Consider the following 55,604-nt stretch of genomic DNA (forward strand, 5'->3'; position numbering starts at 1 on the left):
GCCCGCCCGGACCAGCGCCTGGTCGTCGGCGACCAACACCCGGATGTTCATCCGCCCGCCCCCAGCGGCAGCCGGGCGACCACCCGGAATCCGCCCCGGATGCCCGGGCCGGCCTGGAACTCGCCGTCGTAGAGCGCGACCCGCTCGCGCATGCCCACCAGGCCGTGGCCCACGGCCGGTCCCGGCAGGTCGGCGATCGGGCCGACACCCTCGTCGGTGATCTCGATCCGCACGTCGCCGGCGCCGTAGTGGATGCGCACGTCGCCGCACTCGGTCCCGGCATGCTTGACCACGTTGGTCAGGGCCTCCTGGATGATCCGGTACGCGGCGCGGTCCATCCCGGCGGGCAACTCGCGCGGGGTGCCCTCGACTCGGACCGCGACCCGCAGGCCGGCCCGGCCGGTCTTCTCCACCAGAGCCGGCACGTCGGCGAGACCGGGCGCCGCGTGGAAGGTCGACGGGTCGTCGGCCGGCGCCTTCTCCTCGCGCAACACACCGAGCAGCGCCCGCAGTTCGCGCAGTGCCGAGCGGCTGGTGGTCTCGATCGCGGCGAGCGCCTTGGCCGCCTCGTCCGGTCGGTTGCCGCTCACGTGGTGGCCGACGCCGGCCTGCACCGCGATCACGCTCATGCTGTGCGCGACCACGTCGTGCATCTCCCGGGCGATCCGCAGCCGCTCCTCGATCAGCGTGCGGCGTGCCTGCTCCGCCTGTGCCCGGGCCCGTCGTTCGGCCTGCTCGCGCAGGCCCGCGTTGTACGCCCGTTGTTTGCCCACGGTCACCCCGATCACCCAGAAGGCCAGCAGCGGCCCGATCTCCGCCGGCAGCCAGCCGGTCAGGTAGGACCAGGTCGACTCGTCGGACCCGGCCAGGCGCGGGGCGATGCCCACCATCAGCGCCGCCGTGCCCACCAGCACGCCCGATCGCCGCGGTGGTTGGGTCAGGCCCACCGTGTAGATCACGAAGATCAGCGGGATCAGCGGCGACTTCGCGTAGCCGTGCGTGGCCATGGTCGCGTATCCCACGCAGCAGAGCCCGAAGGCCGGCAGCGGAGCCGGTCGGCGCACCAACACGGCCGCGGCCAGCGCGATCACGACCGGGACGAACAGCGCCGGCGGCAGGCCGCGTTCGTCCAGACGCCGCGGGTCCGGGCTGACCACGACCGTGACGAAGACGGCGGCGATCGCGTCCAGCGCGACCAGGTGACGCAGGGTCAGGCGCTGGGTGAGGGGCGGTCGGCTGTGTTCCACGGACAGACGGTAGTTCGCCCCCGCTCGACCGCGCGTCCCCCCGGGGAGGGACCTTCCGGCATCGGTCGCACGACCGATGCCGCAGGCGGACCCGGACCGGGCGACCCGGTCCCGCCCGGGGGTCGCGAGCCGGACGCGCGCGAACGGGTGGCGGCGGGAGCGTTGCGGCACCGGGACCGCGTCGACGCGGTCCGCTTCGAGTGAGGACGGTCATGAAACACCGCACACCGGCGCCGGCCCCGGGCGCACCGGGGCACCGGGGCACACCACCCGAGCCGACCGCGTGGGCCCGGGCCCGGTCGAATCGGCCGCGCGGGCCCCTCGGTTCCGGATCGGGCGGGGGTGAGCGCATGTTGCGGACAACCCTGCGCGGGTTCCTGGCACATCGCGGTCGGCTGCTGCTGTCCGGTCTCGCGGTGCTGCTGTCGGTGGCGTTCGTGACGGGCACGCTGGTGCTCGCCGATACGACGACCCGGGCCGCGACGGATCTGGCGGCGGACGGCGCGGCCGATGTGACGGTGCGTGCGCCGGATCCGGACAGCGACGCCGGGCTGCGCTCGGCCGCGCCCGGTGGGCCGCCGACCCTGCCGGCCGGCGTGCTCGAGGCGGTCCGGCGGGTGCCGGGGGTGGCTGCCGCCCATCCGGTGATCGAGGTGCACAACGTGGCCGTGGTGGCGCGCGGCGATCAGCGGGTGGAGGGCACGGCGGGCGGCCGGACCGTGGCCGGGAACCGGCTTCCCGATCCGGGCTCGCCCGTCCGGTTGACCTCGGGCCGGGAGCCGCACGGCCCCAGTGAGGTGGTGCTCGACGCGAGTTCGTCGCGGCGGGCTCACCTGAGGCTCGGTGATCGGGTCCGGATCGTCGCGGTGCCCGGCGGCTTCGAGGCGGTGATCGTGGGCATCGCGACGTTTCGCGCCCTCGATCCCGGATATCCCGCGGTCTTCCTGGACACCGACGCCGCCCGCTCCCGGCTCCTGGGTGTGCCGGACGTGCTGACCTCGGTACGGGTGGACGCGGCGGCCGGTGTCGCCGACACCGAATTGGCCCGGCGCGTGAGCGACGCCCTGGGCGCGAGCGCGAGCGCGCAGGTGCGCACTCGGGCCCAACTCGCCGCCGCGGAGGCGGACGAGGCGGGTGCCGGTGTCGAGTTTGTACGTACGGCGATGCTCGGCTTCGCGGGCGTCTCGCTGCTGGTGGCCGGCTTTCTGATCGTCAACACGTTCTCCATGCTTGTCGCCCGCCGCACCCGGGAGCTGGGGCTGCTGCGAGCGCTGGGCGCCAGCCGTGGCCAGGTCCGTCGCTCGGTCCAGGTCGAGGCGCTGCTGCTCGCCACGATCGGCTCGACCCTGGGCCTGGCCACGGGTATCGGCCTGGCCGCGCTGGTGCGTGAGGCGATCGGCGGCGCGGGCGTGGGCCCGGCCGACGCCCCGTTGGCGATCACCGCCCGCACGCCGATCGCGGCCTACCTGGTCGGCGTACTGGGCACCCTGCTCGCCGCCGCCGTGCCTGCCGCCCGGGCGAGCCGGGTCGCGCCGATGGCGGCGCTGCGCGAGGCGGCGGGTCCCGCGACCACCCGTCCCGCCCGGCGGCGCACCGTGATCGGCGCGGCCGGCGTCCTGGCGGCCGTGGTCGGCGGGGCGCTCGCGATCGTGGGGGTCGTACTGAGCCTGGTGGCCGTGATCGTGCTCGGCCCGCTGCTGGTGCGCACGGTGATCCCGGTGCTCGCGCGGCTCACCGGCCGGCGCGGCGCCGGCATCGATCGACTCGGGCGGGAGAACCTGGTGCGCGACCCCCGACGTACCTCGGCCACCGCCGCCGCACTGGCGATCGGCGTGGCCGTGGTCGCGGCCACCGCGGTGGTCGCCGCGTCCGCGAGTGCGTCAATGGATGCCCGGATCGATCGCACCCTCGGGTCCGACATCACGGTTCAGAGCAGCAAGGGCGACGCCCCGCTGACCGCGGAGGTGGTCGAGGCCGTCCGCCGGGCGCCGGGTGTGGGCCGGGTGATCCGGCTGCGCGAGGCCCGGGTCGAGGTGGTAACCGACGGCGGATCCCGAAACGCGTGGGTACAGGGCGCCGATCCGGACCTGCCCGCGGTCCTGCGGCAGCGGTCGCCGACCGGAGTGCTGCTGCCGGCGCCGCCTCCGGGCACGATCAGCCTGGGCGCCGGATACGCGGCCGGCCTGCGGCTGTCCGTCGGCAGCCCGGTGCGTCTGCGCGGCCCCGTCGGCGCCGAGGCCACCGTGACGGTCGGTGCGCTGCGGGCGCCGGACCCGGCGGGTCGGTCGATCGGCCGTCGGGACGCACCGCTGACCGACCTGGACACACTGGCCCGGATCGCGCCGGGCGCGCAGGAGGCGATGATCTTCGTCGACGCCGCGCCGGGCACCGAGCGAGCCGCGCTGAAGGCGAGCCTGGCCCGGGCCCTGGCACCGTTCCCCCAGGCCGGGGCCCGCGACCGGGAGGAGTACAAGAACGTGATCCGGGCCGGAATCGACGGGGTGCTCGACCTGGTCTACGCGCTGCTCGGGTTGGCGATCCTGATCGCCGCCCTGGGCGTGGTCAACACGCTCACCCTGTCGGTGCTCGAACGCACCCGGGAGATCGGCCTGTTGCGGGCGATCGGCACCTCGCACGGGCAGATCCGGCGCATGGTCCGGGCCGAATCGGTGGCACTGTCGGCGTACGGCACGCTCCTGGGACTGCTGCTGGGCGTCGGCTGGGGAGTGACCGCCCGGCGCGGACTGGCCGATCAGGGCCTGGAGGTGCTCGCCGTCCCGTGGTCGACGCTCGCCGTGATCGCAGCCGGATCCGCAGTGGTGGGTGTGCTCGCGGCGCTGCTCCCCGCATGCCGGGCGGCACGGATCCCGGTCCTCACCGCGATCGGGGCACAGTAGTGCGACGCCGACTCCGGTCCGCCGCCGCACTCGTGCCCACGAGCTCGTGCTCGCCGACTCCGATCAGGACGAGAACTCCCATGTGGCCCAAGCGTTCACCATCTTTCGCCGGCCGCGCACTCGGTCGCCCGGTGCGCCTGTGCGTGCTCACCGGCCTCCTGCTGGGCGGATCCGCGTGTGCCGAACCGGACTCGCCGTCTCAGGCAACCACCCGCCGGGCGCAGTACACCATCGACGCGCCGCTCACCCGGCTCGTGATCGTCGGCGGAGCGGGCCGGGTGCAGGTGGTTCAGGGCGGGCCCGGGTCGGTGCGGGTCACCGAGATCAAGCATTTCGGCACCGCCGAACCCGCAACCGAACACGTGTCGGCCGAGGGCACGCTCACGCTGCGGCACACCGTGAGCGGCAGCGCGCAGGTCTCCTACGAGGTGAGGGTGCCGCCGGGGCTCGCGGTCCGGGTCGGCACCACCTCGGGGCAGGTCACGCTGACCGGCCTGTCCGGCGATCTGGACGCGCGGACGGCACAAGGCGGCATCCGCGGCGAGCGGTTGACCACGCGTACGGTCGTCGCCCGGGCCGACCGGGACGCGGTGGACCTGTCCTTCGCCGCGCCACCCGATCGGGTCGACGCCGAAGGCGACAACGCCCGGGTCCGGCTGCCGGCCGGCACCGTCTACGCGACGGACGCGAGCAGCGAGCACGGCTCGGTCAAGGTCGACGTGGCCCGGGATCCGGCCGCACCGCACCGGGTGCGGGTGCATGCCACGTCCGGCGAGGCGGACATCCTCCACACGCGGTAGCGCCGCCCCGTGCGGCTCCGGGCGATGCGCCGGATGGGGGAGTATCACCTCCTCCGACTCGGCCCGCATCCGGGCCGCTTGGACGTCGCGCGCGACGGCCTGGGCAAGCAGCATCCGCAGCACGAGCCCGACGAGCGCAACTCCCAGGACGGCCATGCCCCGTAGGCGACCTCCGCCGCAGGGACCCACCTTCGGATCCATCCGCGTCTCCACCCGTTGTTCCACCCGTGGGTCCAGGCGCGGAGCGGGTTGCCGGTCCCGAGAGGACCCGGCCGGCGTCGGTGGGCGTGAGCGCCGACGAGGCACGACGAGCGGTTTGGTAGCCTATCGCCGCCGTGGTGTACGGGAAGCCGGTCGAATGCCGGCGCGGCCCTCGCCACTGTAGCCGCGGAGTCCCGCGGCCCTCGCCGACCGCTCCCACAGCGGTCGGGGTCACTGGGTGGATCGGGAACGAGCCAACCGGGAAGGCCGGCTGCGGAACGTCGATGCGGAAGCCAGGAGACCGGCCACGGCGCGACATGTTCCACGAGGGTTGGAGAACACATGCCCCGCGCTGCCCTGCGCCCGTTTCGATTCGAACGTTTCATACCTCCGGCGCGCGCCCCGCGTTCCACGCGCTCCGGCCTCGCTGCCGTGGCGATCCTGCTCGTCGGCGCGCTCGGCGCGTGCACGGGTGCGCCCGAGGCCGACAAGCCCGCCGCGGCGGCCGGGAGCAGCCACTCGACGCCGGTGAGCGTGAGCAGGTGCGGCGTCACCACCACCGTGACGTCACCGCCGGCCCGGTTGGTCACCCTCAACCAGGGCGCCACCGAAGTCGCCCTGGCTCTCGATCTACAGACCCGGATGGCCGGGACGGCGTACCTCGACGACGCGGTCCCGGCGCGATGGAAGGCGGCCTACGACACCGTCCCGGTGCTCTCCGAGAAGTATCCGTCCAAGGAGAAACTCCTCGCGGCGCGCCCGGATTTCCTCTACGCCTCCTACTCCAGCGCCTTCACCGACAAGGTGGCGGGCACGCGGGACGAACTGGGTTCCCAGGGCATCACCACCTACCTGTCGCCGTTGGGGTGCGCCGACAGCAAGCAGCAGGCGTCGGCGTCCTTCCAGACGGTGTGGGACGAACTGGGCGATGTCGCCGAGGTGTTCGGTGTCGCACCGCGCGCCGCCGCCATCCGGGACGCGCAGAAGCGGCAACTTGCCGAAGTCACGGCCAAGTCGGCGGGCAAGGGCCTGAACGTGCTCTGGTACGACTCGGGTACCAAAACCCCGTACGTCGGCGCGGGCCACGGCGGACCCCAGCTCGTGCTCGACGCCGTCGGCGCCCGCAACGTCTTCGACACGCTGGCCGGTGGCTGGAAGACCACGAGTTGGGAGCAGGTGGTCGCGGCGGACCCGGACGCCATCGTGCTCGCGGACGCCGCTTGGGACACCGCACAGTCCAAGATCGACTATCTCGAACACGACCCCGTGCTGAACAAGCTCAAGGCCGTCCAGCGCCGTGCGTACGTGGTCGTGCCGTTCTCCGAGTCGACCCCCGGCGTGCTGCTCGCCGACGGTGCCGTCGTGTTCTGGTGTGTAGTTGTATGTGTTAATGCGACCGGCGTCCGTGACCGTGACGGATCGTCCCGCCGCACGGCTCGCGGGCGCGAGCCGTGCGGCGGTGGCCCTGGCCGTCGCCGCCGTACTGCTGTTGTCCACCGTGCTGCTCGGCCTCGCCGTGGGATCGGTCCACGAGCCGCCGCACGTCGTGGCCGACGTGGTGCTGCGCCGACTCGGTCTCGGTGGCTCCGACGTCACGGCGCTGGACGACCGGATCATCTGGCAACTGCGGCTGCCCCGCGTCCTGGGGGCCGCCGCGACGGGCGCGGGACTCGCGGTGTGCGGCGCGGTGTTGCAGACCCTGACCGGCAACGACCTGGCCGACCCCTACCTGCTCGGGATCTCCAACGGCGCCGCCGTCGGCGCGGTCACCGTGATCGTCCTCGGTGTCGGAGTCTCCGGCACCGCGGTGATCGGCGCGCTCCCGGCCGCCGCCTTCGTCGGTGCCCTGCTCGCCGTCCTGGTCGTGCTGACCCTCGCCGGTGCGCACAGCCGGACCCTGCCGGCCTCGCGGACCGTGCTGGCCGGCATCGCGGTGGGGCAGTTGTGCGGCGCGTACACCTCGTTCGTCGTGCTCGTCCTCGGCGACCGCAACGCCGCCCGCGGCGTCATGGAGTGGACGCTGGGCTCGGTGGCCGGGGTGCGGTGGAACACGGCCGTTTTCCTGGTCGTGGTGGCCGTCCTCGGCACGGTGGCGATGGTCGCGGCCGCCCGGGACCTCGACGCGTTCGCGTTCGGCGAGACCGCGGCTCGTTCCGTCGGTGTGCACGTCGAACGCACCCGCTGGGCCCTGATCGCCGCGGCGGCGCTGGTGACCGCATGTCTGGTCGCCAATACCGGCGTCATCGGGTTCGTGGGTCTGGTCGTGCCGCACGTCGTCCGCCTGGTGTGCGGCCCGCGCCATGCCCTCCTGCTGCCCATGTCCGCACTCGTGGGCGCGTCGCTGCTCGTGGGCAGCGACATCGTGGCGCGCTCGGTGCTCCCGGAGCAGGAGATCCCCGTCGGCGTCGTCACCGCCGGGCTCGGAGCGCCGTTCTTCGCATGGTTGTTGTGGCGCCAGGCGGCCGGCAGGTCGGCCGGGGGGAGTCGGCCGTGATCGTCGTGAACCCGGCGGCGCCGGCCGCCGAACACGTCGGCGTGCGCGTCGACGGCGCCACGTTGTTGACGGACGTGACGGTCGGCTTCGCCCTCGGTCGGGTGACGGGCCTGCTCGGGCCGAACGGCGCCGGCAAGACGACGCTGCTGCGGGCCCTGGCCGGGCTGCGCCGGCCGCAGACGGGCCGAGTCCTCCTCGACGGCGAGGACCTGTACAGCCTCACGGCCCGCCGACGCGCGCGCCGGGTGGCCTTCATGGAACAGCAGGCCGACACCGTGCTGCCGCTGACGGCCCGCCAGGTCATTGACCTGGGGCGCACGCCGCATCGCGGCCGGTGGCCCGTGCTGCCCGGCCTCGCGACCGCACACGAGCAGGCCGTGCTCGCCGAGGCCGCCGCCGCCACCGATGTCGGCGCGCTGCTCGACAGGACCTGGTCGTCCCTGTCCGGCGGCGAGCGCCAGCGCGTGCAACTCGCGCGCGCCCTGGTCCAGGAACCGGAGGTGCTCCTGCTCGACGAGCCCACCAACCACCTCGACCTGCGCTACCAACTCGGCTTCCTCGACACCGTGCGCGGGCTCGGTATCACCACCGTCGCGGCTCTGCACGACCTCGAACTCGCCGCCGCCTACTGCGACGACGTCGCCGTGCTGCTCGAAGGCCGGCTGGTGGCCCATGGGCCCGTCGCCGAGGTGCTCACCTCCGCCACGATCGCGCGCGTCTACGGCGTCGACGCGACCGTGGAGCGGCACCCCTTGCATCACCGACCGCACGTCCGATGGAACGGCTTGCTTACCGAGGGGATCGAGTCATGAGCCAAGACCGTGCGGGATCCTCCGCAGGGCCTGCTTCGGGCCGTACGACGGTCCTGGTCGGCATGTCCGGCACGGAGGTCGATCGCCGGGCCGAGCTGTGCACGGCCGCCGTGTCGTGGCACGCCACGACGGCGTTCCTGCAACTGGGTGAGCCGTCCCTGTCGGCCGAGCTGACCAGACTGGCCGACGCGGGCGCGGAGACCGTCGTCCTGATCGGGGTCCGCCTCGGCGCATCCGGTCCGGGCCACTCCTGGCTGCGGCGGATCGCGGCGTACTGGTGGCGCGAGCGCGCCGGCCATCGCCCCGTGCTGCTCGTCGCCGCCCGGCTCGTCGACTCGGCGGATGCCGTGGCCGATGCCGTGGCATCCGCCGAACCGATCACCGGCGAGGAACCCGGTCTCACCTCTCCGGTCTGGGAGGAGGTCACCGGCCACCGACACCAGGTGATGGTGTGCCGCGGGCCGCGCTGCACGGCCAAGGGCGCGGACGACACCCAGCGTTCGCTGATACGGCAACTCAGGGAGCACGGGCTCGGCGACGACGACGTCCTCGTCACGCAGACGGGGTGCCAGTTCCCCTGCAACCAGGCTCCGCTGGTCAGCGTGCAGCCCGACGACGTCTGGTACGGGCACGTGGACCCGGCGGCGATCACCGCGATCGTGACCGACCATCTCGTCGGCGGCCGGCCGATCACGACGCATCGCCTCCCACGGCGCAGGAAGGAGCCGGCAAACCGGCCGGAAGACTGACCCGTCCGCCCGGTGACACGGATGCCCCGACGGCCGACGGAGTCGCTCGTGCCCGCCCCCTCCGCGCAGCGCTGCCACAGCGGAGGCGCGGGCGGAGGCGGCGCGGGAGGCGACGTCATGCCGTCGGGGACACCCGGCAGCGAGCGGGTGGTTGCGCACGCAGCGATCGGATCGCCGAAGGCGACCGCGGGGGCCGGCTTCTCGCGTTGTTCGTGATTGCGGGACTCGGAGCCGGTGCGATGCGCGTCGACCCACGCGGCGGACCGCCCCCGGTTTCGCCAAGGACGATTTCACCTTCGACCGGCAACACCGCACCGCGACCTGTCCCTGCGGCGTCACCGGTTCCGATTTCCCACGACGTTCGGGCACGGTCGTCGGCCGTGTGCGAGGTCGCGCCTGGTCGAAGTCGTGACGAATCTCCGGCCCGTAGCCCTGGGTTCGCGCCACACGCTGCCACCTTCCGCACGCGTGCGGCGGTGGCCGAGGTCTCGTGTCGGTGAGGCGGCCGGGGGCTCGCGACCTGCGGTGCGATTCGGCGCGACAGGCGTCCGGCCGAGCGGCCTCTTCGCTCCTGCGTGGACGTTATGGCCGACTGGTATGCCTGCGAACCCACGGGCACGCACATACTCCCAAAGACGAACACGAGTCGACAGGTCGCCGACAACCCAAGGACCTGTGCTCTCCCCGCCACGGACAAATCCAGCGGAAGGACGCTTATGCCCCACTCCAAGTGGTTCGCGGCAGTCGGGACCGCCGCGGTCGTCACCATGGTCATGGTGCCTGCGGAGCAAGCCGCCTCCGCGCCGTCCAACGCCGCCCCGAACAGCGTTTCGGCGGCGACGACCCTCTACTATGACGACTCCCGAGCCGGTGGCTGGGAAGCGGCCATCGCGGCCGGAGTCGCCACCTGGAACGCGAACGTCACCAACGTGAAGCTGGCGAAGGCACCGTCCGGTACTCGTGCCCAGATTCGGATCACCGCCACCAACGGTTGGCCGCAGGCAAGCCTGGGCCCTGTCCGCCCCGGTGGACAGGGATGGGTGGAACTCGGCAGCCAGGCGGTCGCCCAAGGCTACGACAAGACCCGCATAGCGGCCCATGAGATCGGCCACAACCTGGGCCTCCCGGACACCAAACCAGGTCCGTGCTCCAAGCTGATGTCAGGCTCCAGCGCGGGAGTCGCCTGTAGGAACCCCGTCCCCGACGCGGCCGAGCGGTCCCGCGTCGAGTCCGCCTACGGCGGCCGTGCCGCCGCCGCGCAGACCCCGGCCGACGGTCGGGTAATGGTCGACGTGCCCTGAGGTCCGACGACGAACGCGTCCGCCGATCGCAACGCCCGACCCGCGCACCGGTCTCGGGTCGGCCGCGAACCACCGGAGGGCGCGGGGCAGCCACATGAGATGTGTGTACCACCGGGGACGACCCCGCCCGGCAACGGTTTCGCCCCGCATCGACGCGGTCGCCCCGCCATTGCCGCCGGTACGCTCGACGCCCGACCCGCCACGGCGAGGCGATGCGCCGCGGCCGGTGGTATCGACACCCCGGCCGCGGCGACACCCACCCCGTGTCCAGCGCATGTCTCGGCGACGGACCGTTCCGGGAAGCAGCCGCAGCCGGAACCAACGCGCGGCATTCCCCGGCGCACCAAGCCATGCCGAGCCACACCGAGCCACACCGAGCCGCACCAAGCCGTGCCGAGCAACACCAAGCCGCACCACCGGTCGCCGCCGCCCCGCCCTCGGCCGGCGATGCCCCGCCGATCTGGCGCGCGATACCAGTCGGCGGACACAATGACCGCGTACCGAGACATCGGAAGGCTTGGCGGGGCATGGAATTCGTGGTCACGACGGACGGCCTGCGCGGCGCCGACCGCTTCGAATACTGGCGATCGGCCGTCTCCGAAACCTTCGTCCCGCTGCGCGCCGAGCCGGCGCACAGCTCCGGGCGGCCGTTCCGGGGCCGGATGCGGTCCATGGAGCTGGGCGCGCTACAGATCACCGAGGTCTCGGCGAATGCTCACGCGGTACACCGGACCCCTCGCTTGATCACGGCGTCCGGTGGCGAGTACTTCAAGCTGGGCCTCCAACTCTCCGGAGCATGCGTGCTGAGCCAGGACGGCCGGGAAGTGGCGCTCGCGGCCGGTGACTTCGCGATCTACGACACCACCCGCCCTTACAGCCTGTCCTTCGGGGCGGAATACCGCCAACTGGTGGTGATGTTGCCGCGGCCCCTGCTGCGCGTCCCGTTGCGGGAGATGGGCCGGGCCACCGCCCGGCGGCTGTCCGGGCAGCGCGGCTTCGGTGCCCTCGCGGTGAGCCTGTTGCGGGAACTTCCGCAGCACCACGCGGAGTTCGAAGGGGCCGAGCTGCACCGACTGGCGGATACGGTGAGCGATCTGGTGGCCGGTCTGGTCACGGCCCGGCTCGACCCGGTCGCGTCCGCCGGCGGGACGGGCCGAGGGGTGTCGATCACCACGATCCGGGCCTATATCGAGGACCGGCTCGGCGATCCCGGCCTGGGCCCGGAACGGGTGGCCGCCGCGCACTACGTCTCCACCCGTCATCTGCACCGGCTCTTCCAGGAGGAGGGGACGACCGTGTCCGGCTGGATACGGCATCGCCGACTGGAGCACTGCCGCCGCGAGTTGGGCGATCCCACCTTCCGGGAACGCCCGGTCGGGGCCGTCGCCGCCCGCTGGGGCCTGACGGACGCGGCCCGATTCAGCCGCACGTTCCGCCGCGCGTACGGATGCAGCCCGCGCGAGTATCGGGCGACGGCGCTCGGATGAGGCGTCGCGTGGGCGGCCGGAAGGCGGACCGGGCCGGCGCCCACGGACAAGTACCGGGCGCCCAAAGACAAGAAGACCCGGACCCCGAAGGGAGATCCTCGCTCCGGGAGGCGCGCGTCGGACGCGCCGTGACACCAGGGCGGCGGCATGGCGAAGGGCCGGCTTCTCATCGGCGGAACGTGGACGGCGGCGGCGGACGGTGCGGAGTTCCCCGCGCACGACCCGGCGAACGGTGCGCTGCTCGGTCGGCTGGCCGCGGCCGGTCGGTCGGACGTGGACGCCGCCGTCGATGCGGCGAGGGCCGCCCTCGGCGATCCGGCCTGGGCGCGGATCACCGCGGCCGAACGGGCCCGCCTACTGTGGCGCATCGCCGACCTGATCGAGCGCGACGCCGCCGAGTTGGCCGAGTTGGAGACCCGTGACCAGGGTCAGCCGCTGGGGGTGGCGCGCGCGGTGAGCGTGGCGGGAGCCGCCGAGCACTTCCGCTATTACGCGGGGTGGGTGACCAAGATCCAGGGGTCGGTCGCCCCGGTGTCCTTCCCCGACACCCTGCACTACACCCGGCGCGAACCGGTCGGCGTCTGCGCGCTGATCACCCCGTGGAACTTCCCGCTGATGATCGCGGCCTGGAAGATCGCGCCCGCGCTGGCCTGCGGCAATACGGTGATCCTGAAGCCCGCCGAGCAGACCTCGCTGACCTCGGTACACCTGATCCGGCTCTGCCAGGAGGCGGGACTGCCCGCCGGGGTGGTCAACCTGCTCACCGGCGGCCCGCAGACCGGACAGGCGCTGGTCGCCCACCGGGGAGTGGACAAGGTCTCGTTCACCGGCTCCACCGCGGTGGGCCGGGAGATCGCCCGGACGAGCGCCGACGACCTCAAGCGGGTCACGCTCGAACTGGGCGGCAAAGCCCCCAGCATCATCGCCCGCGACGCGGACATCGACGCCGCCGTGGCGGGCAACCTCCAGGGCGCGCTGCTGAACAGCGGTCAGGTGTGCGCGGCGTACTCCCGGTTCTACGTGGACCGCGCCCGCGCTGCGGAGTTCACCGACAAGCTCGCCGCGGCCGTCACCGCGCTCCGACTGGGCCCGGGACTGGCCGCCGGGACCGACCTCGGCCCCCTGGTCAGCGAGGAGCACCTGAACCGGGTGGAGTCCATGGTCGCCGCGGGCGTCGCCGAGGGCGCCGAGGTCGTCACCGGTGGCGGCCGGGCCGGCGGCGACCTGGCGCGGGGCAATTTCTACCGGCCCACCGTACTGGCCGGCGTCGGGGACACCATGTCCATCGCCCGCGACGAGGTGTTCGGCCCGGTGCTGCCGGTGCTCACCTACGAGGACGAGGACGAGCTGATCGCCCGCGCCAACGACACCGACTACGGGCTGGCCGCCGCGGTGTGGACCGCGGACCTGCGCACCGCGCACCGGCTGACGGCCGGCATCCGGGCCGGGGCGGTGTTCGTGAACATGCCGCCCATCCCCGACCCGGCGGCGCCCTGGGGCGGGTTTCGCAGCAGCGGCTGGGGACGGGAGATGGGCTCGTACGCCCTCGACGCGTTCACCGAAACCAAGGGCGTCTGGCTGCACCACGGCTGAGCGTCCCGCTTCGACGACGAAAGCCGGGTACCCGATATGACCTCCGTCCACCCTCACCCCGACCACGACGGCGTCCACGCCGCCGTCCTGTCCTATGTGCGCGCGGTGACCGCCGGGGACAGCGACGCCGTCCGGGCCGTCTTCCACCCCGACGCCCACATGTGGGGTTACCTCGGCGATGCGTTCGTCTCCGCGCCCATCGAGGCGTTCTGCGGGGTGGTGGCCGCCGAGTCCGGCGAGCGGCAATGGTCGGCGCAGTACTCCTGGGAAATCCGCTCCATCGAGGTGAACGGCGAGGTCGCGGTGGCGGTGTTGGAGGAATACGGCTACCAGGGCGCCGACTTCGTCAACCATTTCTCCCTGGTGCGTACGGACGGCCGATGGCTGATCGCCGGCAAGACGTTCCACAGCCCGGCCACGTGACGACCCGTCCATGGCCCCGAATCCCAGGGCGAGTTCGTGCCGGACATCGGGCGTTCTCGTCGTCGATTCGCGGCGGCGCGGCGGCGAGGGAGGTGGGCGGGCGAACAGGGGCGGAGCCGGTGGTCGGTGCACAGCACCCGGCGGTGCGGCGGCTCGGGTTCTTCCCGTCCGAGTCGACCTGAGGCCACGAGCGGATCAACGCCCGTACGTGGGCGGGCAGTACCCGGCGTCCGTCGGGAGGATCCACCGCGGTGACCACTTGTCGGGCGGACGAGCGCCCCCACCATCCGCTGCTCGCCGTTCCCTGCACGCCGGCCCATTACTTCGCGAAGGGGAACGCCCACCCCGGTTTCCGCACGAAACTGCAAAACCAGCCGCTCCGGCCCGTGCGGCGAAGCAGGCCGGCGGGGGTCCATTCGGATGGTTGCCGCGGACCGCGCGTACGGCGACCAGGACGGCCTTCGCTGTGAACTCGCCGACATCGTGGCGCCGTTCGCGACGGCGTCGAGGCTGCGGCGGGGGATCCGGGCACGCACCGACCGGGCCCACCTGGTATCTCGCCACCGACCCGCCCCACCCGGAGCGGAGTACGCCAGGACGAACGCCCGCCCCCCGCACCCGACCTGACGGAAATCAGCCGCATTCATGGGATCCGTCATCGGATCGAGCAGAGCACCGGTTCGCCACCCGCCGGGATGATCGCCTGCATGCGGCATCGTGCTCGACGGCCTGTCCCGAGGCCGGATTCGGCACCTCGGGCCCGTTCCCGGTCCTGTCCCTGGAGTGCTCGGTTGTGGACCGGGTCGGCGATCGTCGAACGGACAGCGCGGGCGAACCGGCCGACCGCCCCGTGCCGCGGGCACGATCGGCCGCCGCTCACCGACCCGACGCGGACACCGATGTGCCCGACAGCGAGTCTCGCCCGTAGGCCACTGCCTCGGATCAGCATCCAGGCTCCGGGACCGAATCACCCCACTCGCGTGGGGACTTCCACCCATGGGGGAGGGGCCCGCGGCGCTACTTCTTGGCTCGCTCCGTCTGCGCCGCCAGGTACCGCCCGTACAACTCGCGCCCCCCGATCACAACCAGCGGCGCCAGCCCGATCAAAACACCCACCCACGACGTGGACATGGCCAATACCACCACCAGCAACACGCACGCGACCACAGCCGTCGTCGTACTCACTTCGCCCCCTCACCACAGCCCTGATCACCCGTCAATCGCCGAACACTACGGCCTACCACCGGCCCACGTCACTCCCCAAGGTCCACGACCCCGCCGACGCTCGACGCAGTGTCGACTCCGCATCGTGAGGCCGCCGCCTGTCGGCTACTCGAGGGACCATCGAGGACTCGATGTACACCCTGAGCAAAGGGAGTTCCCGATGACCGATGTGGCGATGACGACGACCGGGTCCCGCAACGTCGACGGCGGCGGGCCGAACTCGCGGAGAGGGCGGCCGAGCACGCCGGCGCCGGCGGGGTGCGTGCGCCGTCGCTGCCGCGTGGCCGGTGTGCCTGCTCAGGCGAGGGGCCTGCCGTGGTGGTCGCGGAGGCCTTCGAGGGTGACGTTGGCGATGTGGGGGCCGTCGGGTTCCATGGTGATGAGGGTGATGTGGTCGAAGTTGCCGTTGTCGCCTTCGGCTTTGACCCACAGGCCGCCGGTGGGGCCGAGGCGGATGTGGTCGCGGCCGTCGATGACGGCGTTCTTGTAGTTGTGGACGTGTCCGGCGAACATCGTGTACGGGCGGTCGCCGAGTGCGGCGCGGATGCGGTGGATGGCGGGGTGTCCTTCGCCTTGCCAGACGGGCTGGTGCATGAGGACGAACGTCCAGCGGGCGTCGGCGTTTTCGCGGATGACGTTCTCGGCCCAGGCGATCTGGCCCTCGGAGACGCAGGCCATGGTCTGGTCGCCTTCCCAGTCGATCGACGTCTCGACGAGGCGGCGGAAGCCCTCCGGGTCGCGCTCGGCGTAGGCGTGCATTTCGGCCAGTGCTTCGAGTGCTTCGGGCGACTGCCGGACCGGGGGGTCCTGGGTGTCGAGGACGAGGAAGAGGACGTCCTTGTAGCGGAAGTGGTGGTGGAGTCGGCCGTACCTGCCGAGCCAATGCCGGCGGGCGAGGTCGTCGGACACGTCGTGGTTGCCCGGCACCAGGAAGAGCGGCATGTCCAAGGGCGCGACGATCCGGTCGAGTTCGGCCCACGCCTCGGCGAGGATGTCCTCGTCGTCGGTGTACCCCTCGATGAGGTCGCCGAGTTGGACGGTGAACGCGGGGCGCAGCAGGTTCAGGGCCGCGATGCCGCGTTCGAAGACGCCGGGGCGGGCGAGGCCGGTCCGGTCGGATATGAGTGCGAAGGTGAACTGCCGGGGGTCGTCGGCGATGTCGAGGTGCGTCCAGGGCCCCGGGGCAGGCGGCCGGCCGGGTGTGCCGGCTTCGTCGGGCGTGGCTCCGAGGGTCAGGTGCGGGTTCATGCCGGGGTTCCTCCGAGGGGCGCGGGTGTTTTGGCGTGCAGGGCGGTGACGACGCCGGGGAGTTGGTCGAGGTGGTCGACGACCGCGTCGGGCCGTACCGCCGCGAGGGCGTGGGCGGGGCGGTAGCCGCCGGTGACGGCGATGGCGAGGTATCCGGCGGCGCGGGCGCAGTGGATGTCGTACTCGGTGTCCCCGACGTAGTACGCCCGGGGGCGGGTGGGGCGTTGGCTCAGCAGGGCGGACGTCTTGGCGGCGACTCCGGCCAGGACGACGTCGAACCGGTCGTCGAGGCCGGTGTTTCGGATGTCGTCGGCAACGGCCGCGGCGCCCGCGGCGGAGACCACGCCCAGGCGTGCGCCGCAGGCGCGCAGGGTGTCGAGCATGCGGGCGGTGCCACGCCGGAGCGGCGCCGGTTCGGCGGCGAGGGCACGGTTCCAGTACTGCTCGGCGGCTTCGGGGTCGGCGGCGCCCAGGTCACGCAGGAAGGCAGCCAGCGGCAGTTTCCACTTTGCGGGGAAGTCCTCGGCGGTCAGGCCGGGAAGGCCGCGGTGGGTGAGAACGGCGTTGGTGGCGCGCAGGGCACGGTCGGTGTCGGCGACCAGGGTGCCGTTCCAGTCGAACAGCACGAGGGTGTCGGCGAGATCGAGGCGCGGCGGGGCCGCCGGGTGGTGCGCGGTGGGAGGCATGCGGGTCCTCAGTAGCGGTGTTCGGTCAGGAGGTCTTCCGTCGCCGCGAGCGCGTCGCGGGCGGGGGCGTGGCGCAGCGCGACCGTGACGTACAGGGCGTCGAGCAGGGCCAGGTGCACCAGGCGGCTGCTCATCGCCTCGACGCGGTACGCGGTCTCGCTGCTGCCCGCGACCAGTACCAGGTCCGCGGCGTCGGCGATCGGCGCGCCGGCGAAGCTGGTCAGCACTGCGGTGCTCGCCCCGACCGTCCGCGCGGTCCGCACGGCGGCGATGGTCTCGCGGGTCGCGCCGGTGTGACTGATCGCGAAGCACACGTCGCCCGGCCGCAGCGTGCGGGCGGTGACGTGCTGAAGGTGCGTGTCGCCGGGGAAGACCGCGTCCAGGCCGAGTGTGGTCAGCCGGTACGCCGCGTCTGCGGCCAGGGGCGCGGACGTACCCACCGCCGCGAACAGGATCCGCCGCGCCCCCAGCAGCGCGTCCGCCGCGGCCTCGACCATGGCCGCGTCGACGGCGCGGACCGCGTCGTCGAGGGCGCGCGCCGAGCCGGACAGCACCTTGCGGGCGATCTGCCCCGCGTCGTCGCCCGGCGCCACGTCCTCGGCCAGGCGCCGGTGGGTCGGCGCGGTCTCGCGGGCGAGGGCGAGCTTGAGGTCGTGGAAGCCGCGCAGCCCCAGCTTCTGACAGAACCGCGCGACCGTGCCCACCGACGACTGCGACGCGGCGGCCAGGTCGCTCACCGACATCTGCACCACCTCGGCCGGGGTTTCGGCCACCGTCCGGGCGACCCGCTGCTCGGCGGTCGACAGGCCGGAAGCCCGGCGCACCAGCTCACGCAGCGGCGGGGAGTCGGCGGGAACCGTTGTGGAAGGATCATCCATAGAGACATGATTATCTGGAATATTCTTCCGGCGCAAGAGTCGACCGAGGCAGGTGCGCATGGGCGCGACGATCACCGCAATGTCAGCGATACCCGGGCCCGACCCGGGCTCGGGCCTCCACCACGGCGCCGGGTGGCCACAACTGTGGGAGATCCTTTTGGCGTTCGTACTGTCCAGCGCCATCGGAGTCGAACGCGAGATCCGCAACAAAAGCGCGGGCCTGCGCACCCACGCACTCGTCGGCGTCGGGACCGCGCTGTTCGTCGAGGTCTCCAAGTACGGCTTCGCCGACGTCCTGCCGCCAGGCGCTCAGGGCTACGACCCGTCCCGTATCGCCGCGCAGATCGTCTCCGGCATCGGCTTCCTGGGCGGCGGCCTGATCTTCGTACGCCGCGACAGCGTCAGCGGCCTGACCACCGCAGCCGTCGTCCGGCTCACCTGCGCCGTCGGCATGGCCTGCGCCGCCGGCCTCCCCCTGTACGCTCTCGCCGTCACCGCGCTGCACTTCGTCGTCGTCTTCGGCTACACGCCACTGATCCGGCGCTTCACCGACACCGGCCACCGGATCGCCGAGCTACGCCTGACCTACCTGCCCGCGCGCGGCGTACTGCCCCGAATCCTGGTCGCCGCCGTCGCCCACGGATTCCACGTCACCGATGTCACCGTCCACAACCGCGACCACGACCCCGCCGCGGCCGCCGCCCGCGACCCCGTCGACCGCATCCGCGGGCGCGTCACCCACGTCGTCCTCCACCTCGAAGCACCCCCCAGACGACGAACCGAGCGACGCACCGAACAACCCGCCGAGCCCCAGGCCCTCATCGTCGAACTCGCCGAACTCGACGGCATCCTCACCGTCGCCGCAGGGCCCACCGGCCCCACGCGCGACACGCGCGACTCGCCACCCACCGCAGCATGACCCCTGGCCGAGCGCGCTCGGCCGGACCGACATCCGGCAGCTCACCCGGACCGGCCAGGCCGCGATCACCGCGGCCGGCGCCCCGTACCGATAGACGTCCACGGCCCTGTCGGTGTCGTTCACGATGTCGAGTGCGCCCGGTGGCGAGGAGTTGGTGCAGCCGGTGGGGTTTTCGTGGCCCACGTCGTCGATGATCAGCGGCCCGAGGCGGCGTGGGCCGAGGCTGCGGTTGCCGGGGTCGTCATCGTCGCGGCGGCCCAGGCGGTCGGGATGTGCGCGATACGGCGCATGGGTTCCTCCGGGCTCGCGGCCGCCTCGGGTGAGATCCGTGCCTTGGCGGGGCCCTTCGCGTCGGGCGTGGTCTCGGACCAGGCGACTCCTCGGTGTGGCCGGCTCGCTGCCGACTCGTGTGGATCATGTCATGACGGATGGTCACCGCACCATCACTCCCGACGAACGCCCCGCCCCCGCAGGGCGGTTGATCGCCAGGCGACCCCGCTCCCGCGCCCCGCGAACCCGGTCGCGGCGCCGATCGGCGTCAACGCCCCACGGCCCCTCCGCACCCGCCGCGACCACCGCTCACGACCACCGCGTCCCCGTCCTCGTCCTCGGACAAGGAGTGCCTCAGGTCGGTTCGCGTGAGTGTTCCGGGGCCCATGGCGCCGGCCAGGCCGCTGTAGCAGCAGTCGAGCAGTACGATCCGGGAACTCGTCCGATGCGCAGCATGGTTCAGCACGTCGCGCACGCTTCGATAGGTCAGGTTCCCGATGTCCGGATGCCCGTCGTCCGCGTCCCGCAACGCCAGATGGAGCTGTACGCCGTCGCGACTGCGGAGCCCGTGGCCGGCGAAGTACAGCACCAGGGTGCCCGTGCAGTCCCTCCCCGCGTTCACGATCGCGTTCCGGACGTCGGTGGCGGTCGCGGCCGAGCCGAGCACCGTGATGCGGTCGTGGGGCAGTCCCCACACCCGGGGATCGCACAGCAACTCGGCCAGTCGCCGGACTCCCGCGGCCACGGAGGGCAACGACTCCAGGTCCGTGTAGGTGTCCACACCGATCAGGACGGCCCGTCCGGTCCTCGGGTCAGGGATTGACACCGTCCCCGTCCCGTTCCGGCCCGGCGCCCTCCTCGGCGGGGTCCGCGGTGCGTGTGTGTGTTCCCGCGCCGAGGGCGCGTGCGATTCGGGCGGCGGTCTCCGGCGAGCCGTCCTCGACGACGACCCGCACCCCATTGTGCTCGACGACCACCGGCACCGACCGGTGACTGCGCGGCAACGACCCGCCGCGCCCCACCTGGCCGAAGCACCTACCGCACGACACGTCACGATCACCGGTGAAGGTTTTCGGTTGCGGCGTTGTCGTGGCCGTGCTCCTCGCGGGTCCCTCCCCACGCCCTGCCCGCGCCTCGGACAACACCGTTCGCGTCGTGCCGCGTACGGCAGTTGCGTTCGAGGTGACGAAAGCACCGATGGATCGTTGGTCGGGGCATGACTGTGGACTCATCCGCGCAGCGGTACGGCGATGTGTTGTTCTCCTCCGCCCGCGACGGCGAGCGGGAGCGTCTGGGCGCCTTGGCCCGCGCGTTGGACCCGATCAGTCGGGATGTGCTGCTGGGGCTCGGTGTTGCGCGCGGCCGGCACTGTCTGGACGTCGGAGCGGGGACCGGCACCCTCGGCCGCTGGCTGAGCCGGCAGGTGGGGGCGCGGGTGACCGCGGTGGACCGCGACACGGCGTTCCTTCGAGAGTGTTCCGGTGAACTGGACGTGCTCCGGGCGGACATCACCGATCCCGGGTTCCGGCCGGGCCGGTTCGATCTGGTGCACGCGCGTCTGGTGTTGACGCATGTACGCGAGCGTGAGGACCTGCTGCCCCGGATGCTCTCCTGGCTCAAGCCGGGTGGTCTGCTGGTGCTCACCGACCCCGTCGTGCTTCCCGCGACGCAGCTGTTGCACCCGCACTACCGCGCGGCGGTGACGGGGCACTTCCGGATGATGGCCGAGGTGATCGGCAGCGACCTGTACTTCGCGGACCGGTACGCGCAGGTGTTCGCCGGCTTGGGGCTGACCGAGATCGGGGTACACACGCACCGGCCGGTCGTGGGAGTGGACCGCAGCTTCACCGAGTTCGTCGAGGGCACCCTGCGCCAGTCCCGGCACTTCCTCCTCACGCACGGGATGCGGCCGGCCGCGTTCGAGGAGGCGCTCGACCACCTGCGCCGGCCCGACACCCGGGAGCAGTTCTTCGAACTGCGCACGGCATGGGGACGCATGCCGCTCCCCTCGCCCCGGGACCCGCACACGATCCACTCGTGACGCGTTCCCGACCGCCCGGCTTACGAACACCACACCTGCCAGCGAAGGTTGTCCCCGTGCCCCAGACGGCCCCCGCCCCCGCCGTTGCCCCGCCCCCTCGCCGGTGCCCGCAGGGCCTGGACGCGCGCATCGCACGATTCGCTTCCCCGGCCACCCGCATGCTGCTGGCGGCAGACGGCCTGACCACGGTGCTCCTCCAGGCCGCGTTGCGTGAGCCGTTGGACATCCGCGCCGACTCCATCGAGCAGACCCGCGCGAACGCCCTCGGCGACACCGAAGCGGTGTCCGCACTGCGCCTGCCGGGCCAACAGCCGTGCTGGTCGCGCCACAGCCGCCTGCTCACGCCCGACGGTGCGACGATCTCCCTCAACAGGGTCGTCGCGCCGACGGCACGCGACCCTCGCATGGACGCGGCCATGGCAGACCCGGAACAGCCCTTGGGATTCGCCCTGAGCCGGGCCGGGCTCACCACGGTCCGGCAACTGCACAACGTCGGTCGCGCCCGATGGCCCGCGGACCCCGGCCGGCTCTGTGCGTTCAAGACGTACACCATGCACGGCCCCGGGGGCGTACTGGCCTTCGTGCACGAGAGATACAGCCCCGACTGGTTCTCCGCGGCCGCCGACGCCCCGGCGGGCTGACGGAGTGCCGACGCTCGTCTCGAACACCCGGCTCGGGCACACACGGATCGGGATACTTCTCCGCCGAACCCCTGCTCACCGCCCGGTCGAACGCGGAATCCGTGTGATCGCACCGGTCCGGCCGAACAGCACTCCGCAGCAGGTCGGGGCCACCGGCTTCGCGTTCGCGCCGAGCTGACACCAAAGCGTGGAAGGAACGCTACGCCGCAAGGGCCGGTGTCGAGGGGACCATCCACCAAGCCGTCGCCGTCGCCGTCGGCGGCATGCGCCGCACCCCGTCACCGCGGCGTGGCCCGGGCAAGACGTACCTCGGCCATGTGTGGGAGGCGGCCGGTGGCGTGCGGCGTCGGACCGATCCGGACAGCCCATGGCGGAGTCGGTGACGTCCGATGCGAATCCATCGATGCGAATCCCATTCCCGATTCTCCCTCACACCCCCCTCGGGCTCCCTCGCGCCCTTCTCCCGATCCCTCAGGGCTTTCCATCGCTTTTCTCCGTGTCGAATCTGTTCTGTGAATCCGTACGAACGCGCACCGAACTCGCACAACGGCACGGGAGGGAGCAGGGCAAAACGCCTGTACCCGTGCACTCGACCGGGTCGGCCGTCCGAATCCCTCGGAGTCGTCGCGAGGAAAGCCGTTGACGTCGGGGAGGAATCGAAGGGATGCTGCCGGCAGAGGGCGTCCCTTTCACTTTCTCGAAACGCCGAGGAGGCGACCGGGGCATCCCTTTCACCGATATACGAACAGCGGGGGAACGGAGAAGAATGCGTATATCGCACCCGGTGCGCATGATCGCCATATCATCCGTGGCGGCGGTCTGCATCATTCCGGCGGCTTCCGGGCCGGCACACGCCACATATTGGTCCGGTGGAATGCCGCGCGCGGACTTCGACATACGGACGTTCGACTACAACAGCACATGGCAGGGGCCTCTCGTCCGGGCGATTTCGAACTGGAACGGTACGGCGACGCCGGTCGCGATCGGTACGTTGTCGAATTCCCGCAACACGTTGACGGTCAAGTCGTACTCGGACACCTGGTATGGGTTGACCACATCCAAGGGGCCGCGCAACAGCAGTCGTACCTTCACCATCAAGATGAACAGCAGAACCATCAACAGGGACGCGACCAACTGGAACAACATGGTCACCCGGATCTTCTCGCACGAACTGGGTCACGGCCTCAGCCTGGCCGACAATCCGTCGACCTCGAAGGCTTCCATCATGAAGTACCAGTCCTGGAGCACGCTGGTGAAGCCGACCGCGTACGACATCGCCGAAGTCAACCGAATCTACTGACGAACGGGTGTGTGGCATGAAGAGGAGAATCCTTTCCCTGATCTGCGCCGCAGGGTTCGTCACGACGGTGGCGGCCTGCGGTTCGAGCGACAGCGGGTCGTCGGCCTCGGACCGGGTCTCGTATCACGCGGCATTCCCGGAATTCGCTTCGTCCGACGAAATGTACGCGACCGCCGACTCGGTGGTGAGCGGTGTCGTCCAGCCGGGATCGGAAGTCAGGGAATTGGCGCCGATCGTCGTGGACAGCGACGATCCGAAGCTCAACCCGCAGGCCGGAACGGAGGCGACCGAAGAGCCCCGGGAGCCTGTCGTGGTGACCGTCCACCGGGTGCGGATCACCGAGCTGCACAAGGGCCCCGGAAAGGTCGGGGACGTCATCGAGGTCAAGCAACTCGGTGGCACCCTGGGAAAGACCACATACGAGTCCCAGGAGACCACGTCCCTGAAGGCGGGAACCCCCTATCTGCTGTTCCTGAACACGTACCCGGATGCTCCCGCATCGGTGCTCACACCGATTCAGGGTCAGTACACCCTGGACGGCCAGGGAGCACCGCAGTCGTTGCCGAACAATAAGCTCAAACTGACCGACGCGGATCTGAAGCGACTCGACCGCACCAACAAGCAATAGTCGACCGGGAGCGGGCGCCGACGACTCGGCGGCCCGCTCCGCATCGACGTGTACGGCCGAATAACCTGGACGCCGGCCGCCGGCGCAAAGAAACACTACGGCAGTCGAATTCTCGATTCCCACGTCGGCTACTCGTATTTTTTTCCGAGATCGGCGGATCGGTCCGCCGCCTTCCGGGCGCGTGCCGGCTCCGTGATACCCGAACGCCCCTGTTCGCTCGGCCGGGGACGCCGCCGGCCCAGCCCCGCCCGCGCGGCCCGGCATGAGCGTCACGCGGCGCCGTCCGCGTTCGGTCGTCGAACCCGAGGAAGTACGCACGTTCCACCGCTGCCCCGCTTCGGCGACCAACACCTCGAAGCCGCACGAGCGCCCGGCCGCGCCCACTGACACGGCCGTTGTGCCGCCGCTTCGGCCGGCCGATCGTGGCGGTGGGAGGTCGGGTCGTCCGATGTCGGATGTGCGATCACCCGGACTTTCGTCCTGTTGCGGCTCTAGGGTCGGTGGATAGGGGGCCGGGCGGGCGGAAGCCTTCCCGTGTGAGAACGGTGTCGGCGGCCGGTGGATGCCCGGGTCCCGTGAGGTCGGCCCGCGCCCGTGGGCCGGTTCCCGACGCGACGTTCGTGGCGGGTGTTCGGTCTTGCCGGGGGGCGTGGATGAGTCCGATGGTGCAGCGTTTCGTGGGCGCGGTGGGGGCGGTGGTGGTCGCCGCGATGGTGAACGTGGCCACCGGGCTCGTCACCACCGAGCCGACGCGGTGGTGGGTCTCCGCGGTGGTGTTGCTCGTGCTGGGGGTCGCGGTGCAGTGGTGGCTGCTCCCGGTGGCACCCGCGCCGGTCCGGCGCCAGCGGGCCGAGGACAACAGGGTCCGCGGCTCGTTCACCCAGACGTCCACGGGGCCCGCGGAGCAGGAAGCGCGCGGGAACGACATCGACGGCGACTTCGGGCAGCGCCAGGATGGGTGAGCCGCGGAAGGACCCCCGACGCCTGCTCCGTCGGCGCCCCGCGCGGCGCACCGAAACCGCGCAGGACGCGGGCGACAACACCGTCGGCGGGAACCTCCAGCAGAACACCGGCGGCACCAACATCGGCCGTGACCAGAACATCAACATCATTCAACTCGTCGACGAGCAGGGCCTCGAACAGGCCCGGCGCCTATGGGATCCCCGGCACCACCCCACTCCCTCCGATGAAGACCTCCCCGGGCAGCCCCCGGGCGCGCCGGCGCGACCCGGTTCCGCCCCACACCCCACACCGGTCCATATCGGAGCCGGGACCGGGGACACGTCGACCACCTCGCGTGCACCGAGCCGTCGCACCGTCCTGCTCGGCGGCGGCGCCACCCTCGCCGCGGCGGCCGGCGCACTCGTCGCCGCCCGCCTCACCGGCACCGACGGGAAGAAGGTCCAGGGCCCGAAGCCGTTGAGTGATCGGAACGCTTTCAGGAAAGCGGGGTTTACGACACGAATCGACGCGGTGATGCAGACGCCGGACAACGTGAACGAGTATTGGGTCTTCTCGGGGTCGCACTTCATTCGTGTCAATGTGGCGGGCGGAAAAAACCACACAGATACCGTGGAGCAGGGTTTGAGGCCGTTGAGTGACTGGGGTGCTTTCAGTAGAAGTTCTCCGCAGTTTACGACGCAAATCGATGCCGTGATGCGGACGCCGGACAACGTGAACGAGTATTGGGTCTTCTCGGGGTCGCAGTTCATTCGTATCCATGTGGCGGGCGGGGAAAACCACATAGATACCGTGGTACAGGCACCGATGCCGCTGAGGGACTGGGGTGCTTTCAGTAGAAGTTCTCCGCAGTTTACGTCACGAATCGATGCCGTCGCGCGGACGCCAGACAACGTGAACGAGTATTGGGTCTTCTCGGGCGCGCACTTCATTCGTATCCATGTGGCGGGCGGAGAAAACCACATAGATACCGTGGTACAGGCACCGATGCCGCTGAGTGACTGGGGCGGGCTCGGCGCCTACCCGAAATTCGCGGCAAGGATCGATGCCGTGATGCAGATGCCGGATGACATGAATACGTATTGGGTCTTCTCGGGGCAGGAATACATTCGTACATCGTGGTCGGGTTCGGCGTGGTCGGTCATATAGACCAGCCGTGTCCGACGCGCCGACGACGAAGACGGACCGAAACGCGAGGAGACGACCCGGGCGGATCCGGTCACCACGACATGCGCGGCCGAACCGACCCGGATTCGCCACGCGGCGACCAAACGCCGACACCGCCCCAGGGGGCTGGGCCGGAAACGCCCCGCGCGGCCCGACACGACGCGCCCAACCCGCCCCCGACGCCGTCCCGGCCCAGATGCGGGCCGCGATCGAGAACGATCCCGAGTCCGACGACGACTCCGGCACGCCGCGGACCCGAACACGCCGAACGCCTCCGGCGGCAGGTACTCGTGCCTGTCGCCGCGATGCGTTCGGTGAGGTCCTTCAACAGGTCGGCGGTCTCCGCACCGGCGGTGGTGCGCGGGCCCCGCCGGTGGATCTCGTCGATCATCACCAGCCGCACCCCTACTTCGCCGTAGACGGGGGAGACGACGTTGGTGATCTGCGCCCGGGTCATCCGGCCGGTGATCGGCACGCCGAGGTAGCGGGCGAACTCGGCCGCCAGGGTCTTCGGGGTCGCCGCGGGCGGCACCAGGACGTACGCGACCGGTACCCCCGCGCCGTTGCCCGCGCGGCTTCGCGCGGTGTGGGCGAGGTGGCCGGCGCGCCCGACATGGAGCAGCGCGGTGGTCTTGCCGGCGGCGGGCCCGGTGACGATCAGGGACGGCCGGGCGGTGGTCCGTTGGTGACGGCCCGGGATCATCAGCGTGCGCACGTTCGTGGCAAGGGTGTCGATGGTCGGGGTACGGACGGTCACGAACGCCGAGTGGGGGCCAGGCGTTCCTCCCGGCCGCGTGGCGGCGCGCCGGCCGCTGACCGCCATGCACGCGTTTCGGTGATCCGGCCCGGCTCGTCCCGTGATGCGCCACACTCTGTTCCCAGGGCGCGGCCCGCGAGGAGTGGCCGGGCGAACACGTCGAGGGGGAACGGGTCTCGTGGAGTTCGCGTCGGGGGTTCGGGTGGCGTCGGCGGTGGTGGGCATGGCGTCCCGGGTACTCGCCGCCCCCAAGGGCGCGCACACCGTGGAGCGGCCCGCCGCGAAGGGCAAGGTGCTCAAGCGTTCCGGGCGCACCCTGCGGGACAAGGACCTGACCGTGCTCGGCCGGACCCTCGCGCAGCGCCTGGCCGACGCCGACCCGGACTTCTCCCACCTGCCGCCCGACGATGGGGAGTCGGTCCTGGCCGCCGCCGACGCCCTGTTCGCGGCACCGGTCACGATGGACGACGTCCAGGCCACCCACCTCGACCCCACCCGCCTGCGCCACACCCTGTCCGCGCGCGCCGCGGCCGTCCCCACCCTGCCGACCCGTAGCGCGCGGGACGCGTTCGACACCCTCGTGGACGCCTGCTGCGCGCACGTCGTCGAGTTCTTCAGCCGCCAGGGCGAGTTCGCGACCCGCACCATCCTGGAGACCGCACGCACGACCGGCGCGATACTGGACCGCCTGCCCGCCACCGAGGACGAACGCGACGCCGCGTTCCGCGCCCGCTACGCACGCGGCGTACGGCCCGGGCTGGACAAGGCCCGCCTGTACGGCGTCGGCGAACTCACCGCCGAGGAATCCGTCTACGCGCTCACGACCTCCTACGTCGACCTGCCGCTGCACGGCACGGGTGCCGGTGCCCGCCCGCAGGCCGGCAGCCGGCGGGAACCGGCACCCGCCGGGTCCGAGCACGCGGACTTCGGGATCTTCCCGGACACCGAGCCGCCTCCCGACGCCCGGGCGATGTTCCTGCGGGGCGCCGTCGACGGCGACGCCGCCCCGGAGCACAGGGTCCTGTACGTGCGCGCCCCGGGACGGGGGACCTCGATCGACGACGTCCTGTCCCGCCGCAACCGTCTGGTCCTGGAAGGCGCGGCGGGTTCGGGGAAGACCACGCTGCTGCGACGACTGGCGGTGCGCTGCCTGGACGACGACCACCCCTGGGGCGGCGAGCGCACCCCCTTCCTCGTCAAGCTCCGGTCCCTGGTGCACGACGGGCGCCTGGTCCTGCCGGTGGTCGAGGAGTTCACCACCGCCACCGGGTCCACCCCCCCGGAGGAGGTCGTCGGGCCCGGCCGCCAGGTGGGGCCAGGGCCCGGGTGTGCCGCCGCGTGTCGGCCGCCTGATGGGGTGTGTCCTGCGGGGCGGCTCGAGGGAGTGTGGTGAACGCGCCGGCGAGGGCGACGATGCCCTGCCCCGTAGGGGCGACACCGTCCGACCTCGCCGACGGTGGACGCGTGCCGACGGTGGCGATCCACGTCGTGAGTCTGGTGTCGTTCCCTGCTTCCGGGTCCAGTAGCGCGGCGAACTCTCGGCTCGCCGCCCCCGGTCGCCGCGTGGCTGAGCGAACGGCCGGGGATCGGGGTCGTATGCCGAGACCGCGCTCCGTTCTTCACCGAGGGTGCCACCGCAGGCGCACCCCAAGCCGTCCGGGTCGCCGACCGATGGCAGTGCGCCATGAGGCGCCTTGTCGTATCCCCGACTCGGTCGGGAAGAACTTGGAGGGAGGTTCTTGGGTGCAATGGCTTACCCGATCCGGAAACGGTGATGGGACCGCAGCCATCAGCCGGCCGCACGGCCGGTGCGGCCCCGCCACAGTTCGAACGGCACCTCGTGCCCGCAGATCTCGGCGGTGGACTCGTCCCACGCCCTCCAAGCCAGAGCGCCCGCGCCGAGCCCCGGACGAGGACCGCCGGCGAGGCGTTCGTCCAGCCAACGGTGGCGGGACCAGCGGACGAACGGACGAACGCCTCCCCGGTCTTGGCCTTGTCGTGGCGCGGGTGTTCGGTGACGACGAACGACTCCGCGAATTCGGCCCGGGGACGGGAGTCGAACCACTCGATGCGGGTCGACGCGACCTGCGGCCACCATTTCTGCGGCTTCGACCGCCCGTTGCCGTACCGCCGGCGGTGGAACCTCTTCCTCGGACCTGCGGAAATGCCCACGTGCAGCGGCTGCCGCGTCCGTCAAATGACGTATGTGCAGCCTCCGCGCGGCGTGATCTCATGCAGCCATGAGTCAGCTCGAAACCAGCAGTGGCGCGTCCTTCGACCACCGTGCGATGCAAGCAGCCGCGCGCAAGCACCTCTGGATGCACTTCACCAAGATGTCGGCGTACGACGCCAAAGACGTGCCGATCATGGTGCGCGGAGAAGGCGCTTATGTATGGGACTCCACGGGCAAGCGCTATCTCGACGCTCTCGCCGGGCTGTACGCGAACCAGGTGGGCCACGGCCGTAGCGAGTTCGCCGAGGCAGCGGCGCGGCAGACCAAACAGCTCGGCTACATGCCGATTTGGTCGTTCGCGCACCCCAGCGCGATCGAGCTGGCCGAGCGCATCGCCGGCTACGCGCCGGGCGACCTGAACCGGGTCTTCTTCACCACCGGTGGAGGCGAGGCGGTCGAGAGCGCTTGGAAGTTGGCCAAGCAGTACTACAAGCTGACCGGCCGCCCGGCCAAGCACAAGATCATCTCGCGCTCGATCGCCTACCACGGCACCAGCCACGGCGCGCTGTCGATCACCGGACTGGCCGGCATCAAGGCGCCCTACGAGCCGCTGGTGCCGAGTACCTTCCGGGTACCGAACACGAACTTCTACCGCGCTCCGATCCACGACGACGACGTCAAGGCATTCGGCCGCTGGGCCGCCGACCAGATAGCGGTAGCGATCGAGAACGAGGGCGCCGACACGGTGGCGGCCGTCATCCTGGAGCCGGTGCAGAACTCCGGCGGCTGCTTCCCGCCGCCACCGGGCTATTTCGAGCGCGTGCGCGAGATCTGCGACGAGTACGACGTGCTGATGATCAGTGACGAGGTGATCTGCGCTTTCGGCCGTCTGGGCCACATGTTCGGCGCGGAGCGCTACGGCTATGAGCCCGACATGATCACCTGCGCCAAGGGAATCACCTCCGGCTACGCACCGCTCGGCGCCACGATCGTGAGCGAGAAGGTCTTCGAGCCCTTCGGCAAGGGCGACAACACCTTCCTGCACGGTTACACCTTCGGCGGGCACCCGGTCGCGACGGCGATGGCCCTGGCCAATCTCGACATCTTCGAGCGCGAGGGCATCAACGAGCATGTGCGGGCCAACGAGAACGCCTTCCGCGGGACGTTGGAAAAGCTGATGGATCTGTCGATCGTCGGCGACGTTCGCGGCGAGGGGTACTTCTACGGCATCGAGCTGGTGCCGGACAAGGAGAACAAGGGCCGTTTCAAGGACAACGAGACCGAGCTGGAGATGCTCGATTTCGTGTCTCGCCGGCTGCTGGAGGCGGGCCTGTACTGCCGCGCTGATGGCCGCGGCGACCCGGTCGTCCAGGTCGCGCCGCCGCTGATCTGTGGCCAGGAGCAGTTCGACGAGATGGAGCAGATCCTCCGCTCGGTGCTGAGCGAGGCGTATGCACGCCTGTGAGACCCATCGAGGACTCAGGGGCCGCAGACCCTCGACGTCTTGCAGGAGCAGAGACCCGATGTGCATAGTCACAGGCCACCGTCGGGCGGCTCAGGGTCTCTTCGCCGGCCGGCGTGTGCCGCATCAACCGATCGAGACGAGGAAGGCATCCATATGCCGCATGAGTACGAGTCGTATGTCTACAGCATGCTGCGCGAGCAGGGCGTGGCGAAGGAACTGGCCTTTCCGCGTGAGGAGTTCGAGGGGAGGATCGCCCGCGCCATCGAGACCGCCGGCGATCTCGGCCTGGACGCTCTGCTGCTGACCACGACGCCCACGATCGGCTACCTCACCGGTGCCGACACCTGCATGCCGCCGACCTACCTCGCGGCGCTGATCACCGTCGACGGCGACCTGGTCGTACAGTGTGCCGACCCGGAGGTCGGCACCATTTTGCGGCACAGCATCGTCGAGGACCTCGTGGTCTTCCCCTGGACGGATGTCGGCAGCGCGGGCGGCGCTCTCACCCGGCTCCTGCAGTCGCGCGGGCTGGCTTCGGCCCGGATCGGCATGGAGCTCTCCAGCCCCGACAACTTCGGCCCCAGCGGCGTGGACGTGGCGACCTATCAGGAGCTGCGCGAGTCGCTGCCCATGCTGTCGATCGTCGACGTCGCCGCGCAGGTGCTGGAACTGAGGCTGATCAAGTCGGACGCGGAGCTCGCGAAGATGCGCGCCGCCGGTCGGATCAGCACCGAGGCCGCCCTGGCCGCGCTGCAGGTCGCCGGCCTCGGAGTGAGTGAGAACGCGGTGGCGGCGGAGGCCTATGCCTTCGCGACGAAGGCAGGCAGCAATGCGATGTCGATCGACCCGATCGTCGCGAGCGGCGGGCGCACCGGCCTGATGCCGCATCTGCCCTACCGCGACAACATCCTGAAGGCCGGCGACCCGGTTTTCCTGGAGATGACCGGCACCGTCTGGCGCTACAGTGCGCCGATCATGCGTACGGCGGTGGTCGGCAAGCCCTCGGCGCGAGTGCGGGCGCTGACCGACGCGACGCTGGAGGTACTCGACATCCTGTTCGCGGAGATCAAACCCGGTCGCAGCGGCGACGACATCGCCCGGCTCGCGGCCCCCGTCTGGAAGAAGGTTCCCGACGCCTTCTTCCACGGCGGCTACGGCTATTCGATCGGCATGGGCTTCCAACCGTCGTGGACCGAGAACGCGGTCTACATCGAGATAGGTGGTGAGCGGGTGCTCGAACCCGGGATGACTTTCCACCTCGCGATCAACCCGTGGGTGCCTGGCGGCGAGGGGGTCGGCTTCAGCGAGAGCATTGTCGTGACCGACAGTGGTTGTGACCTGCTCACCCTCGGCACCGGCAGGGAACTGCTGCTGCGCTGAGCCCCCGCCCCGATGTGGGACGCCGTGGCGGGGGACACACCGGTGCCTGCCATCCGTGGGGGACGGGTCACCGGAGCGAATACGTACCCGAGAACCCGGTGCTGCGTCACGCAACGCGGCGAACCCACGCTCGATCCGGTTCAAACCAGGCGCGCTGCCCATGACGGTTGTCTCGGCTCGGCTTGACCGGTATCCGGAGGTTCGGCTGATCTTCCTCGGCTGCATTCCTGCGGTGTAGAGGCGTCACCCATTCCTGCGGTGTAGAGGCGTCACCAGAGAACAGCAGGGCCAAGGGCCCAGGCATAGGCAGCTCGCCGCGCCTGGGCTTTCGCCTTTTCCGGAAGGCGACCGTCGCCTCATGGCGTGCCTGGATTTTCCATCCGTTGGTACAGCGCCCCCAATCGATGTTCTTGCGTTTGTCTGATGGCCGAGGTCACACGCCGTACCTAGCATCTGTGGAACCTCCGACGCCGAGCCCTCTCGTGGCCCGGGCAGTCTGCTGCCGGAGAACTGCGAGATACCGGCTGCCCAGCAGCCGTCGTCTCGACCCCATGACATTCGAAAGGACTTGCAGAATGAAATTCGAAGAGCGGTTGCGGCAAGCCGGCCTCAAGCCGGAGCTGCCTTTCCCGGTAGCCGAGTACGAGCGTCGGATCGCAGCGGTGCGCGAGCGGATGCGCGCTCGCGACATCGACCTCCTGATCGTCTCCAACACCTCGAACTGGACCTACCTGACCGGCTACGACAGCACCATGCCGTCCTGTTACGGCGTCGGTCTGCTTCCTCTGGAGGGGAAGCCGGCCACGCACACGGCGGAGCTGGAAGTGCCGTGCGTGATGCACAACTCGATCGTCGAGGACATCTGCGTCTATGACACGCAGAACGACACCACGACGGCCGACCAGCTCGCCGATGTGCTGCTCGATCGCGGTTACGACCGCAAGACCATCGGCGTGGAGATGGGCTACCCCGACACGTTTGCGATCGGCGCCTACGACACCAGGAGCTATCTGACGCTCAAGGCGCGGCTGCCGAAGGCGACCTTCGTCGACACCACCGAGCTGGTGCTCGACGAGCGGGTCGTCAAGACCCCGGCGGAGCTGGACTACATGCGAAGCGCGGGAAAGCTGACCTGGTCGGGAATCGAGGCCTCCTTCGAGGCGACGCGCGTCGGCGCCACCGACAACGAGATCGTGGCCGCCGGCTACCACGCGATGATCGCGGGAGGCAGTGAACTGCTGTCGATCGACGGCATGTGCATGGCGGGCCATCGTGCCGGGCTCGGCCCGCACATGCCCTTCAAGCGCACGACACTGCAGGACGGCGACACGGTCTTCCTCGAGTACACCGGCACGTACAACCGCTACAACGCACCGACCCAGCGGGCCGCGGTCATCGGCACCCCGTCGCCGCTGGTGCGCCGGCTGGCCGACGCGAGCCTGGAGACGCTGAACCTGCTGATCGAGAACATCGGCCCAGGGCGCACCGGCGACGATATCGCCCAGGTCGCCCGGAAGGGCCTGCGGCCGGTGTGGGACGAGGTCTGGTGGCACGAGGTCTACGGCTACTCTGTCGGACTCGGTATGCAGCCGACGTGGACGGAGTCGCCCACCTACATCGCCCTGGGAGCCGAGCGCGAGTTGCGGCCGGGCATGACCTTCCACCTGCCGATCTGCATCTTCACCGGAGACCGGCACGGCGTCGGCTTCAGCGAGACCGTCACCGTGACCGAGAACGGGTGCGAGGTGCTCACTCCGGGAGCGCTGCGCGAGCTGGTCGTCCGATAATCGCTCGCTCGATGAGGAGGAGTGTTATGAGCATCGACTCGACCAGTGTGGCGCAGGACTCGTCCGAGGTGACCGAGGAGGCGGCCGACGGGCGCCTTCGCGGCAGCCTTGGCGTTCCGCACCTGCTATTCACGCTGCTGGCCTACAACGGGCCGCTCATCGGCGCCGTCGCGTACCAGCCGATCGTCATCGGCTACGGGAACGGAGCCGGCGCCCCGATGGCCTTCATCCTCGGTGGCGCGGTTCTCATGCTCTTTGCGCTCGGATTCGTGGCGATGTCCAGCGGCGTCAAACAACCCGGCGGCTTCTATTCATTCGTCGCGGCCGGCCTCGGCCGGCGCGCGGGGATGGGAGCGGCATTCGTCGCCATTGCCGGATACTACGTGATCTCGGTATCCAACTTCTCGTTCTTCGGCCTATCGGTCAACGGCCTTTCCGACCGTTTCGGTTGGCCCCAGGAACCGTGGTGGTGGTACGCCATACCGCTCCTGCTGTTCTGTGGCGTGCTCGGGTACTTCCGGATCGACGTTTCAGCGAAAGTCCTTTCGATCCTGTTGGCGGCCGAGCTCGTGGTCGTCGGCGTCTACGACACCATGGTGGTCGTGAAGGGTGGCGCTCACGGGCTCAGTGCCAACTTCCTTCAACCTGACGTTGCCTTTTCCGGGTCGTTGGGCGTCGCGCTCCTGTTTGCCGCCATGATGTACGGCGGCTTCGAAGCAACCGTCGTATTCCGTCACGAGGTCAAGGATCCGGACCGCAGTATTCCGCGAGCCACCTACCTGTTCATTGTGGGCGTCGGAATCTTCTACGCGTTGACCACCTGGGTGACGGTCGAAGGTCTGGGGGAGAGCGGGGCCAAGGCCGCAGCGGCGGCGGACCCGAGCGGCTCGGTCCAGGACACCATGCACAGATTCGCCGGCCTCGCGACCGTCGACGCGACCTCGGTCCTCCTCAATACGAGCGTCGTAGCCGCATCCCTGGCCCTGTACAACGTGTTGTCCCGGTACGTGTTCCGACTGGCCGCGGAAGGAGTACTGCCCAAATCACTCGGAACGCCGCATCCGGTTCATCACTCGCCGCACCGCGCCTCCATCGCGACCGGTACGGCACTCATGGTGGGGGTAGTCGTCGCGGCACTGGTCGGTGTCGACGCGAACCAGTTCTACGCGCAGCTCGCCGGAATCTTCTCCTACGCTCTGTTCTTCCTCTTCGTGCTCACGAACATCGCCGTGCTGGTCTACCTGAACCGTCCTCCGATGGTTCAGAGGTTCAGCGTCTGGCGACGGCTGATCGCTCCGGTCCTCGCCCTGGTCGGGCTGAGCGTCGTCCTCTATCTGGGGCTGACGAATATCACCGTTCTCCTCCCGGTCGGCCAGACCGTCGGAAATGGTCTGATCGCCGGGCTGTACGCGTTGTTCGTCGCCGGATTCCTTTTTGCTCACGTGATCAAGAAGCGGCGTCCCGAGGTGTACGCACAACTCGGGGGAAGCTGACGGGTGAGGAAACCGTCGTACTGCGGCGCCGGGGGGACCCGGCGCCGCGGCACGACTTCGTCATCCGAGCCCGGCGCTTTGGTGACCCGCAGCCCAGGCGGGGTCGACGGATCGAGCGCTCGCGTTGGTGGTGAGCGCCGGCGCGCCCAGGAGACAGGCACCGCCCAGGCCACTATGGACCGAGTGCCGCAGGAACCGGGCGACGCGCCGCGGGTCACGGGTTCCCGTTGCCGCCCACGCATTCGCGAACAGGCGCACCTGGTCGTAGGCAGTGGTGGCGATGGGCCACACGGGCTCCTCGCCGAAGCGGCGCCGGTAGCGCTGGTGGAAGTCCTGGGCGAGCGGGTCGTCAGGGCATGCGGGATCGGTCGACCAGAGCACCCTCCCGGCGATGTCGTCGAGGCCGGGGCGGCTCGGCACCGACGCCGCGTGCAGATAGTAGACGTGGGGGTGCGAGTCACCGGCCCGCAGGACGCGCCGTAGCTCGACGCTGGTGCCGGTCACCAGGTGCGTGATCACGACCGCGCTCGGGTCCATCGCGTCGACGCGGGCGACGACCTCGCGCCAGTCCGGCGCGTGGGGCGGCACCTGGATCAGCTCGCCGAGTTCCCATCCCGCGTCGGCCGCGCATTCGAGGAAGGCCGTGGCCGTCGTGTGTGCACGCAGCGCCTCGGTTTCGATGAGGACGATCCGGCCCCCTCCGGGTGCCGGGTCCGAGCGCATCGCCAGGTTCGCGAAGAGGCTCGCCAAGCCACGGCCGTGGTGGTTCTCGGTCGGGTAGGCGCGAAGGACGTTCCACAAGTGCGCCGAGCCGGTGCCGACGGTGCGGTCCTCGGGAACACAAGGCGCCAGGTGCACGAACGGGCGCCCGTACGCGGCGACCTGCTCCAGGTCGAAAGGGTTGTCCGCGCTCAGGTTCGTCGCCATGAGCGCATCGACGCGCTGGTCGATCAGCGCCGCCATGCCAGTGCGCACCGACGCGGGGTCGAGGATGTCGACGTCGACGACCACATGCTCCACCGTGCGGCCCCCGATCCCGCCACGGGCGTTGATCTCCTCGACCGCGATTGCCGAGCCGCGGGCCACCTCGACTCCGTCGGCCGTGAGGAAGCCGTACGACGCGGCGATGGTGCCGATCCGGAAGGGGCGCCTGCCGGGGAAGGCCACGATCACCGACCTATCGGGTCCGCGATCCTGAGGCGCCGAGCGGCTGGACCGCTGCTCGACCTCGACCGGACCGATCGAGGTCAGGCCGGTGGCGCCGCCCGGGACGGGCAGCCGCAGCAGGCCCGCGTCCACGGCGAGAGCAGCCAGTCCGCCGCGCCGGCTCTGCCCCACCTTGAACAGGAGCCGCTCCACCTGGGTGGACACGGTGCGCGTGCTGGTGCCGAGGCGCTCTGCGATCTGGCCATTGGTGAGGCCGATCGCCAGCAGCGTCAGGATGTCGATCTCGCGCGCGGTCACGCCGCCGGGCAGCTCGGTGGGGGCCCAGGAGAGCACCGCCTCGTCGGGCTGCGGCTCCGGTCGCGCACGGCGCTCGATCCGCACGGCGAGCCACGAGTCACCGATACGCCAGAGGAAGCGCACGTCGTCGCGGCCAGTCCGCAGGAAGCCACGCGCGTAGCCGACGAGTTCGTCGGGTCCGCTCATGCGGGCGCCCGCAGGGCCCTCGTCGGCCGCCGAGACCACGAGCTCGCCCTCGACGACGGGCAGGCTCCCTGCTCCGATCGGCGGCACTGTGGCGACGGTCGGAACCTGCTTGCGTGCGATCTCCATGTTGCGCCTCGGGCCAGAGAGTTCGCGGTGTGGCCGCGTGCCGAATCTGTCGCATCAACACGCTAGGCAGCGGGCGAGAACAGGTCTTCAGACAAAGACCAGAAGCTTTGCGCGCCTGGTTTCTTGCCTTTGGCTGAAGATTCTCCGCACCTCGTCGGCCTACGTTGGAGGCCGTTGAGAGGGGGAGGGCGTGGATCGTCTTGTGGTGATTACCGGAGCGGCCGGCGGCATCGGATTGGCCACCGCTCACGCATTTACCGACCATGGATATCGCGTCGTCGGATGGGATCTGAAGGACCCGGGTGACGATGTTTTTACCAGTTTCCACGAGGTCGATGTCACCGACCAGGCGGCACTACGCGAGGCCGCTGCGCAGGTCCGCGAGAGCTTCGGCTCGGTGAGCACCCTGGTCGCGAATGCCGGAATCAATGTCGCCGGCGGGCTGCTCGACACATCGGAGGAGGACTACGACCGGCTCTTCGCCGTGAATGTCGATGGCATCACCAAGACCTGCCGCGTATTCCTCCCGACGATGATCGAGGACGGCGGCGGCACCGTCGTGGTCACCGCATCCGTCGGGGCATTCATCGGCTTCGGCTCGAATGTGGTCTACACGATGACCAAGTCGGCGCTGATGGGCCTCGTACGCGGCATCGCGATCGACTATGGCCGGAAGGGCATCCGGATCAACGCCGTGTGTCCCGGGCTGACCGCGACCGCGATGGGTCTGGAGACCCTCGGCGCCAAGCCGGAGCTGCGCACCACCTACGGCCTGTTGGGCCGTACCGGTCGACCGGCCGAGATCGCCGAGGCGATCCACTTCCTGGGCAGCGACGCATCCTCCTATGTCCATGGCACCTCGCTCGTGGTGGACGGAGGGCACAGTGCCCGCTGACGCAACCATCCGCGTGGCCGTTCTCGGCACCGGCTTCGGCCTCAGCCACCACGCACGGGCGTGGGGTGACGCTACAGGCGCTCGGGTCGTCGCCATCTGCTCGGCACGACCCGGTCGCGGCCAGGAGGTCGCCCGTTCCCTGCCCGGCGTTGCGGGATTCGACGACTGGCAGCGGATGCTGAACGAGGTACGTCCCGACGTGCTGGTGATCGCTTCACAGCCGGATGCGCACGCCGACCCGGCGATCGCCGCTCTGGACATGGGTATCCACGTGCTGTGTGAGAAGCCGCTGACCGGCGACCTCGAAGACGCGATCCGCGTCGAGAAGGCCGCACACGACGGCACCACGCTGTTCGCGATGGACTTCGAATTCCGCTTCTCCGAGATCAGGCAGGCCGTGCGTGACTCGATTGTCGGGGACAGCCTCGGCGCCCTGCGGAGCCTGGTCTGGACGGTGCGCTATCCGTCGTACGAGCGGCTTGCAACTCAGCCCCACGGGTGGCTCTGGGAGGAGTCGCACGGAGGGGGGATCGCCCGCGCCATCGGCTCGCACCTGCTCGACAGCGTCTTCTGGTTCGCGCCCTTCGCGTGGGCGACCGAGGGAATGCGCTGGTCAAGCATCGCCGAGCGGGCCGGCACGCCCAGTGCCGCCGACGATGCCTTCTCGATCAACGGCTGCGAGCCGGGCGGAGCAGGCTTCGTGGTCTCGCTGACGCCCACTCACGGTGCCTTCGCCAGCGAGCTCACGATCGTGGGAACCCAGGCCACTCTGGTGATGGACGAGGCTCGCGGAATCGCACGAATCCACCGGGGACCCGAGGACGCCGAGATCGTCTACGAGGGCCCTCCGAGCGGGCCGGGAACACCCGGTGACGACCTCCAGCCGCGCCTCGCGCGGTTGGTCGACCGGTTCTTGGGCGCGGTCCGGGGCCGGTCATTCGAAGACCTTCCCGGAATCGAGCACGGAATGAAGGTGCAAGAGGCGCTGGAGACCGTCACGTACACCCACGACAGAGACACTTCACCCCTGCCGGATGGCGCTGCAATGAAGTCGGAGATCAAGTGAGTACGGCGAAAATCGGTATCGACGTCGGCGGAACCTTCACGGACGTCGTGTTCCTCGACGAGGACGGAAACCTCAAGATCACGAAGGTCCCCTCGACGCCGAGCAATCCCTCGATCGGATTGTTGAACGGTATCGACCGCATCCTGGAACTGGCGGGCGCGTCGCTGAGCCAGGTCGAGTCCATCGTCCACGGGACCACGGTCGTGACGAACCTGCTGCTGGAGCGCAACGGCGCGCCCACGGCTCTCATCACGACACAGGGCTTTCGCGACGTCCTGGAGATCGGCCGCCAGAAGCGGCAGAAGCTGTACGACCTGTTCCAGGACAAGCCCCAAGTACTGGTGCCGGGCCGCTGGCGTTGGGAGGTGGCAGAGCGGATCTCGGCAGGCGGCGAGATCGTCACGTGCCTCGACGAGGAGGCGGTGTTGGCCCATGCCCGGCGTGCCGTGGAGGAGGGCATCGAGTCGATCGCGGTCGTCTTCCTGCACTCCTACGTGAACCCGGAACACGAGCGTCGAGCGGGCGAGCTGATCCGCTCGGTGAGCCCGGATCTGCACGTCTCCCTCTCGTGCGACGTGAACCCGGAGTTCCGTGAGTTCGAGCGGTCCAGCACGACCGTGGCGAACGCCTATGCGATGCCGCGGGTTGCTCGTTACATGACGGACGTGCGGGTCGGTCTCGCGGCGCGTGAGGACAACCCCGGCTTCATGGTGATGCAGTCCAACGGTGGCGTCACGCACCCTGAGATGGTCGCTGAGCGCCCGGTCAACAGCGCGCTGTCCGGCCCCAGCGGCGGCGTGATCGGCAGTGCCTTCGCGGCTGCTCTCGCGGGCATCTCGAATGTGATCACCATGGACATGGGCGGGACCTCCTGCGATGTCGCGGTGATCCTCGACGGCCGGCCGCGCATGACCACCGAAGGCGAGATCGACGGGCGCCCCCTGCGTACGCAGATGGTCGACATGCACACCGTCGGTGCCGGTGGCGGCTCGATCGGCTGGGTCGATTCCGGCGGCGCGCTGCGCGTCGGTCCGGCCAGCGCGGGCGCCGACCCCGGCCCGGCCTGCTATGGCCGCGGCGGCACCCAGGCCACGGTCACCGACGCCAACCTGGTGCTCGGCCGGATCGACCCGGCCACCTTCCTCGGCGGGCGCATGCGGCTCGACCTCGCCGCAGCCGGGGAGGCGATGGCCGCGCTGGCGGCCGAGGCCGGCCTGAGTGTGGAGGAGACCGCGGCCGGCATCGTCCGGATCGCCGAGTCGAACATGATGAACGCCGTGCGGCTGGTCTCGCTTCAGCGTGGCTACGACCCGCGCGACTTCGTCCTGACGGCTTTCGGTGGTGCGGGCCCGCTGCACGCGGCCGCGATGGCGCGCGAGCTGCGCGTCCCACGTGTCCTGGTGCCGCTGGGCTCCTCCGCACTCTCCGCGCTCGGCTGCCTGGTCGCCGACATCCGGCACGACTACACCTGCACCCGGCGGATCTCGGTCTCGGCCGCCGACCCGGTCGACATCATGCACGCCTTCAGCGATCTCGAATCCACCGGTCACGAGGACCTCGACCGCGAGGGCGTGCAGCGCGAGGAGCGCGACATGATCCGCCGCGCGGACATGCGCTACGAGGGCCAGGCCTACGAACTCACGGTGCCCTTCCCGGCCGGCGCGGTCGACGCCTCGTCGATCCAGGCCGCGGTCGCCGCGTTCCACGAGGAGCACGAGCGCACCTACGGTCACAGCGCCGAGGGCGAGCCCGTGGAGTTCGTGAACCTGCGGGTCACGGCCGTCGCCCCTGGTACGAGCCTGCGGCTCAACGAGGTCGCCGGCGGCAGCGAGCCGGACAGCCGGGCCTACCTCGGCTCTCGGCCGGTCGTCTTTCCCGACGGCACCAGCAAGGTCGACGTGTGGAAGCGCGAGTGCCTGCGCGGCGGCAATGCCATCGAGGGCCCCGCGCTCGTCGAGGCCGAGGACACCTCGATCCTGCTCCTCCCCGGAGACCGCCTGGTGGCCGACGGCTACGGAAATCTGATCATCGACATCAATGCGGAAGGAACCACCAGTGGCGACGCCTGACCTTGTGACGACCGAGGTCGTCCATGCCTCGCTCGTGTCCATCGCCGAGGAGATGATGGCGACGCTCCAGCGTTCGGCCTACTCCGTGGTGATCCGTGAAGCGGCCGACTGCTCGGCGGCGCTCTACGACGCCACCGGCCAACTGATCGCGCAGTCCGAATCGATCCCGGCCCACCTGGGGTTCGCGGGCGGTGCCCTGCGCGAGACCCTGCGCACCAAGTACCCGGTCGAGAGGCTGCAGCCCGGCGACGCGATCATCTTCAACGACCCGTACGCCGGCGGCAGTCACTTGCCCGACATCGCACTCTTCAGCCCGGTCTTCGTCGACGGCGTGGTGATCGCTTTCTCGGTGACCGTCGCCCACCACCTCGATGTCGGTGGCCGCGCGCCGGGTTCGATCGGCAACGATGTCACGGACATCTTCCAGGAAGGCGTGCGGCTCTCGCCGACGCTGTTCTACCGCGACGGTGAGATCAACGAGACCCTCGAAGACCTCCTGCGCACGAACACGCGTCAGCCCGAACGGCTGCTGGGTGACCTGCGTGCCCAGCTCGCGGCCAACAAGACCGGCGTTCGCCGCCTTGTGGAGCTGTGTGCCCGTCACGGTGCCGACTCCGTGCTCCAGGTGGCGCAGGACCGGCTCGACTACACGGAGCGCCGGCTGCGTAGCTGTATCGAGGAGATCCCGGACGGCCGCTACTTCGCCGAGGGCTTCCTCGACGAGGACGGCGTCGACCGAGACCGGAAGGTCTGGATCCGCTGCACCGTGATCGTCGAGGGCAGCGACATGGTCTACGACTTCGAGGGTTCGTCGCCGCAGACGCGTGGGCCGTTCAACGCGGTTCCGGCGGCGATCGGCGCGGCGGCCTATCTGATCACCAAGTGCGTCACCGACCCCGACATCCCGCAGAACGAAGGGGCCTTCCGGCCGGTCAAGATCAGGACCCCGAAGGGTTCGGTGGTGAACCCGGAGTTCCCGGCTCCTTGCGGCGCACGCCACTACACGGTGATGCGTACGGCCGACGTGCTGCTCTCGGCGATGGCGAAGGCGCTGCCGGGCCGCATCCCGGCACAGTCCAACGCGCACACGACGGCCGTGTCGATCTCGGGCGTCAACCCGCACACGTGCCACTACGGCGTGTACTTCGACCTGCTGGGCGGCCCCATGGGCGCGCGCCCGAACAAGGATGGCCTGGACGCTGTCGACGACTACGTCGGCAATGTGATGAACGTGCCGGTCGAGGCCGCGGAGCTGGAGTACCCGCTGGAGTTCGGTGAGTACGCGCTGCTGCCCGACTCCGGTGGCGCCGGTCGCTTCCGAGGCGGTCTCGCCTTTCGCCGTTCCTACCGCGTCACGGCACCCGACCAGACTCTGACCCTCCGCTCCGACGGAGAGGAGCACCGCCCGCAGGGCCTCTTCGGCGGCGGCAGTGGCACCCCGGGCCGCAAGGCGCTCACCCGCGGTGGCGAGCAGGCGCCGCTCTATCAGAAGATCACCGGCATGCTCTTGGAGGAGGGGGACGTGATCACGATCGACACCCCTGGTTCCGGCGGTTACGGCGACCCGTTGTCGCGACCCGCCGAGATGGTGCTGATGGACGTCGCCGACGGCCGGGTCACCATCCAAAGCGCCTGGGAGCTCTACGGTGTGCGTCTCGACCCCGAGGGCAAGCACATCGTCGAGTATTCCGAGCAGCGCCGGTCGGCCCGTCATGACTGAGTTCCGCGTGCTGTTCACCGATCGCAAGCATCCCGATCTCGACATCGAGCGCGAGGTGCTGAAGCGGATCGACGCGACCGTCATCGACGCGACCGACGAGGGCCCCGACTTCCTGGAACGCGAGCTCCGGATAGCCGACGCCGTCTGCAACCAGTACACAGTGCTGGACCGGGCGCGCGTCGAGCGGATGGAACAGGCCCGCGTCATCTCCCACTACGGCATCGGCGTGAACCGGATCGACGTCGACGCGGCCACCGGGCAGGACATCTGGGTGGCGAACGCCCCCGACTACTGCACCGAGGAAGTGGCCATGCACTCGCTCGCGCTGATCCTCAACCTCGAGCGCGGCATCGTCGAGTACGACCGGCTCTACCGAGGCGGCACGTGGACCTACGACCTCGGCCGTCCGCTCCACCGGATCAGCGGTCGAACCCTCGGCCTGCTCGGCCTGGGCCGGATCGCCCGCCGCCTGGCGCAGTATGCGGCCGCGCTCGGCTACCGGGTGCATGCCTACGACCCGATCCTGTCCGACGAGGACTTTGCCGGGACGGGCGTGCAGCGGTCCGCAAGCGTGATCGACCTGGTCGCCTCGGCCGACGTCATCTCGGTGCACACGCCGCTCACCGACGCGACTCGCAACATGATCGACGCCGAGGTGCTGGCCCACGCCAAGCCGGGGCTGCGTGTGGTGAACGCCGGCCGCGGTGCGGTCATCGACGAGGTCGCCCTGCGTGAGGCACTGGAGCAGGGCCGTGTCGTCGCGGCGCTCGACGTGATCGCGTCGGAGCCGCCGTCGATGGCGGATCCGATCTTCGCCGTGCCGGGAACGACCCTGACCCCCCACGCCGCCTTCTACTCCGAGGAGGCATACGAGGAGCTTCGCCGCACCGTGGCGGAGAACATCGTGAGCGTCTTCGAGACCGGGCAGCCGCTCCACTTCGTGAATACCGTCTCTGCAGCGCGAGGAATCCATGTATAACGCCCGAGTCCTGCTCTCCGACCTCGGCTATGCCAAGAGCGACGCCTATGACCTGCCGAGTAGCGAGAAGCGCTTCCCGGACGGCGCGCAATACCGCTTCGAACTGGCCAGCGTCGAGGGCCCCGCGGCCGTCGAGGTCGCGCTGGAGGAGTCGTCGCGTCGCGGGCTCGACGTCCACCGCCTGAGCCAGGGCTCGGGTATCCAGATGGCCACCGACGAGGAGTTCGAGCGGATGCTCGGCGCGACCCGCAGTGCGGGCGTCGAACTCTCGGCCTTCCCGGGCCCGCGTGGAACCTGGGGCGCGACGCCGACCCCGAACACCGTCGCCGGCTACAACCTCGCCCACCAGTCCGAGGGCATGGACCGGCTGCGACACCTGCTCGACGACGTCGCGCGCGGCCTCGGCCTCGGTGTGCGCGGCTTGACGATTGCCGACCGCGGCGCCATCCGAATCCTCCACGAGGCCCGCGTCCGCGGTATCGTCCCGGAGGCTCTGGTGATCAAGGCGTCGGCGCTGGCGGGTCTGGGGGCCAACCCGGTATCGGCCCAGGAGGCCGTGGACCTCGGCGTGGACTCGCTGAACGTGCCCTCGGCACTGACCCTGCCGCAGCTCGCCGCCATCCGTAAGCGGGTCGACATCCCGATCGACATCTACGTCGAGGCCCCGGACTCCTTCGGCGGCTTCGTGCGGACCTACGATGTCCCGGAGATCATCCGCGTCGCGGCCCCGGTGTACATCAAGATCGGCATCCGAAACAGCCCGGAGCTGTACCCGGCCGGCCGCCATCTGGAGCAGGAGACCATCCTGTTGGCCGAGGAGAAGGTGCACCGCATGCAGACCATCCGCGCGGTCATCGAACGGTTCTACCCCGAGGCGGTCGCTTCGGCGAGAGGCGCGAAGGGCCTCGGCATACCTGTGGCAGCGGTCTGAGTGAAGATCGACGGTGCACGATCGAGGGTTCCGCGAGCGGAGCCCTCGATCACCGGACGGAAGAGCACTGATGCGGCTAGGTGACCTGCTTTCCCACCGTGAGCTGGGGCTGGAGCAGCTCACCGGCGGGACCGAGTCTCGGCAACTGCCGATCCGGTGGGTGCATTACGGCGACTACCCGACCGCCGCGGAGTGGATCTCCGACGGCGAGGTGCTGCTGACGTCCGGCTATGCGGTCGGCGAACTGGACGCTGCCGCCGCCGAGGCGACCGTCGTGACCCTGGTCGCGGCCGGCTGCACCGCGCTGGGGTACGCCGTCGGGCCGGAGCACGCGAAGGTGCCGCAGGGGTTGCTGCACGCGGCGGAGACGCACGATCTGGCCATCTTCGTGGTGCCCTTCGAGGTGCCGCTGATCGCGCTGACCCGGTTCGTCTTCGACACTCTCTACCGGGAGAAGTACGCCTCGCTGCACCAGGCGATCACCATGAGCCGGCGGCTGCTCCCGGTCGTGACGAACGAGCGCGACCCCCGCGCGATCGTCTCGATCGTGGGCGCGGCGCTGGGTAGGGCGCGGATCGCCGCGTTCGACTACTACGGCACCCTGATCGGCTTCGCCGGCCTGCAGGAGGTCGACGCGCGCAACATGTGGAGCCATGCGCGCTCCGCGGGCATTCCGCGCGTGTCGATCACCTTCAAGTCGGACGGCGCCATGATCACGGTCGTCCCGATTCCGGGGACGCGGGAGGTGGTCGCCTACCTCATTGTCGCCACCGGCGAGCCGATGGACGAGCGGCAGACGCTGCTCGTCGAGCAGATGGTCACCGCGCTGAGCCTGACGGTCTCCAGCCTGGAGAGCGTGCGGGTGCGCCGCCGTGCCGATGCCGAGCAGCTCTTCCAGGAGGCGGCGGCCGGGCCGGTCGACATCGAGCTGATCAGGGACCGTTTCGAGGGCACCGCTCCCGCGGAGATCGACACCTATGTCGTGCTTGCCTGCCGGGCGGAGTCGCCGAGCGACGAGATCCGCGAGTCGCTGCTTGCGCGGGTCGAGGACAGCGTGGCTCGCGCCGGCGAGGCATTTCTCGCCACCTGGTACGAGGGCCAGGTGCTGGTGCTGGCGCTCAACCCGCAGGGCAACATCGGCGAGCGCGTGTGGGCGGACCTCAAGGCCATCGGGATCGCCACGGTGCTGGGCACCAGCCAGCTACGCACCGGGCTGGAGCATCTCCGCGAGGCCGTGTACCAAGCGCGTTCCTCCGCCGCCACCGGACGCGTCGGGGTCAACGAGCCCGGCGGTGCCGCGCTCGACCTGCTACTGCAGTACCTGGTCGACGCCGAGAGCGTCGACAGCTATCTCGACCGCGTGCTCGGCAATCTCATGGACGCGGACAAGAACCACGCATTGCTTCAGACCCTCCAGGTCTATCTCGACAACGGCAGCCGCCCGGGTCCGACGGCCGGCGAGCTGCACATCCACCGTCAGACCCTGGCGTATCGACTCGACCGGATACAACAGCTCACCGGTCGCAGCCTGAAAGACGGCACGGACCTGCTCGAGGTGCAGCTCGCGCTGCGCCTGCGGCAGTTCCGCCGCCGCGACGCATCATGACCGGGGATGACGTCCCTTCAAAACAGCCAAGGAGGACGACGATGACCACTGTCGTCACGGATTTGGCGCGCCTCGGCGCGAACGCCGCCCCAGAGGGCGGCACCTTCATCGACGGGAGCTACCGGCCGGCGCTTTCCGGCGAGGTTTTCACGCGGATCAGCCCGGTTGACGGAGCACCTCTGACCGCGGTCGCCGCCTGCGCCACCGAGGACGTCGACCTCGCGGTCGCGGCGGCCCGGCGAGCCTTCGAGGACGGCCGCTGGTCGCTGGCGGCGCCGCGTGAGCGCAAGGCGGTGATGATGCGCTTCGCGGCCCTGATTCGTGAGCAGCGCTCGGAGCTGGCACTGATCATGACCGCCGACTCCGGCAAGCCGATTTCCGCCGCGCTCGGCGAGGTCGACGACGCCGCCGGCGTGCTGGAGTTCTACGCGGAGGCGATCGACAAGCTGGCCGGCGAGGTGATGCCGACCCCACAGAGCGAGCTCGCGCTCGTTACGCGGGAGCCGCTCGGTGTCGTCGGCGCGGTGGTGCCGTGGAACTTCCCGCTGGGTATGCCGATCTGGAAGATCGCGCCGGCGCTCGCAACGGGCAACTCCGTGATCGTGAAGCCCGCCGAGCAGGCGCCGCTCGTCGTGTGCGCACTCGCCCGTCTGGCCGGCGAGGCCGGGCTTCCCGACGGAGTGTTCAATGTGGTCACGGGATTCGGCGAGACCGCCGGTGCCGCGTTGGGCCTGCACATGGACGTGGACAAGATCTCGTTCACCGGCTCCACCGAGGTCGGCAAGATGTTTCTCGGCTACTCCGCCCGCTCGAATATGAAGATGGTCTCGCTGGAGTGTGGCGGCAAGTCGGCCAATGTCGTGCTTGCCGACGCCCCCGACCTCGACCGGGCTGCGGCGGAAGCCGCGCAGGGCGCGTTCTTCAACCAGGGCGAGGTCTGCAGCGCCGGCACGCGGCTCGTGGTCGAGGCGTCGATCGCCGAGGAGTTCACCGCCCGCGTGGTCGAGGCGACGCAGGAATGGCAGCCCGGCGATCCCTTCGATCCGGCGACCCGGATGGGTGCGCTGATCGACGCCGGCCATCTCGACCGGGTGGCGAGCCATATCCGCATCGGCCGGGAGGAAGGTGCGCGGGTGGTCGCGGGCGGCGAGCGGGCGCGGGTCGAGACCGGCGGTTCGTATCTCCAGCCCACCGTGCTGGCAGGTGTCGACAACGAGATGCGGGTCGCGCGCGAGGAGATCTTCGGGCCGGTGCTGTCGGTCCTCGCCGTCGATGACGCCGACGAGGCGGTGCGGGTGGCGAACGACTCGATCTACGGCCTCGCCGCCGCCGTCTGGACGCGCGATGTCAGCCGGGCCCACCGGATCGCGCGCCGTCTGCGCGCCGGTACGGTCTGGGTGAACTGCTACAACCGCGGGGATGTGAACGTGCCCTTCGGCGGCTTCAAGCAGTCCGGCTTCGGGCGCGACAAGTCGCTGCACGCGATCGAGCAGTACACACAGCTCAAGACCTCGTGGTTCAACCTCGATGGCTGAGCGGATGGCGCGGCCGACTGTGCGCGAGGCAGCCGCGGCCGCAGCCGAGGCCTTCTGGTCCTATCGGGAGAGTTCGCCCACGGAGCGCTCGGCTTTCCTCGCCTCCGTCGCCGACGAGATCGAGCGCGATCGTGACGCGATCATCGCGGCGGCCGTCGAGGAGAGCCGGCTGCCCGAAGCGCGCATCACCGGCGAGCTTGGGCGCACGACCGGGCAACTCCGGATGTTCGCCGAGGTCGTCCGCCGCGGTGCCCACCTCGGCGTCCGTATCGACCCCGGCCGGCCCGACCGCGCGCCGCTGCCTCGCGCCGACATCCGCCGGCGGCTGACAGCGGTCGGCCCGGTCGCGATTTTCGGTGCGAGCAACTTCCCGCTCGCCTTCTCCACAGCCGGGGGTGACACCGCCTCGGCGCTGGCCGCAGGTTGCCCGGTCGTGGTCAAGGGACATCCGGCGCATCCACGTGCGGGCGAGCTGGTGGCCGCCGCAGTCTCCCGTGCGGTCGCGGCCCACGACCTGCACCAGGGTGTCTTCTCCTTCCTTGCTTCCTCCGACACTGCTGCCGGCATCGAACTCGGGCAGGAACTGGTGCGCGATCCGCGGATCAAGGCGGTCGGCTTCACCGGCTCGCGCAGCGGAGGAATCGCGTTGCTGGCGGCGGCCGCCGCCCGCCCGGAGCCGATCCCGGTGTATGCGGAGATGTCGTCGGTCAACCCGGTGATCGTCCTGCCCGGCGCGCTTGCCGACGACCCGGCCGCGCTCGCCGGGGCGTACGTCGGGTCACTCACCCTCGGCTCAGGCCAGTTCTGCACGAATCCCGGCCTGCTTTTCCTTCCCGAAGGTGCTGCCGGTGACGCCTTCATGGCGGCTGCGGGTTCGGCCGTCGCCGCGGTCACCGGCCAAACCATGCTGACCTCGGGCATCGTCTCGTCGTATATGTCCGGCACCTCGCGGCTGCGCCGGACGCCTGGCGTGCGGGTTGTCGCCGCCGGCTCCGCCGGTGCACTGGATGCTCCCGCCCCGCATCTGTTCGAAGCGTCCGGCGAGGTCTTCGACCGCCCGGGCTCGCCGCTACGTGACGAGGTCTTCGGCGCTGCCGGCGTGATCGTCCGTTACCGCTCGATCGACGAGCTCCTGCCACGCCTCGACCGGCTTGACGGCCAGCTCACCGCGACCGTCCACGCGACCGACGCGGACCACGATGCCGCCCGCCGCCTGCTACCCCTGCTGGAGACCAAGGCCGGCCGGATCCTCTTCAACGGTTGGCCGACCGGCGTCGAAGTCGGCCACGCGATGGTTCACGGCGGACCCTTCCCCGCGACCAGCGACCCTCGCTCGACCTCGGTCGGCAGCCTCGCGATCGAACGCTTCCAGCGCCCGGTCTGCTACCAGGACGTCCCCGACGCCCTGCTGCCTCAGCCGACCCGGCGGGCCAACCCATGGTCGCTGCCGCGCTGCGTCGACGGTGTACCGACAATGCCATAGGAGGGCTTGTCAAGTTGCTTATGTAGCAGGTGGGTCGGGGTGTGCCGGTGGTGCGGGTGCTCTCTGGTGGGTACGGGCCGCGGTCGGCCGGACGCCGACATCGTCGTGCCACCGTTGCCGATGTGTTCGCGGACGAGACCGCGCTGTCGCTGCGGCCTCCCGTCTGCGCGACGTGGGCTCCGCGGGGGCGCACTCCGGTTCTGCGGGTGCGGACGGGGAAACGCCCGAAGACCTCGCCGGTCGGCCGGTGCTGCCACCCGCCGGACGGATCGTTTCGGGCTCGGTCACCGACCGGATCCCGATCCGGCAACCACCGGACATACACCGGACGTTCGACCACCCGATCGTTTCGGCGTGGGACAACCTCGGCAGCCATCGCAGCCGCCGGATGCGCGCCTTCGCCGACCGGGTCGACCGGCCGACCGCGGTCCTCCCGCCGCCCTACGCTCCCGACCTCGACCCGGTCGAGGGCCCGGGTTCCCGCATGACCTGCGGGCCGCTCTCAAGGACGGCTCGTTCCGGCCCTCCCGGCACGGGCGGTGACGACCCGGCGGAGCAAACGCGACTTCGCTACCACCGCCGGCGCGGCCGGGCCGACCGAGGCCGGGCGCGGGCCGGGCGCGGGCCGGGCACCTCGTGCTCGTGCCCGGCCCGTGCCACGTCGCAGGAGCGCTCACGCGGACGAGCCGCGTTCGGTCACAGTTCCGCGAGCGCGGCGATCTTGGTGTCCTCGCGGGTGAACGCGATCTCGTCGACCGGGTTGCCCCGGGTCGCCGCGGTGTGGGACACCAGGGCTTGGAGCACGCACACCTCGACGAGGGCACGCTGGGGTCCGGTCAGACCCGTCGGGACGGTGACCGGCACCGCTCTCCGGGGGACTGCACCGGTGCCGTCGGTGACCGTCAGTACCGCCGTCGGCTTCTCCAGGAGTTGGCGCGCCAAGGCGAGTTCGCGGGCGCCGCCGATCACCAGATGGGCGGTGTCGGCGCCGGCCGAGTCCATCGGGCCGTGCAGGTACGACCGGGTCCCGTACGCCGTCGCCGGCACCAACGGGCCCTCCCGGAGCAGCAGCGCCACCGCCTCCGCCGTGGTCTGCTGCGCCGCGGAGGCGACCACGTCGACCGATCCCGAGGCCAACGCGCCGGCCGCGAAGTCGGCGAGCACCGCGTCGTTGGTCGACACCGCCTCCTCGATCAGGTCGGGCAACCGCCGCCAGTTGTCGTCGATCCGGCCTGTCGCCGCCTCGTCCGCGAGCATGCCCAGCGCCGCGTACGTGACCACGAAACCCACCGTGGACACCCGGCTGTCGGGGAACCCGCCGAGGGTCAGCGCCGTACCCGCCGCCTCGCGCAGCGGACCGGTCTCGGCGTTGGTCACCGCCAACGTGTCCACGCCCGCCGCACGGAAACGGGTCACCAGGTCCGCCGTCTCCCGGCTGCGCCCGCTCTGTGACAACGCGAGCACCAGATCCACGTCGCCGATCGCGACGGGGTGGTCCGAACAGTCCGACCGGGCCACGTCCAGACCGGCCGCGCGCAGCGCGTACAGCGGGGAGGCCAACGCCGCGTGGCTGGCGCCGATGCCCGCGAGCAACACCCGCGGCCGACCCGCCGGCCACAGGTGTGTCCGGCCCGGCATCGCGGCCACCACCTCGCGCAGCGCCGCGACTTCGGCCCGTCGTCCCTCCTCGTACCCGTATCCGTACGTCAAGACCGCGCTCACGCGCCCGCCTCCGTTCCGGACGGCGTGCCCGACTTCGACCGGGGGCGCCAGGCGCGTCGCGCGACCGCCGGCACGTAGTCGCCGAGGTCCACCGGGAACCGCACCACGGTCTGCGTTTCCGCCGCGTAGTAGGCGGCCATCAGCAACTCGGTCACCTCGACCCCGCTGTCCAGGGATTCGAGCGGTTGCTCGCCGCGGGCGAACATCCCGGAGATGTGGGTGTTCTCCGCCGTGTAGCCGTACGCGGCGGGCTCGTCGGCGATCACCGGCATCAGGCCCTGCTCGGCGTTCTGCTTCTCCACCATGTCCTCGCCGCTCGCCTGTTCCAGGTTCCGCGAGAAGAACACGGTGGCGTCGCCGCTCAACGAGTTCGCGCTCATCGAGTACTCGGGGCCCAATAGTTCGAAGGACAACCGCATGCCCGCGCCCACGTAGCCCCAGGAGGTCATGGCCTCGACGACGACCGGCTCGTCGTCGCCGTTGACGAACGTGTACGTGGCGTTGGCGTAGTCCTCCGACGGCGTGCTGCGATAGTCCTGCACGCCGGGGAACTCCCGCTCCAGGCGCGCCGCGTACCGTTCCCGCCCCCAGCGCAGCGAGGCGATCGTCGCGGTCACCGACACCGGTCGCAACCACTGCGACGGCGCCGTGCCCGGCGGGGTGAGCAGGAAGCGGCCGGCCTCCAGCGAGTGGCACATCAGGTCGTTGAGCACGCCGCCGCCCTGGGCCTCGCCGTCCCAGAACCACGCCGAGTGCGGACCGGAGTGCTCCTCGGTGCAGCGGGCCAGGTACGGCGTGCCCGAGTGTCGCGCGCCGCGGGTCCACATCAGCTCGCGGGCCCGGGTCAGGCGTGGCGCGTACACCTGGTTTTCCAGGTACGCGTGCGGGATTCCCGCCTCGCGTACCAGGTCGGCGACCTGTCGCGCCTCGGCGATGTTGCGGCCCAGCGGCTTCTCGACCGCGATGCCGCGCAGGCGGGCGCGGCCGGAGGTGACCTCGTCGCAGATGGCCCGCACGACCTCGACGCGGGTGTGGTTGGGGGTGAGCACCCAGACCGCGTCCACCCGTTCGTCGCGGACGAGGGCGGCGATGTCGTCGTAGGCGGTGACGTCCACGCCGACCCGCAGGTCCTCGGCGTAGGCGGCGAGTTCGCGGGCCCGGTCCAGGGTGCGGGACTGGGTGGCCACGATGTCGCTGCCGCGGATCGCCTGCCAGGAGCGTACGTGGAAGTGGGCGATGAAGCCGGAACCGATGATGCCGATCCCGAGCGGTCGCGCGTGTTTGCCGTTCACGTCGTGTGTGCCGTTCAAGAGGTGTCCTTGCCTGTTCGGGCGTGCGGGTGTGTCCGGGGGAGTGGGTGTGGGCGTGGGTGTGGACCGTGTGGGGTCCTCAGCCCTTGACGCCGGTGAGGGTGATGCCCTGCACGAAGGTGCGTTGGGCGAAGAAGAAGACGACGACCACGGGGAGGGTGGCCAGCGTGGTGACCGCCATGATCACGCCCCAGTCCGTGCTGTGGGAGCCGTGGAAGGAGGCGAGACCGTAGGCGATGGGCCAGTTGTCGGGGTTCTCCGAGGTGTAGAGCAGCGGCCCGTAGTAGTCGTTCCAGCACTGGAAGAACATGAAGATCGAGGCCGCGGCGATGCCGGGTTTGGCCATCGGCACCATGATCCGCAGGAGGATGCCCCACTCGCCGTTGCCGTCCATCCGGGCCGCGTCGATGTACTCCTTGGGGATGGAGAGGAAGAACTGGCGCAGCAGGAAGATGGAGAACGCGCTGCCGAACAGGTGCGGCAGGATCAGCGGCCAGAACGTGCCGACGACCCGGAAGTGTGCCCACACCGCGTACAACGGCACCTGGGTCACCTGCGGCGGCAACAACATCGCGACGATCACCACGAAGAACGCGACGCCGGAGAAGCGGAACCTGACCTTGGCCAGCACATAGGCCACCGGCACCGAGGAGACGAGCATCAGCAGCGTCGAAGTGCCCGCGTACAGCAGGGAGTTGGCGAACCAACGACCCAGCGGCGCGGTGTCGAACGCCTTCGTGTAGTTGGACCATTCGAACGGGTTCGGCCACAACGCGCCGGTGAGGGTCTGGTGCCCGCCCATGAAGGAGGTGAGCACCACGAACACCACGGGCACGAGGAAGACGAAGGCCAGGGCCAGCAGCAGCGCGTGCTCGGCTATGTAGGAGAGCGCTCTCTTGGTGGGCACGACCGCTCACGCTCCCTTCTGTTGGAACATGCCGGCTCGGCGGAGCAGGACCGCGATGACGGCTGCCGCCACCACGAACAGCACGACCGCCATGGCCGCCGCGTAGCCGAGTTGGAAACTGTTGAAGCCCTGGACGTACATCCACTGGGTGTAGGTGAGCAGGGAGTCGTTGGGGTAGCCGAGGAGGCGGTCGGGACCCGCGTCGATGCCGGTCTTGCCGTTGGCGACGCTGGAGGCGACGGCGGCCTCGGTGAAGTACTGCAGGGCCGCGATCACTCCGGTGACGGCGGAGAACAGCAGGACGGGGGAGATGTTCGGCAGGGTGATGAACCGGAACTTCTGCCGGGCGCTCGCGCCGTCCAGTTCCGCCGCCTCGTACTGGTCCTTGGGCACGTCGAGCAGTGCGGCCAGGAAGATGACCATGACGTCGCCCATCATCCAGACGCCGAGCAGGAGCAGCGAGGGCTTGGACAACGACGGGTCGTTGAACCACAACGGCCCGTCGATCCCGAACTTGCGCAACAGCGTGTTGATCGGTCCGGTCCCGGGGTTGAACAGGAACACGAAGCCGACGACCGAGGCCACCGGCGGGACGAGCGCCGGCAGGTAGAAGAGGGTGCGCCAGAATCCGGCGGCCCGCTTGCGTCGGGTCAGCAGCAGCGCGATGCCCAGCGAGGACGCCATCCGTACGGGCACCAGGATCACCACGAACCACAGGGTGTTGCGGGCGGCGCCGCCCACGCGGGGGTCCTGGGTGAACAGGTAGTCGTAGTTGCGCAGGCCGATCCACTTCGGCGAGCCCACCAGGTCGTAGTTGGTGAACGAGTAGTAGACGTTGGCGCACAGCGGATACAGGAAGAACGCCACCAGGCCGATCAGGGGCAGGATCACCATGGATCCGATGGACAACCGCGACCGCAGTGTGCGGCGCCGGCCGGCCCGCTTCGCCTCGGGGGTCTTCGGGGTGTGGTGGGCCGCGGCTCGGGCGCGCGGGACGGTGGAGATCGGGTTCGCGTCGGACGTGGTCACTTCGCCCGCCGCAGGCCGAGTGCGTTGTCGATGTCGGTGTCGACCTTTTCCAGTAGACGTCTCAGATTTCCACCGGAGCCTTGTTGGTAGTCGGTCCAGAAGTCGTCCATGGTGGCGGTGAGGGTGGAGCCGATCTCGGTGACCGGGCTGGTGTTGCCGGCCGGGTGGGCGGACGCCTCGATGAAGGTCCGGTACTGCGGTGACGCCTGGAGGGCGGGTGAGGCGACGGCGCTTTTGAGGGTGGGGATGTTCTTGAGGCCGTTGGCGAGCTTGACCGCGGCGTCGGTGTCCGTGGTCATGTACTTCACCAGCGCCCAGGCCGCCTCCTTGTTGCCGGAGCGTTTGGCCACGCCGATGTCCGCGGCGGAGACGAATCCGCCGCCGTACTCCTGTCCGCTGCCGGCGAGGACGGGGAAGGGGGCGGTGCCGTACTCGAGGTGGGGGGCCTGTTCCTCGATGAACGCGACACGCCACTCGCCGTCCAGGGTCATCGCGACGCGCCCGTTCTGGAAGGGGTTGTTCGCCGACCACTCGTCACCGAGGCCGGCGGTGAAGGTCTTGAGCTTGTCGTAGCCGATCTTGCGGACGAAGTCGTTTTGCCAGGCGATGAGTTCGGCCCATTGTCGGGAGTCGGCGACGGCGGAGTCGCCGTCCTTGGTCCAGGTCACCCCGGCGGTGCCGCCGAAGGTGGCGGAGGTGTTCTGTTGGAAGCCGATCAGCGGGTTGAAGCCGAGGGTCCCGATCGACCCGTCGCTCTTGTAGGTGGTGAGTTTCAGCGCCATGTCCTCCAGTTCGCGGAGGGTGCGCGGCGGGGTGGTGTAGCCGGCCTCGGCCAGCAGTCGTGTGTTGTAGTACAGGCCGTAGACGTCGGATGTGGTCGGCAGCGAACAGCGGCGCCCTCCGAACGCGGTGGCCTGGGCGAAGATGCCCTGGAAGGCGTCGTCGGGGACACCGTCCCGGCGCATGTAGGGCGCGAGGTCCGACATGGTCTTGCAGGCGGTGCCGAGCGTGGCGTTGACGTTGGTGAGCATCACGTCGACGTCGCCGCCGGAGGAGACCACCTGGGTGATCTTGGTGTCCTGCTGTCCGGCGTGCACCCGGACCCTGACGTCGGGGTGGCGTTTCTCGAAGTCGTCGACGATCGACGCGAGGACCTTGGCCTCGCGGCCGTTGTAGTGGTGCCACAGTTGGATGGTGCCGGACAGGTGGGTCGGCGCCTCGGCGGCGACCGGACCGTCCTCGGCGACGGCGCAACCGGAGAGGGCGAGTGCGGCGCCGGCCGCGAGCGCGATGAGCAGTGCGCCGGCCCGGCGCAGGGGCCGCGGGGGTGGGATGGGATTCGCCGATGTCATCGCGAAGCCTTCCTGTGGGAGAGCACGACGTGTCGTGGTGCGGGTCCTCCGTGGGGATGCCGATCCCGCGGCCCGGCGACGGCGGGCATGCCCGAGGCGTCGGCGGGGCGGGGACGGCCGGTGGCGGGTGACGCGACCGTGGGGTGCGGTCGACGGCGTGGCGTCGGCCGTGATGGTGATGTGCGCGGTCGACGATGTGGGGT

Annotated in this window: 42 protein-coding genes, 3 pseudogenes and 1 riboswitch; of the genes and pseudogenes, 31 read left to right on the forward strand and 14 right to left on the reverse strand. The window is 70.3% G+C overall.

Annotated elements, in window-relative coordinates:
* Window positions 1–47: 47 nt before the first annotated feature.
* A complete protein-coding gene (locus tag ACFXMF_RS21080) occupies window positions 48–1,247 on the reverse strand; it encodes a sensor histidine kinase (protein ID WP_379989530.1) in 1,200 nt (399 codons plus the stop codon).
* Window positions 1,248–1,597: 350 nt separating this feature from the next.
* Here ACFXMF_RS21080 and ACFXMF_RS21085 point away from each other — a divergent pair, with 350 nt between their 5' ends.
* Together ACFXMF_RS21085 and ACFXMF_RS21090 are read left to right on the forward strand one after the other, a co-directional pair.
* On the forward strand, window positions 1,598–4,144 hold the full coding sequence (locus tag ACFXMF_RS21085; protein WP_379989531.1) for an ABC transporter permease: 2,547 nt from the start codon (window positions 1,598–1,600) through the stop codon (window positions 4,142–4,144).
* An 80-nt stretch (window positions 4,145–4,224) separates the two neighbouring features.
* Window positions 4,225–4,944 carry a hypothetical protein gene (locus ACFXMF_RS21090; RefSeq protein ID WP_379989534.1) on the forward strand — a complete coding sequence of 240 codons (720 nt, stop codon included), beginning with the start codon at window positions 4,225–4,227 and terminating at the stop codon, window positions 4,942–4,944.
* 42 nt (window positions 4,945–4,986) lie between these two features.
* Here ACFXMF_RS21090 and ACFXMF_RS21095 read toward each other — a convergent pair.
* Window positions 4,987–5,103: pseudogene (locus ACFXMF_RS21095) on the reverse strand (DUF2975 domain-containing protein); the annotation flags it as partial.
* A gap of 141 nt (window positions 5,104–5,244) precedes the next feature.
* Window positions 5,245–5,470, forward strand: a riboswitch (cobalamin riboswitch).
* 317 nt (window positions 5,471–5,787) lie between these two features.
* Between ACFXMF_RS21095 and ACFXMF_RS21100 the strand changes: the two are divergent.
* The 8 genes and pseudogenes from ACFXMF_RS21100 to ACFXMF_RS21135 form a co-directional block, all read left to right on the forward strand.
* Window positions 5,788–6,384: pseudogene (locus tag ACFXMF_RS21100) on the forward strand (ABC transporter substrate-binding protein); the annotation flags it as partial.
* Between the two features lie 166 nt (window positions 6,385–6,550).
* Complete coding sequence (locus ACFXMF_RS21105; RefSeq protein ID WP_380020716.1) at window positions 6,551–7,639, forward strand: FecCD family ABC transporter permease; 1,089 nt, start codon at window positions 6,551–6,553, stop codon at window positions 7,637–7,639.
* On the forward strand, window positions 7,636–8,451 hold the full coding sequence (locus ACFXMF_RS21110; RefSeq protein ID WP_379990354.1) for an ABC transporter ATP-binding protein: 816 nt from the start codon (window positions 7,636–7,638) through the stop codon (window positions 8,449–8,451). The genes ACFXMF_RS21105 and ACFXMF_RS21110 overlap by 4 nt, the downstream gene beginning before the upstream one ends.
* A complete protein-coding gene (locus ACFXMF_RS21115) occupies window positions 8,448–9,200 on the forward strand; it encodes a ferredoxin (protein WP_379990355.1) in 753 nt (250 codons plus the stop codon). Before ACFXMF_RS21110 ends, ACFXMF_RS21115 begins: the two co-directional genes overlap by 4 nt.
* 716 nt (window positions 9,201–9,916) lie before the next feature.
* Window positions 9,917–10,501, forward strand: a complete 585-nt coding sequence (locus ACFXMF_RS21120) for a snapalysin family zinc-dependent metalloprotease (protein WP_379990357.1) — start codon at window positions 9,917–9,919, stop codon at window positions 10,499–10,501.
* Between the two features lie 527 nt (window positions 10,502–11,028).
* Window positions 11,029–11,988: a helix-turn-helix domain-containing protein gene (locus ACFXMF_RS21125; protein WP_379990359.1), complete on the forward strand. Its 960-nt coding sequence runs from the start codon at window positions 11,029–11,031 to the stop codon at window positions 11,986–11,988.
* Between the two features lie 147 nt (window positions 11,989–12,135).
* Window positions 12,136–13,581 carry an aldehyde dehydrogenase family protein gene (locus ACFXMF_RS21130; protein ID WP_379990360.1) on the forward strand — a complete coding sequence of 482 codons (1,446 nt, stop codon included), beginning with the start codon at window positions 12,136–12,138 and terminating at the stop codon, window positions 13,579–13,581.
* Window positions 13,582–13,617: 36 nt separating this feature from the next.
* Complete coding sequence (locus tag ACFXMF_RS21135; RefSeq protein WP_379990361.1) at window positions 13,618–14,004, forward strand: nuclear transport factor 2 family protein; 387 nt, start codon at window positions 13,618–13,620, stop codon at window positions 14,002–14,004.
* Between the two features lie 1,017 nt (window positions 14,005–15,021).
* On the opposite strand, the gene ACFXMF_RS21140 is transcribed toward ACFXMF_RS21135, so the two are convergent.
* The 4 genes from ACFXMF_RS21140 to ACFXMF_RS21155 form a co-directional block, all read right to left on the reverse strand.
* Window positions 15,022–15,189 (reverse strand): hypothetical protein, encoded by a 168-nt coding sequence (locus ACFXMF_RS21140; protein ID WP_360317853.1) that lies wholly within the window; start codon window positions 15,187–15,189, stop codon window positions 15,022–15,024.
* Window positions 15,190–15,525: 336 nt separating this feature from the next.
* Complete coding sequence (locus tag ACFXMF_RS21145; protein WP_379990362.1) at window positions 15,526–16,476, reverse strand: metallophosphoesterase family protein; 951 nt, start codon at window positions 16,474–16,476, stop codon at window positions 15,526–15,528.
* Window positions 16,473–17,162 (reverse strand): HAD family hydrolase, encoded by a 690-nt coding sequence (locus ACFXMF_RS21150; protein ID WP_379990363.1) that lies wholly within the window; start codon window positions 17,160–17,162, stop codon window positions 16,473–16,475. The genes ACFXMF_RS21145 and ACFXMF_RS21150 overlap by 4 nt, the downstream gene beginning before the upstream one ends.
* Before the next feature lie 8 nt (window positions 17,163–17,170).
* Window positions 17,171–18,040: a MurR/RpiR family transcriptional regulator gene (locus ACFXMF_RS21155; RefSeq protein WP_379990364.1), complete on the reverse strand. Its 870-nt coding sequence runs from the start codon at window positions 18,038–18,040 to the stop codon at window positions 17,171–17,173.
* A 79-nt stretch (window positions 18,041–18,119) separates the two neighbouring features.
* Between ACFXMF_RS21155 and ACFXMF_RS21160 the strand changes: the two genes are divergently transcribed.
* Window positions 18,120–18,959 (forward strand): MgtC/SapB family protein, encoded by an 840-nt coding sequence (locus tag ACFXMF_RS21160; RefSeq protein ID WP_379990365.1) that lies wholly within the window; start codon window positions 18,120–18,122, stop codon window positions 18,957–18,959.
* A gap of 538 nt (window positions 18,960–19,497) precedes the next feature.
* On the opposite strand, the gene ACFXMF_RS21165 is transcribed toward ACFXMF_RS21160, so the two are convergent.
* Window positions 19,498–20,055, reverse strand: coding sequence for a caspase family protein (locus ACFXMF_RS21165; RefSeq protein WP_379990366.1), 558 nt, complete (start codon window positions 20,053–20,055; stop codon window positions 19,498–19,500).
* A 390-nt stretch (window positions 20,056–20,445) separates the two neighbouring features.
* Here ACFXMF_RS21165 and ACFXMF_RS21170 point away from each other — a divergent pair, with 390 nt between their 5' ends.
* The 6 genes from ACFXMF_RS21170 to ACFXMF_RS21195 all read left to right on the forward strand — a co-directional run bounded on the left by ACFXMF_RS21170 (window position 20,446) and on the right by ACFXMF_RS21195 (window position 25,948).
* Complete coding sequence (locus ACFXMF_RS21170; RefSeq protein WP_379990367.1) at window positions 20,446–21,270, forward strand: class I SAM-dependent methyltransferase; 825 nt, start codon at window positions 20,446–20,448, stop codon at window positions 21,268–21,270.
* Between the two features lie 56 nt (window positions 21,271–21,326).
* Window positions 21,327–21,911, forward strand: coding sequence for a hypothetical protein (locus tag ACFXMF_RS21175; protein ID WP_379990368.1), 585 nt, complete (start codon window positions 21,327–21,329; stop codon window positions 21,909–21,911).
* A gap of 784 nt (window positions 21,912–22,695) precedes the next feature.
* The gene (locus ACFXMF_RS21180) at window positions 22,696–23,211 is read left to right on the forward strand and encodes a hypothetical protein (protein WP_360317839.1); all 516 of its coding nucleotides are present in this window, start codon (window positions 22,696–22,698) and stop codon (window positions 23,209–23,211) included.
* A gap of 16 nt (window positions 23,212–23,227) precedes the next feature.
* Complete coding sequence (locus ACFXMF_RS21185; RefSeq protein WP_379990369.1) at window positions 23,228–23,839, forward strand: hypothetical protein; 612 nt, start codon at window positions 23,228–23,230, stop codon at window positions 23,837–23,839.
* A 662-nt stretch (window positions 23,840–24,501) separates the two neighbouring features.
* Window positions 24,502–24,801: a hypothetical protein gene (locus ACFXMF_RS21190; protein WP_379990370.1), complete on the forward strand. Its 300-nt coding sequence runs from the start codon at window positions 24,502–24,504 to the stop codon at window positions 24,799–24,801.
* Window positions 24,794–25,948 (forward strand): hypothetical protein, encoded by a 1,155-nt coding sequence (locus tag ACFXMF_RS21195; RefSeq protein WP_379990371.1) that lies wholly within the window; start codon window positions 24,794–24,796, stop codon window positions 25,946–25,948. Before ACFXMF_RS21190 ends, ACFXMF_RS21195 begins: the two co-directional genes overlap by 8 nt.
* A 313-nt stretch (window positions 25,949–26,261) precedes the next feature.
* Here the strand turns inward: ACFXMF_RS21195 and ACFXMF_RS21200 are convergent.
* Window positions 26,262–26,806 (reverse strand): annotated as a pseudogene (locus ACFXMF_RS21200) (TniB family NTP-binding protein); the annotation flags it as partial.
* A gap of 95 nt (window positions 26,807–26,901) precedes the next feature.
* Between ACFXMF_RS21200 and ACFXMF_RS21205 the strand changes: the two are divergent.
* The 5 genes from ACFXMF_RS21205 (at window position 26,902) to ACFXMF_RS21225 (ending at window position 35,021) form a co-directional block, all read left to right on the forward strand.
* The gene (locus tag ACFXMF_RS21205) at window positions 26,902–28,116 is read left to right on the forward strand and encodes an NACHT domain-containing protein (RefSeq protein WP_380020718.1); all 1,215 of its coding nucleotides are present in this window, start codon (window positions 26,902–26,904) and stop codon (window positions 28,114–28,116) included.
* An 847-nt stretch (window positions 28,117–28,963) separates the two neighbouring features.
* Complete coding sequence (locus ACFXMF_RS21210) at window positions 28,964–30,361, forward strand: aspartate aminotransferase family protein (protein ID WP_379990230.1); 1,398 nt, start codon at window positions 28,964–28,966, stop codon at window positions 30,359–30,361.
* A gap of 153 nt (window positions 30,362–30,514) precedes the next feature.
* Window positions 30,515–31,741 (forward strand): M24 family metallopeptidase, encoded by a 1,227-nt coding sequence (locus ACFXMF_RS21215; protein ID WP_379990229.1) that lies wholly within the window; start codon window positions 30,515–30,517, stop codon window positions 31,739–31,741.
* A gap of 575 nt (window positions 31,742–32,316) precedes the next feature.
* Window positions 32,317–33,528: a M24 family metallopeptidase gene (locus tag ACFXMF_RS21220; protein WP_379990228.1), complete on the forward strand. Its 1,212-nt coding sequence runs from the start codon at window positions 32,317–32,319 to the stop codon at window positions 33,526–33,528.
* A 26-nt stretch (window positions 33,529–33,554) separates the two neighbouring features.
* The gene (locus ACFXMF_RS21225; RefSeq protein ID WP_379990227.1) at window positions 33,555–35,021 is read left to right on the forward strand and encodes an APC family permease; all 1,467 of its coding nucleotides are present in this window, start codon (window positions 33,555–33,557) and stop codon (window positions 35,019–35,021) included.
* A 60-nt stretch (window positions 35,022–35,081) separates the two neighbouring features.
* Here the strand turns inward: ACFXMF_RS21225 and ACFXMF_RS21230 are convergent, their stop codons facing one another.
* Window positions 35,082–36,797 (reverse strand): ABC transporter substrate-binding protein, encoded by a 1,716-nt coding sequence (locus ACFXMF_RS21230; RefSeq protein WP_380017762.1) that lies wholly within the window; start codon window positions 36,795–36,797, stop codon window positions 35,082–35,084.
* 190 nt (window positions 36,798–36,987) lie between these two features.
* Here ACFXMF_RS21230 and ACFXMF_RS21235 point away from each other — a divergent pair, with 190 nt between their 5' ends.
* From ACFXMF_RS21235 to ACFXMF_RS21275, 9 genes are all read left to right on the forward strand, one after another.
* Window positions 36,988–37,692: an SDR family NAD(P)-dependent oxidoreductase gene (locus ACFXMF_RS21235; RefSeq protein ID WP_379990225.1), complete on the forward strand. Its 705-nt coding sequence runs from the start codon at window positions 36,988–36,990 to the stop codon at window positions 37,690–37,692.
* Window positions 37,682–38,758, forward strand: a complete 1,077-nt coding sequence (locus ACFXMF_RS21240) for a Gfo/Idh/MocA family protein (RefSeq protein WP_379990224.1) — start codon at window positions 37,682–37,684, stop codon at window positions 38,756–38,758. Before ACFXMF_RS21235 ends, ACFXMF_RS21240 begins: the two co-directional genes overlap by 11 nt.
* On the forward strand, window positions 38,755–40,827 hold the full coding sequence (locus ACFXMF_RS21245; RefSeq protein WP_379990223.1) for a hydantoinase/oxoprolinase family protein: 2,073 nt from the start codon (window positions 38,755–38,757) through the stop codon (window positions 40,825–40,827). Before ACFXMF_RS21240 ends, ACFXMF_RS21245 begins: the two co-directional genes overlap by 4 nt.
* Window positions 40,814–42,547 carry a hydantoinase B/oxoprolinase family protein gene (locus ACFXMF_RS21250; protein WP_379990222.1) on the forward strand — a complete coding sequence of 578 codons (1,734 nt, stop codon included), beginning with the start codon at window positions 40,814–40,816 and terminating at the stop codon, window positions 42,545–42,547. Before ACFXMF_RS21245 ends, ACFXMF_RS21250 begins: the two co-directional genes overlap by 14 nt.
* Window positions 42,540–43,526 (forward strand): C-terminal binding protein, encoded by a 987-nt coding sequence (locus tag ACFXMF_RS21255; protein ID WP_379990221.1) that lies wholly within the window; start codon window positions 42,540–42,542, stop codon window positions 43,524–43,526. The genes ACFXMF_RS21250 and ACFXMF_RS21255 overlap by 8 nt, the downstream gene beginning before the upstream one ends.
* Complete coding sequence (locus ACFXMF_RS21260) at window positions 43,519–44,457, forward strand: hypothetical protein (protein ID WP_379990220.1); 939 nt, start codon at window positions 43,519–43,521, stop codon at window positions 44,455–44,457. Before ACFXMF_RS21255 ends, ACFXMF_RS21260 begins: the two co-directional genes overlap by 8 nt.
* 70 nt (window positions 44,458–44,527) lie before the next feature.
* On the forward strand, window positions 44,528–46,063 hold the full coding sequence (locus tag ACFXMF_RS21265; RefSeq protein WP_379990219.1) for a PucR family transcriptional regulator: 1,536 nt from the start codon (window positions 44,528–44,530) through the stop codon (window positions 46,061–46,063).
* A gap of 41 nt (window positions 46,064–46,104) precedes the next feature.
* Window positions 46,105–47,598 (forward strand): aldehyde dehydrogenase, encoded by a 1,494-nt coding sequence (locus ACFXMF_RS21270; RefSeq protein WP_379990218.1) that lies wholly within the window; start codon window positions 46,105–46,107, stop codon window positions 47,596–47,598.
* Window positions 47,591–49,081 carry an aldehyde dehydrogenase (NADP(+)) gene (locus ACFXMF_RS21275; RefSeq protein ID WP_380017763.1) on the forward strand — a complete coding sequence of 497 codons (1,491 nt, stop codon included), beginning with the start codon at window positions 47,591–47,593 and terminating at the stop codon, window positions 49,079–49,081. Before ACFXMF_RS21270 ends, ACFXMF_RS21275 begins: the two co-directional genes overlap by 8 nt.
* A gap of 696 nt (window positions 49,082–49,777) precedes the next feature.
* Here the strand turns inward: ACFXMF_RS21275 and ACFXMF_RS21280 are convergent.
* From ACFXMF_RS21280 to ACFXMF_RS21300, 5 genes are all read right to left on the reverse strand, one after another.
* A complete protein-coding gene (locus ACFXMF_RS21280) occupies window positions 49,778–50,803 on the reverse strand; it encodes an SIS domain-containing protein (RefSeq protein WP_379990740.1) in 1,026 nt (341 codons plus the stop codon).
* Window positions 50,800–52,113, reverse strand: coding sequence for a Gfo/Idh/MocA family protein (locus tag ACFXMF_RS21285; RefSeq protein ID WP_379990741.1), 1,314 nt, complete (start codon window positions 52,111–52,113; stop codon window positions 50,800–50,802). Before ACFXMF_RS21285 ends, ACFXMF_RS21280 begins: the two co-directional genes overlap by 4 nt.
* A gap of 79 nt (window positions 52,114–52,192) precedes the next feature.
* Window positions 52,193–53,020: a carbohydrate ABC transporter permease gene (locus ACFXMF_RS21290; RefSeq protein ID WP_379990742.1), complete on the reverse strand. Its 828-nt coding sequence runs from the start codon at window positions 53,018–53,020 to the stop codon at window positions 52,193–52,195.
* A 6-nt stretch (window positions 53,021–53,026) separates the two neighbouring features.
* Window positions 53,027–53,914: a carbohydrate ABC transporter permease gene (locus ACFXMF_RS21295; RefSeq protein WP_379990753.1), complete on the reverse strand. Its 888-nt coding sequence runs from the start codon at window positions 53,912–53,914 to the stop codon at window positions 53,027–53,029.
* A gap of 131 nt (window positions 53,915–54,045) precedes the next feature.
* Entirely contained in the window at window positions 54,046–55,401 is a 1,356-nt protein-coding gene (locus ACFXMF_RS21300) for an extracellular solute-binding protein (RefSeq protein ID WP_379990743.1), read from the reverse strand.
* Between the last annotated feature and the right edge of the window lie 203 nt (window positions 55,402–55,604).

It is taken from the genome of Embleya sp. NPDC059213 (assembly GCF_042754445.1).
Classification (GTDB): Bacteria; Actinomycetota; Actinomycetes; order Streptomycetales; family Streptomycetaceae; genus Embleya.

What these genes read in the sequence shown, in the direction of transcription:
- ACFXMF_RS21115 (WP_379990355.1), top strand. Translation starts at nt 8,448, where the DNA reads ATGAGCCAAGACCGTGCGGGATCCTCCGCAGGGCCTGCTTCGGGCCGT.
- ACFXMF_RS21150 (WP_379990363.1), bottom strand. Translation starts at nt 17,162, where the DNA reads ATGCCTCCCACCGCGCACCACCCGGCGGCCCCGCCGCGCCTCGATCTC.
- ACFXMF_RS21270 (WP_379990218.1), top strand. Translation starts at nt 46,105, where the DNA reads ATGACCACTGTCGTCACGGATTTGGCGCGCCTCGGCGCGAACGCCGCC.
- ACFXMF_RS21255 (WP_379990221.1), top strand. Translation starts at nt 42,540, where the DNA reads ATGACTGAGTTCCGCGTGCTGTTCACCGATCGCAAGCATCCCGATCTC.
- ACFXMF_RS21130 (WP_379990360.1), top strand. Translation starts at nt 12,136, where the DNA reads ATGGCGAAGGGCCGGCTTCTCATCGGCGGAACGTGGACGGCGGCGGCG.
- ACFXMF_RS21220 (WP_379990228.1), top strand. Translation starts at nt 32,317, where the DNA reads ATGAAATTCGAAGAGCGGTTGCGGCAAGCCGGCCTCAAGCCGGAGCTG.
- ACFXMF_RS21125 (WP_379990359.1), top strand. Translation starts at nt 11,029, where the DNA reads ATGGAATTCGTGGTCACGACGGACGGCCTGCGCGGCGCCGACCGCTTC.
- ACFXMF_RS21275 (WP_380017763.1), top strand. Translation starts at nt 47,591, where the DNA reads ATGGCTGAGCGGATGGCGCGGCCGACTGTGCGCGAGGCAGCCGCGGCC.
- ACFXMF_RS21155 (WP_379990364.1), bottom strand. Translation starts at nt 18,040, where the DNA reads ATGGATGATCCTTCCACAACGGTTCCCGCCGACTCCCCGCCGCTGCGT.
- ACFXMF_RS21085 (WP_379989531.1), top strand. Translation starts at nt 1,598, where the DNA reads ATGTTGCGGACAACCCTGCGCGGGTTCCTGGCACATCGCGGTCGGCTG.
- ACFXMF_RS21295 (WP_379990753.1), bottom strand. Translation starts at nt 53,914, where the DNA reads ATGGTGATCCTGCCCCTGATCGGCCTGGTGGCGTTCTTCCTGTATCCG.
- ACFXMF_RS21135 (WP_379990361.1), top strand. Translation starts at nt 13,618, where the DNA reads ATGACCTCCGTCCACCCTCACCCCGACCACGACGGCGTCCACGCCGCC.
- ACFXMF_RS21210 (WP_379990230.1), top strand. Translation starts at nt 28,964, where the DNA reads ATGAGTCAGCTCGAAACCAGCAGTGGCGCGTCCTTCGACCACCGTGCG.
- ACFXMF_RS21090 (WP_379989534.1), top strand. Translation starts at nt 4,225, where the DNA reads ATGTGGCCCAAGCGTTCACCATCTTTCGCCGGCCGCGCACTCGGTCGC.
- ACFXMF_RS21145 (WP_379990362.1), bottom strand. Translation starts at nt 16,476, where the DNA reads ATGAACCCGCACCTGACCCTCGGAGCCACGCCCGACGAAGCCGGCACA.
- ACFXMF_RS21260 (WP_379990220.1), top strand. Translation starts at nt 43,519, where the DNA reads ATGTATAACGCCCGAGTCCTGCTCTCCGACCTCGGCTATGCCAAGAGC.
- ACFXMF_RS21190 (WP_379990370.1), top strand. Translation starts at nt 24,502, where the DNA reads ATGGTGCAGCGTTTCGTGGGCGCGGTGGGGGCGGTGGTGGTCGCCGCG.
- ACFXMF_RS21160 (WP_379990365.1), top strand. Translation starts at nt 18,120, where the DNA reads ATGTCAGCGATACCCGGGCCCGACCCGGGCTCGGGCCTCCACCACGGC.
- ACFXMF_RS21300 (WP_379990743.1), bottom strand. Translation starts at nt 55,401, where the DNA reads ATGACATCGGCGAATCCCATCCCACCCCCGCGGCCCCTGCGCCGGGCC.
- ACFXMF_RS21225 (WP_379990227.1), top strand. Translation starts at nt 33,555, where the DNA reads ATGAGCATCGACTCGACCAGTGTGGCGCAGGACTCGTCCGAGGTGACC.
- ACFXMF_RS21230 (WP_380017762.1), bottom strand. Translation starts at nt 36,797, where the DNA reads ATGGAGATCGCACGCAAGCAGGTTCCGACCGTCGCCACAGTGCCGCCG.
- ACFXMF_RS21195 (WP_379990371.1), top strand. Translation starts at nt 24,794, where the DNA reads ATGGGTGAGCCGCGGAAGGACCCCCGACGCCTGCTCCGTCGGCGCCCC.
- ACFXMF_RS21185 (WP_379990369.1), top strand. Translation starts at nt 23,228, where the DNA reads ATGAAGAGGAGAATCCTTTCCCTGATCTGCGCCGCAGGGTTCGTCACG.
- ACFXMF_RS21170 (WP_379990367.1), top strand. Translation starts at nt 20,446, where the DNA reads ATGACTGTGGACTCATCCGCGCAGCGGTACGGCGATGTGTTGTTCTCC.
- ACFXMF_RS21215 (WP_379990229.1), top strand. Translation starts at nt 30,515, where the DNA reads ATGCCGCATGAGTACGAGTCGTATGTCTACAGCATGCTGCGCGAGCAG.
- ACFXMF_RS21265 (WP_379990219.1), top strand. Translation starts at nt 44,528, where the DNA reads ATGCGGCTAGGTGACCTGCTTTCCCACCGTGAGCTGGGGCTGGAGCAG.
- ACFXMF_RS21120 (WP_379990357.1), top strand. Translation starts at nt 9,917, where the DNA reads ATGCCCCACTCCAAGTGGTTCGCGGCAGTCGGGACCGCCGCGGTCGTC.